This is a genomic window from Streptomyces sp. NPDC085460 (assembly GCF_044541975.1).
Lineage (GTDB): Bacteria > Actinomycetota > Actinomycetes > Streptomycetales > Streptomycetaceae > Streptomyces.
Genome location: NZ_JBITTO010000008.1, coordinates 339662 through 396989 on the forward strand (window position 1 = coordinate 339662; position 57328 = coordinate 396989).

General features: G+C 73.3%; 46 protein-coding genes (2 of these 46 cut by a window edge). 26 read left to right on the forward strand and 20 right to left on the reverse strand.

The genetic code is table 11. The features are described 5' to 3' along the window. Window positions 1-67 carry the beginning of a hypothetical protein gene (locus ACIGHB_RS22745; protein WP_399915421.1) on the reverse strand. The gene continues 356 nt to the left of window position 1, outside the view, so the window shows 67 of its 423 coding nt (coding positions 1-67); it begins with the start codon at window positions 65-67; the stop codon falls past the left edge of the window. A gap of 158 nt (window positions 68-225) precedes the next feature. Between ACIGHB_RS22745 and ACIGHB_RS22750 the strand changes: the two genes are divergently transcribed. Both ACIGHB_RS22750 and ACIGHB_RS22755 read left to right on the forward strand, forming a co-directional pair. Next, window positions 226-999: a GntR family transcriptional regulator gene (locus tag ACIGHB_RS22750; RefSeq protein ID WP_399915423.1), complete on the forward strand. Its 774-nt coding sequence runs from the start codon at window positions 226-228 to the stop codon at window positions 997-999. A gap of 10 nt (window positions 1000-1009) precedes the next feature. Then, window positions 1010-1522 carry a GNAT family N-acetyltransferase gene (locus ACIGHB_RS22755; RefSeq protein WP_399915425.1) on the forward strand — a complete coding sequence of 171 codons (513 nt, stop codon included), beginning with the start codon at window positions 1010-1012 and terminating at the stop codon, window positions 1520-1522. Between the two features lie 443 nt (window positions 1523-1965). Here ACIGHB_RS22755 and ACIGHB_RS22760 read toward each other — a convergent pair whose 3' ends face one another. From ACIGHB_RS22760 to ACIGHB_RS22770, 3 genes are all read right to left on the reverse strand, one after another. Continuing rightward, window positions 1966-2532, reverse strand: coding sequence for a hypothetical protein (locus ACIGHB_RS22760; RefSeq protein ID WP_399915427.1), 567 nt, complete (start codon window positions 2530-2532; stop codon window positions 1966-1968). A 317-nt stretch (window positions 2533-2849) separates the two neighbouring features. After that, entirely contained in the window at window positions 2850-3044 is a 195-nt protein-coding gene (locus ACIGHB_RS22765) for a hypothetical protein (protein WP_360309423.1), read from the reverse strand. A 138-nt stretch (window positions 3045-3182) separates the two neighbouring features. Continuing rightward, on the reverse strand, window positions 3183-4325 hold the full coding sequence (locus tag ACIGHB_RS22770; RefSeq protein ID WP_360309425.1) for a PP2C family protein-serine/threonine phosphatase: 1143 nt from the start codon (window positions 4323-4325) through the stop codon (window positions 3183-3185). Window positions 4326-4431: 106 nt separating this feature from the next. On the opposite strand from ACIGHB_RS22770, the gene ACIGHB_RS22775 reads away from it, so the two are divergent. Beyond that, complete coding sequence (locus ACIGHB_RS22775; RefSeq protein WP_360309427.1) at window positions 4432-5661, forward strand: GNAT family N-acetyltransferase; 1230 nt, start codon at window positions 4432-4434, stop codon at window positions 5659-5661. A 9-nt stretch (window positions 5662-5670) separates the two neighbouring features. On the opposite strand, the gene ACIGHB_RS22780 is transcribed toward ACIGHB_RS22775, so the two are convergent. Together ACIGHB_RS22780 and ACIGHB_RS22785 are read right to left on the reverse strand one after the other, a co-directional pair. Next, entirely contained in the window at window positions 5671-6480 is an 810-nt protein-coding gene (locus tag ACIGHB_RS22780; RefSeq protein WP_399915430.1) for an Fpg/Nei family DNA glycosylase, read from the reverse strand. Further along, window positions 6480-6974 (reverse strand): ribose-5-phosphate isomerase, encoded by a 495-nt coding sequence (locus tag ACIGHB_RS22785; RefSeq protein WP_360309431.1) that lies wholly within the window; start codon window positions 6972-6974, stop codon window positions 6480-6482. The genes ACIGHB_RS22780 and ACIGHB_RS22785 overlap by 1 nt, the downstream gene beginning before the upstream one ends. A gap of 219 nt (window positions 6975-7193) precedes the next feature. Between ACIGHB_RS22785 and ACIGHB_RS22790 the strand changes: the two genes are divergently transcribed. Beyond that, window positions 7194-8633, forward strand: coding sequence for an amino acid permease (locus tag ACIGHB_RS22790; RefSeq protein ID WP_360309433.1), 1440 nt, complete (start codon window positions 7194-7196; stop codon window positions 8631-8633). Window positions 8634-8740: 107 nt separating this feature from the next. Here the strand turns inward: ACIGHB_RS22790 and ACIGHB_RS22795 are convergent, their stop codons facing one another. Continuing rightward, a complete protein-coding gene (locus ACIGHB_RS22795) occupies window positions 8741-9337 on the reverse strand; it encodes a biotin transporter BioY (RefSeq protein ID WP_399915433.1) in 597 nt (198 codons plus the stop codon). Window positions 9338-9599: 262 nt separating this feature from the next. On the opposite strand from ACIGHB_RS22795, the gene ACIGHB_RS22800 reads away from it, so the two are divergent. Beyond that, window positions 9600-11036, forward strand: a complete 1437-nt coding sequence (locus tag ACIGHB_RS22800) for an amino acid permease (protein ID WP_360309437.1) — start codon at window positions 9600-9602, stop codon at window positions 11034-11036. Between the two features lie 116 nt (window positions 11037-11152). Then, entirely contained in the window at window positions 11153-12571 is a 1419-nt protein-coding gene (locus ACIGHB_RS22805) for an amino acid permease (protein ID WP_399915434.1), read from the forward strand. Between the two features lie 123 nt (window positions 12572-12694). On the opposite strand, the gene ACIGHB_RS22810 is transcribed toward ACIGHB_RS22805, so the two are convergent. Beyond that, window positions 12695-13585: a hypothetical protein gene (locus ACIGHB_RS22810; protein WP_399915436.1), complete on the reverse strand. Its 891-nt coding sequence runs from the start codon at window positions 13583-13585 to the stop codon at window positions 12695-12697. A 188-nt stretch (window positions 13586-13773) separates the two neighbouring features. On the opposite strand from ACIGHB_RS22810, the gene ACIGHB_RS22815 reads away from it, so the two are divergent. Then, window positions 13774-14421 (forward strand): superoxide dismutase, encoded by a 648-nt coding sequence (locus ACIGHB_RS22815; protein WP_360309443.1) that lies wholly within the window; start codon window positions 13774-13776, stop codon window positions 14419-14421. A gap of 134 nt (window positions 14422-14555) precedes the next feature. On the opposite strand, the gene ACIGHB_RS22820 is transcribed toward ACIGHB_RS22815, so the two are convergent. Continuing rightward, window positions 14556-15191 carry a DsbA family protein gene (locus tag ACIGHB_RS22820; RefSeq protein ID WP_399915439.1) on the reverse strand — a complete coding sequence of 212 codons (636 nt, stop codon included), beginning with the start codon at window positions 15189-15191 and terminating at the stop codon, window positions 14556-14558. Window positions 15192-15335: 144 nt separating this feature from the next. Here ACIGHB_RS22820 and pepN (ACIGHB_RS22825) point away from each other — a divergent pair, with 144 nt between their 5' ends. Next, window positions 15336-17882 (forward strand): aminopeptidase N, encoded by a 2547-nt coding sequence (gene pepN, locus ACIGHB_RS22825; protein ID WP_360309447.1) that lies wholly within the window; start codon window positions 15336-15338, stop codon window positions 17880-17882. A 173-nt stretch (window positions 17883-18055) separates the two neighbouring features. Beyond that, window positions 18056-19057 (forward strand): hypothetical protein, encoded by a 1002-nt coding sequence (locus ACIGHB_RS22830; RefSeq protein WP_399915441.1) that lies wholly within the window; start codon window positions 18056-18058, stop codon window positions 19055-19057. 3 nt (window positions 19058-19060) lie between these two features. Here ACIGHB_RS22830 and ACIGHB_RS22835 read toward each other — a convergent pair whose 3' ends face one another. From ACIGHB_RS22835 to ACIGHB_RS22845, 3 genes are all read right to left on the reverse strand, one after another. Further along, window positions 19061-20224, reverse strand: coding sequence for a serine hydrolase domain-containing protein (locus tag ACIGHB_RS22835; RefSeq protein ID WP_360309451.1), 1164 nt, complete (start codon window positions 20222-20224; stop codon window positions 19061-19063). A gap of 141 nt (window positions 20225-20365) precedes the next feature. Continuing rightward, the gene (locus ACIGHB_RS22840) at window positions 20366-20833 is read right to left on the reverse strand and encodes an NUDIX hydrolase (protein WP_360309453.1); all 468 of its coding nucleotides are present in this window, start codon (window positions 20831-20833) and stop codon (window positions 20366-20368) included. Window positions 20834-20871: 38 nt separating this feature from the next. Next, on the reverse strand, window positions 20872-21438 hold the full coding sequence (locus ACIGHB_RS22845; RefSeq protein ID WP_399915443.1) for an HPP family protein: 567 nt from the start codon (window positions 21436-21438) through the stop codon (window positions 20872-20874). Window positions 21439-22046: 608 nt separating this feature from the next. Between ACIGHB_RS22845 and ACIGHB_RS22850 the strand changes: the two genes are divergently transcribed. The 3 genes from ACIGHB_RS22850 (at window position 22047) to pepN (ACIGHB_RS22860) (ending at window position 29255) form a co-directional block, all read left to right on the forward strand. Next, window positions 22047-25361 (forward strand): S8 family serine peptidase, encoded by a 3315-nt coding sequence (locus ACIGHB_RS22850; protein WP_399915445.1) that lies wholly within the window; start codon window positions 22047-22049, stop codon window positions 25359-25361. A 156-nt stretch (window positions 25362-25517) separates the two neighbouring features. Continuing rightward, window positions 25518-26534, forward strand: coding sequence for an aspartate-semialdehyde dehydrogenase (locus ACIGHB_RS22855; protein ID WP_360309459.1), 1017 nt, complete (start codon window positions 25518-25520; stop codon window positions 26532-26534). 141 nt (window positions 26535-26675) lie between these two features. After that, on the forward strand, window positions 26676-29255 hold the full coding sequence (gene pepN, locus ACIGHB_RS22860) for an aminopeptidase N (RefSeq protein ID WP_360309461.1): 2580 nt from the start codon (window positions 26676-26678) through the stop codon (window positions 29253-29255). A 101-nt stretch (window positions 29256-29356) separates the two neighbouring features. Here pepN (ACIGHB_RS22860) and alc read toward each other — a convergent pair whose 3' ends face one another. The 4 genes from alc to ACIGHB_RS22880 are packed head-to-tail and all read right to left on the reverse strand — an operon-like array spanning window position 29357 to window position 33439. Then, a complete protein-coding gene (gene alc, locus ACIGHB_RS22865) occupies window positions 29357-30481 on the reverse strand; it encodes an allantoicase (protein ID WP_360309463.1) in 1125 nt (374 codons plus the stop codon). Between the two features lie 58 nt (window positions 30482-30539). Continuing rightward, window positions 30540-31466, reverse strand: a complete 927-nt coding sequence (locus ACIGHB_RS22870) for a LysR family transcriptional regulator (protein ID WP_360309465.1) — start codon at window positions 31464-31466, stop codon at window positions 30540-30542. A gap of 9 nt (window positions 31467-31475) precedes the next feature. Beyond that, window positions 31476-32480: a DMT family transporter gene (locus ACIGHB_RS22875; RefSeq protein WP_399915448.1), complete on the reverse strand. Its 1005-nt coding sequence runs from the start codon at window positions 32478-32480 to the stop codon at window positions 31476-31478. A 5-nt stretch (window positions 32481-32485) separates the two neighbouring features. Then, a complete protein-coding gene (locus ACIGHB_RS22880; RefSeq protein ID WP_399915450.1) occupies window positions 32486-33439 on the reverse strand; it encodes an EamA family transporter in 954 nt (317 codons plus the stop codon). Between the two features lie 139 nt (window positions 33440-33578). Between ACIGHB_RS22880 and ACIGHB_RS22885 the strand changes: the two genes are divergently transcribed. Beyond that, complete coding sequence (locus ACIGHB_RS22885) at window positions 33579-34085, forward strand: MarR family winged helix-turn-helix transcriptional regulator (RefSeq protein WP_399915452.1); 507 nt, start codon at window positions 33579-33581, stop codon at window positions 34083-34085. 162 nt (window positions 34086-34247) lie between these two features. On the opposite strand, the gene ACIGHB_RS22890 is transcribed toward ACIGHB_RS22885, so the two are convergent. The 3 genes from ACIGHB_RS22890 to ACIGHB_RS22900 are packed head-to-tail and all read right to left on the reverse strand — an operon-like array spanning window position 34248 to window position 36812. Continuing rightward, complete coding sequence (locus tag ACIGHB_RS22890) at window positions 34248-34478, reverse strand: hypothetical protein (protein ID WP_360309473.1); 231 nt, start codon at window positions 34476-34478, stop codon at window positions 34248-34250. 20 nt (window positions 34479-34498) lie between these two features. Beyond that, entirely contained in the window at window positions 34499-36586 is a 2088-nt protein-coding gene (malQ, locus tag ACIGHB_RS22895; protein WP_399915455.1) for a 4-alpha-glucanotransferase, read from the reverse strand. Between the two features lies 1 nt (window position 36587). Next, on the reverse strand, window positions 36588-36812 hold the full coding sequence (locus ACIGHB_RS22900; RefSeq protein ID WP_388877942.1) for a hypothetical protein: 225 nt from the start codon (window positions 36810-36812) through the stop codon (window positions 36588-36590). Between the two features lie 339 nt (window positions 36813-37151). On the opposite strand from ACIGHB_RS22900, the gene ACIGHB_RS22905 reads away from it, so the two are divergent. Further along, window positions 37152-40427, forward strand: coding sequence for a beta-N-acetylglucosaminidase domain-containing protein (locus ACIGHB_RS22905; RefSeq protein ID WP_399915653.1), 3276 nt, complete (start codon window positions 37152-37154; stop codon window positions 40425-40427). 88 nt (window positions 40428-40515) lie between these two features. On the opposite strand, the gene ACIGHB_RS22910 is transcribed toward ACIGHB_RS22905, so the two are convergent. Next, window positions 40516-41079 (reverse strand): HNH endonuclease, encoded by a 564-nt coding sequence (locus ACIGHB_RS22910; protein ID WP_360309477.1) that lies wholly within the window; start codon window positions 41077-41079, stop codon window positions 40516-40518. 240 nt (window positions 41080-41319) lie between these two features. On the opposite strand from ACIGHB_RS22910, the gene ACIGHB_RS22915 reads away from it, so the two are divergent. From ACIGHB_RS22915 to ACIGHB_RS22970, 12 genes are all read left to right on the forward strand, one after another. Further along, window positions 41320-42405, forward strand: a complete 1086-nt coding sequence (locus ACIGHB_RS22915) for a mechanosensitive ion channel family protein (protein WP_360309479.1) — start codon at window positions 41320-41322, stop codon at window positions 42403-42405. A 248-nt stretch (window positions 42406-42653) separates the two neighbouring features. Further along, window positions 42654-43862: an ROK family protein gene (locus ACIGHB_RS22920; RefSeq protein ID WP_388877779.1), complete on the forward strand. Its 1209-nt coding sequence runs from the start codon at window positions 42654-42656 to the stop codon at window positions 43860-43862. A gap of 104 nt (window positions 43863-43966) precedes the next feature. Beyond that, entirely contained in the window at window positions 43967-45313 is a 1347-nt protein-coding gene (locus ACIGHB_RS22925) for an ABC transporter substrate-binding protein (RefSeq protein WP_399915458.1), read from the forward strand. A gap of 133 nt (window positions 45314-45446) precedes the next feature. After that, window positions 45447-46328, forward strand: a complete 882-nt coding sequence (locus ACIGHB_RS22930) for a sugar ABC transporter permease (protein WP_360309596.1) — start codon at window positions 45447-45449, stop codon at window positions 46326-46328. 3 nt (window positions 46329-46331) lie between these two features. Beyond that, window positions 46332-47213, forward strand: a complete 882-nt coding sequence (locus ACIGHB_RS22935) for a carbohydrate ABC transporter permease (RefSeq protein ID WP_399915460.1) — start codon at window positions 46332-46334, stop codon at window positions 47211-47213. Between the two features lie 7 nt (window positions 47214-47220). Then, window positions 47221-48486, forward strand: a complete 1266-nt coding sequence (locus ACIGHB_RS22940) for a 6-phospho-beta-glucosidase (RefSeq protein WP_399915462.1) — start codon at window positions 47221-47223, stop codon at window positions 48484-48486. Further along, the gene (locus ACIGHB_RS22945; protein ID WP_360309492.1) at window positions 48477-49451 is read left to right on the forward strand and encodes a BadF/BadG/BcrA/BcrD ATPase family protein; all 975 of its coding nucleotides are present in this window, start codon (window positions 48477-48479) and stop codon (window positions 49449-49451) included. Before ACIGHB_RS22940 ends, ACIGHB_RS22945 begins: the two co-directional genes overlap by 10 nt. A 348-nt stretch (window positions 49452-49799) precedes the next feature. After that, window positions 49800-51242, forward strand: coding sequence for a hypothetical protein (locus ACIGHB_RS22950; RefSeq protein WP_399915465.1), 1443 nt, complete (start codon window positions 49800-49802; stop codon window positions 51240-51242). 32 nt (window positions 51243-51274) lie between these two features. Further along, complete coding sequence (locus tag ACIGHB_RS22955; protein ID WP_399915467.1) at window positions 51275-52306, forward strand: glutamate ABC transporter substrate-binding protein; 1032 nt, start codon at window positions 51275-51277, stop codon at window positions 52304-52306. Window positions 52307-52324: 18 nt separating this feature from the next. After that, window positions 52325-53602: a hypothetical protein gene (locus ACIGHB_RS22960; RefSeq protein ID WP_399915469.1), complete on the forward strand. Its 1278-nt coding sequence runs from the start codon at window positions 52325-52327 to the stop codon at window positions 53600-53602. Next, window positions 53599-56163, forward strand: a complete 2565-nt coding sequence (locus tag ACIGHB_RS22965) for a tetratricopeptide repeat protein (RefSeq protein ID WP_399915471.1) — start codon at window positions 53599-53601, stop codon at window positions 56161-56163. The genes ACIGHB_RS22960 and ACIGHB_RS22965 overlap by 4 nt, the downstream gene beginning before the upstream one ends. 221 nt (window positions 56164-56384) lie before the next feature. Beyond that, window positions 56385-57328, forward strand: the 5' portion of a protein-coding gene (locus ACIGHB_RS22970) for a PP2C family protein-serine/threonine phosphatase (RefSeq protein WP_399915656.1). The gene runs 601 nt beyond the window's last position; only the first 944 of its 1545 coding nucleotides appear in the window; its start codon is at window positions 56385-56387; its stop codon lies off the right edge, out of view.

Sequence of the window (57328 nt, forward strand, 5' to 3'; positions counted from 1 at the left end):
CGGTGTTGTTCAGGTCCGCGATCGAGATCTCACCGAACTGCGCGATCTTGAACGTTGCGGGCATCATGGAAGCTCCCTTCGAGGGAGCCGGGGCGGTGGTTGCTTGGCGGTAGGCACTGCCCCGGCGCGACTCACTGGCTTGAGCCAGTTCTGGCTTAAGCCAGTTGAGCATGAGCCCTAGTTCGCGTCAAGACGCTGGCTTAAGCCAGTCGCTATGATGGCTGCATGACTACGCCCGGAGCAGTTCCGCAGCAGCCTGCAAGCAGGCGCATCGCGGAAGATCTACGCACGGCCATTGAGTCCGGGCAGCTAGCTCCCGGCGACAAGCTCCCGTCCGAGCGCACACTGGCAGAGCAGTACGGCGCAGCCCGCAACACTGCACGCGAAGCCATCAGGCTGCTCGCTGAGCAAGGGCTCGTAACCGCCAAGCACGGGCGCGGAGTGTTCGTGCGCGAGCCTCAACGGCTATTCCGGTTCGGGAGTGACCGCTACTCCCGCAAGAACCGCCAGACGGGCCTGACCCCCTTCCGGCTCGAAGCCAAGCGCCAGGGGAAAGAAGCCCGGATCGATGTGGTCAGCATCGAACGCGAGGTCCCTCCCCGCGACGTGGCCGACCGACTGAACGTGCCGGCGGACGAAGCCAGCGTGGTTCACCGCGAGAACCACTACTTCGCCGACGACGAGCCCGTCCAGATCGTCTCGACCTTCCTTCGATGGGACGAGGCTCAAGGCACCCTCCTCATGCAGCCCAAGTCGGGCAAGGACGGGATTTACGGGCGCCTCGAAGAGCTTGGGCACGTCATGACTCGCGTTCGCGACGAGATCAGCACTCGCATGCCGTCACCCGAAGAAGCCGCGGTGCTTGACCTCCTGCCCGGCGTCCCGGTGCTTGAGGTTCTCCACACAAGCCTCGATCAGAACGGCGTGCCATTCGAAGTATCGAGGTACGTGCACCGGGGGGACCAGACCGGTCTCCTCTACGAACTTCCCGTCGAGTGAGAGAGCCGCCATGGAGACGATCGCAGTACGCCCCTTCGCCACCTCAGACCTGGAGGGGGCGGCGTCAGCCCTCGTTGAGGTGCACGCTTCAGACGGCTATCCGGTCGAAGGGGTGGCCGACCCGAAGGGCTGGATCCAGTCTGAGAACGTTCTTGCCGCCTGGGTCGGGGAGGTCCAGGGCCGGATCGTCGGCCATGTCTCGGTGATGCGGCCACAGGGCGTAGAAGCAGCGGCCATGTGGATCGAGCAGTCCGGAGATCCCGAAGGAAACGTAGCCGTTCTGGCGCGCCTATTCGTTGTCACGGAAGCCCGAAAGCACGCCTTGGGCGAGCGCCTGATGCGAGCGGCCATGGACTGGGCTCGGGAACGCGGAATCCGCCTTGTGCTAGACGTCATGACCAAGGACACTGCCGCCATCCGCCTCTACCAGCGCTTGGGATGGACCAAGATCGGCGAAGCCTCCCACTCGTTTGGTGACGAGCAGCACATCGATGCCATCTGTTTCGTGGCCCCAGACGCTTAGCCGAACCAGACGCTGTTACAGGTTTCTCTACCTCATCAAGCACCCGGCTGCGCTCCGCTCCGCCGGGCGGGCTTCCCGGCTCCGCTCGGGGCGCCGCTCCTGCCTTCGGCCCGCTCCGCCCCCGCTGCGCCGACGCCCGCCCCTGCAAGACGGGATAGGCCCGAAGGCATGAGTCCGAGCCCCGACGGCCACCGGTTCCTCAGGTCACCGACATGCCTCCGGCGGGGGCGCTCAGGCTCCGGGATGGGAGGGGCCCGCGAGCGGGTGCCGGCCGGTGGCGTGTAACGGTGGGGAACTCCCATCCCGTCTGCCGTCGACCCAGGCAGAGCCGAGCAGACACGGCACCGGGCGTCCAGGTCGTTCGTCCAGCGGGGCGCTCCACCTGGACGCCCGGCACCGCGCCTGCTCCACGGTGTGTGGGTCGACGGCAGACGGGATGGGAGTTAGGGAGCAGCGGGCTGAGCTGGCGGAGTTTCCCCCGGTTGAGCCTCGGCTGCGCCCCGGTCACTGTGTGGCGTCGGATGCGGCATGCGGGTCAAACCACGTCGTCCCGAAGTCGCATTCCATCCGGCGGCGAACATCTCGCCACAGAGGGCTTCGATCTGCCTCGCCGTCTCTTCCATCTCGGCGATCGTCATCGCAGTGCCGGAAGCCCCCAGCTGCTTCCGCATCTGCTTCATGGCCGTCAGCTCAGGCCCTTCTCCAGTCTTGATGAAGAGCGAGTGGACGATCTTGTTGCGTTGATCCTTCAACTCGCGCGCTCGCGCAAGGCACGCCTTGATGGGCTGGACGTCTTCGCCCGCAAGGGTGCCCACCGTAAGGCCCAGCTCACATAGCTCAATGAGGCGAGCCGTTCCTTCGGCATTCGCGTACATCAAGAGCGTCGGCTCAAACGAGATGTTGCCCAGCAGCCCACGAAGATGAAGATCCAGAAGCGCGCCCGCTACGGTCACGCGGCCCACAGCTTCGAAGAAGGGGTTCCGCTCCGGGGCTGAGGCATCAGACGTCATGCTCAGATGCTATGACTGCGGCAAAGCCGCTTCACCTGGTTTGCGGAATCTCCGAGCCATCACTGCTCGGAGGACAGGTGCAGTCGCGACGTGCCCCAAGCGTGCCCGATCCGTCAGCGCTGAACGGGGAATCACGGGGAGCGGGGGCGACGTGGCCGCAAGCACCCAGGTCAGCAAAGGCGCAGGTGGGACCACATCCGCGTACGGGGTCTTCCAAACTAGCTACGCGGGTTCGATTCCCGTCGCCCGCTCTGTGTACGGCTCCGGCCCGGTCCCTCGTCGAGGGGCCGGGCCGGCGCCGTTCTCCGCCGGCTCCGTCAGAACTTGATGGAGCCGATCGTCTGGGTTATCGAGTCCAGGAAGCGCTGGATGTCGTCGGCCATGCCCGTGGAGGCGAGGAAGAAGCCGAAGAGGACGGCGACCACCGCCGGTCCTCCCTTGAGGCTTCCGCCCCGGATCAGCACCACGAGGACGATCGCCAACAGCAACACCACAGACAGCGAAATGGCCACAACTGATCACACCCTCGGTCGGTCCCTGCCCAGCCCGGGGTATGCATCCGGACACCCCCGCGCCTCCATCGTGCCACCAACCCCTTTGCCCTCGGCGGGGGGTGACGAATCGTGGGACGCGGGACGGCGCCGGAGGGTTCAGGCCGGGCGGGAGATGAGGAGGAGGGCGCGGTCGTCGTTGACGTCCTTGGCCACCGCCTCGATGAGGTGCCAGGCGACGCCCTCGAAGCCGCCGGAGACGCAGCGGTCGGCCTCGCCGGTGAGGCGGTCGATGCCTTCGGCGAGGTCGCGGTCGGCGGCCTCGACGAGGCCGTCGGTGAAGAGCATCAGGACGTCCCCGGGGTGCAGGGTGCCCTTGACCGGGTGGAACTCGGCGCCGTCGTAGACGCCGAGGAGGGGCCCGTCGCCGTCCTTCTCCTCCCAGCGGCCGGTGCCGGAGTGGAGCTGGAGCGCGGGGAGGTGGCCGGCGGAGAAGAGTTCGTAGTCGCCGGAGTCCAGGTCGAGGACGAGGTGGATGGAGGTGGCGAAGCCCTCGTCCCAGTTCTGCCGGAGCAGGTAGCCGTTGGCGGCGGGCAGGAAGCCGTGCGGGGGGAGCGAGCCGAGCAGGCCGCCGAAGGCGCCGGAGAGCAGCAGGGAGCGGGAGGCGGCGTCCATGCCCTTGCCGGAGACGTCGGTGAGGACGACCTCCAGGGTGCGGCCGCCGTGGGTGCGGGCGGCGACGACGAAGTCGCCGGAGAAGGACTGGCCGCCGGCCGGGCGGAGCGCCATCTCGCGGTGCCAGCCGCGCGGCAGCCGGGGCAGCGCGCTCTGGACCCGGAGCCGTTCGCGCAGGTCGAAGAGCATGGTGCCGCCGCGCCGCCAGGGCACTCCGACCCGGGCCCGGAACTGGGCGATGAGCAGGCCGAAGAGGCCGCAGGCGGCGACCACCAGGACGATGCCGGGGGTGACCCGGGCGGGTCCCTCGCCGTACGGGCCGAGGATCGCGGACTCGACGATCAGGCCGCCGGCGGCCGCCGCGTACAGGCCGAGGAGGCTGGCGGGGCGGAGCAGCAGTCCGCCGGCCACGATCGGCAGGACGAGGGCGGCCGGAGAGCACCAGACGGGGTCGAGGACGGTGCCGCAGACGATGGCGGGGACGGTGAGGAGGAGACCGGCGAGGGCCAGCCGGTCGGAGGCGCCGCCGCGGAAGTAGTCGACGCCGGTCCGGCGCAGCGCGACGCGGGCCCGGTGGGCGCGCCTGCGCAACCGGGCCGCGTACGTGTTCACTCCGTGGTGGGCCATTGGCCTGGACCCTATCCACCCCGGCTGTGTCCGTGCAGGGGTACCCCGGTGACAAGGTGCGTGAAATCGGGTCGCCTCGGGCGAGGACCGCTGATATCGATGGCATATGACGACTGAACTGCGGGTGCTCGACCCGTCGGAGTGGGATCGCTGGTTCGCGGCGCTGGAGCTCGCCTTCGGCGGCATCCACGAGGAGCCCGAGGAGCGGGCGCTGTGGCGGGACCTGACCGAGTGCGAGCGGTCGCTGGCGCTCTGGGACGGGGACCGGGCGGTGGCGACGGCGGGGGCGTTCTCCTTCCGGGTGACCGTCCCGGGCGGGGCGGCGGTTCCGGCCGCGGGCGTCACGATGGTGAGCGTGGCCGGAACGCATCGCCGGCGGGGCATCCTGACCTCGATGATGCGCCGGCAGCTCGACGACGTACGGGCGCTGGGTGAGCCGCTGGCGGTGCTGACGGCCTCGGAGCCGGTCATCTACGGGCGGTTCGGGTACGCGGCGGCGAGCTGGACGCGGCGGGCGGTGATCGACACGACCCGGGTGCGGCTCGACGTGCCGGCCGGGACGGACGCGGTGGCGCTGCGGACGGTGCCGGCGGCGGAGTCCTCGGCGGCGACGGAGGCGGTGTACGCGCGGATGGTGCCGCGCAGGCCCGGGATGGTGGCGCGGGCGCCCGGCTGGGAGCGGCTGCCGCTCCTGGACCCGGCGGGTTCGCGGAACGGCGCCTCGCCGAAGTTGTGCGTGCTCGCGGAGCGGGACGGCGAGGTCGTCGGGTACGCCTATTACGCGATCAAGCCGGAGTGGACCTGGGGCGGTGCGGACGGTTCGGTGAACGTGCACGAGCTGCTGGCGCTGGACGGGGCCGCGGAGGCGGCGCTGTGGCGGTTCCTGTGCTCGGTGGACCTGACGGCGAAGGTGCGGGTGGACAGTTCGCCCGTGGACGCGGCCTGGCAGCACCTGGTCTCGGACGTGCGGCGGTGCGAACCGGTGGCGCGGGAGGGGCTGTTCGTCCGGCTGGTGGACGTGGGCGCGGCGCTGGAGGCGCGGACGTACCGGACGCCGGTGGACGTGGTGTTCGAGGTCGAGGACGCGTTCTGTCCGTGGAACGCGGGCCGTTGGCGGCTCACCGGGGACGCGAAGGGCGCGTCGTGCGCCAGGACCTCGGACGCCGCCGATATCGCGCTGTCCGTGCGGGAGTTGGGCGCGGCCTATCTGGGCGGTACGGCGCTGGCCGCGCTGGCCGCGGCGGGGCGGGTCGGCGAGCTGCGGGACGGCGCGCTCGCGGAGGCGTCGGCGGCGTTCGGGTCGGAGGTCGCTCCCTGGCTGCCGCACGGGTTCTGAGGGCGGGGGTCAGCGTCGCTGGCAGGTGGGGCACCAGAAGAGGTTTCTGGCGGCCAGGTCGGCGACTCTGATCCCGGTGCCGCAGAGGTGGCAGGGCAGGTGCGCGCGCCGGTAGACGTAGACCTCGCCGCCGTGGTCGTCGACGCGGGGCGGGCGGTTCATCGCCTCGGGGGTGTGCTCGGGGCGGACGGTGTCGATCCGGTTGAGCCGGACGCCTTCGCGCATGAGGGCCTTCAGGTCGTCCCAGATCGCGGTCCACTCCCCCGCGGTGAGGTCCTTGCCGGCGCGGTAGGGGTCGATGCCGTGGCGGAAGAGGACCTCGGCGCGGTAGACGTTGCCGACGCCGGCGATGATCTTCTGGTCCATCAGCAGGGCGGCGATGGTGGTGCGGGACTTCGCGACGCGGGCCCAGGCGCGGTCGGGGTCGTCGGCCGGGCGGAGGGGGTCGGGGCCGAGCCGGGCGTGTATCGCCGCCTTCTCCGCGTCGGTGATGAGCGCGCAGGTGGTGGGGCCGCGGAGGTCGACGTACGCCTCGGGGTTGGCGAGGCGGAGGCGGACGGTGTCGGCCGGCGGGGGCGCGGGGGCGTCGCCGAAGGCGACCTTGCCGAAGAGGCCCAGGTGGATGTGGATCCACTCGTCGCGGGGGAAGCCGAGGAAGAGGTGCTTGCCGTGCGCCTCGGTGGTCTCCAGGGTGGCGCCGTCGAGGAGGGCGGCGGAGTCGGAGAACTTGCCCTGGGGGCTGGAGACGCGCACGGGCCGGCCGCCGAACCGCTCGCGGTGGTCGGCGGCCAGCCGGTGGATGGTGTGCCCTTCGGGCATCAGGCGGTGGGCTCCTGCGGGTGGTGGGCCGGGATCGGGGGGAGCTCGCCGGTGGTCTCGTACGCGCTGAGCATCTCGATGCGGCGGGTGTGGCGCTCGTCACCGGAGTACGGGGTGGCGAGGAAGATCTCGACGAACTTGGTCGCCTCCTCCTCGCTGTGCATGCGGGCGCCGACGGCGACGACGTTGGCGTTGTTGTGCTCGCGGCCGAGGGCGGCGGTCTGCTCGCTCCAGGCGAGGGCGGCACGGACGCCCTTGACCTTGTTGGCGGCGATCTGCTCGCCGTTGCCGGAGCCGCCGATGACGATGCCGAGGCTGCCGGCGTCGGCGGCCGTCTTCTCGGCGGCGCGGAGGCAGAACGGCGGGTAGTCGTCGAGGGCGTCGTAGATGTGGGGGCCGCAGTCGACGGGCTCGTGGCCCTGGGCGGTGAGCCACTCCACGAGGTGGGTCTTGAGTTCGTAGCCGGCGTGGTCGGAACCGATGTAGACGCGCATGGCTTCGAGTGTGGCACGGCCGGGACGGGGCAGGCGTCAGCGGGGTCGGGACCTTGGTCCCGGCGGGTCATGGACCTCCGTCCCGGGCTGGTCCGGACCTTTTGTCCTGTACGTGGCTCGAATCACGATCCGGAATTAGCTCTTCCGTACCGGCCCGTCGCCAGGTTTCATATCTCAGGCTCGTGACCCGAGCCACCCCCGGATTCGAAGGAAGCGTTCATGAACACGCAGCCGACCCTCGTCAAGGAAGGCAGCGGCACCGGTGACCCCGGTCAGACCCCGCCCTCCGACGGCCTCAAGGCCGGTCTCAAGAACCGCCACCTGTCGATGATCGCGATCGGCGGTGTCATCGGCGCCGGCCTCTTCGTCGGCTCCGGCGGCGGCATCGCCAAGGCGGGCCCCGCGATCCTGATCTCGTACGCCCTCGTCGGCGCGATGGTCGTCTTCGTGATGCGGATGCTCGGCGAGATGGCCGCGGCCCGGCCGAACTCCGGCTCCTTCTCCGCCTACGCCGACCAGGCGCTCGGCCGCTGGGCCGGTTTCTCCATCGGCTGGCTGTACTGGTTCTTCTGGGTCGTGGTGCTCGCCGTGGAGGCCACCGCGGGCGCGGTGATCCTGGAGAACTGGATTCCGGCCGTACCCCAGTGGGCGTGGGCGCTGATCGTGACGGCGCTCCTCACGGCCACCAACCTGGGTTCGGTCGCCTCCTACGGCGAGTTCGAGTTCTGGTTCGCCGGCATCAAGGTGGTGGCGATCGGCGCCTTCGTCGTGATCGGCCTGCTGGCCGTCTTCGGCGTGCTGCCGGGCTCCGACAACCCGGGGGCGGGCTTCGCGCACCTGACCGACACCGGGGGCTTCTTCCCCAACGGCTACGGCGCGGTGCTGACCGGTGTGCTGATGGTCGTCTTCTCCTTCATGGGCAGCGAGATCGTCACGCTGGCGGCCGGCGAGTCCGAGGACCCGCGCCGCGCGGTGACCAAGGCGACCAACTCCGTGATCTGGCGGATCGGCATCTTCTACCTGGGTTCCATCTTCGTGGTGCTGACCCTGCTGCCGTGGAACGACAAGTCGATCACCGAGAAGGGCTCGTACGTCGCCGCCCTGGACTCGATCGGCATCGCGAACGCGGGCACGATCATGGAGGTCATCGTCCTGACCGCCGTGCTGTCCTGCCTGAACTCGGGCCTGTACACCGCCTCCCGGATGGCCTTCTCGCTCGGTGAGCGCGGGGACGCCCCGAAGTCCTTCGCCAGGGTCAACGCCAAGGGCGTGCCGACCGTCGCGATCCTGAGCTCGGTGGTCTTCGGCTTCGTCGCCGTCTACTTCAACTACGCGTTCAAGGACACGGTCTTCAACTTCCTGCTGAACTCCTCGGGCGCGATCGCGCTCTTCGTGTGGCTGGTGATCTGCTTCACCCAGCTGCGGATGCGCGGGATCCTGCTCCGCGAGTCGCCGGAGAAGCTGACCGTCAAGATGTGGCTGTTCCCGTACCTGACCTGGGCCACGGCCGGCCTGATCATGTTCGTGATCGGCTACATGTTCTTCGACGACGCCAACCGCGAGATCGTGCTCCTCTCCACCCTGGTCGCGGCGCTCGTGGTCGCGGTGGGCCTGGCGAAGGAGCGCCTGCAGCGCCGGAAGCCGACCGCCTCGGTCTAGCTCCCACCGGGCACCGCCCGCACGCCGTACGCCGGAGCCCGGCCCGCCCGAGAGGGGCGGGCCGGGCTCCGGCGTGTGTGGCGGACCGCGAAGAGCGCGGCGGACGGTCAGCCCTTGCGGCCGACGAGCTTCCAGGCGGCCGGGAGGGCGCCCATGGCGAGCGCGGCCTTGAGGGCGTCGCCGATGAGGAAGGGGGTCAGGCCGGAGGCGACCGCCTGGCCGAGGCTCATGCCGGTGGCGAGGGCCAGGTACGGCACGCCGACCGCGTAGATGATCGCGGAGCCGAGGACCATGGCGCCGGCGGTGCGCGGGACCGAGCGGTCGGCGCCGCGGCGGGCGAGGGCGCCGACGACGGTGGCGGCCAGCATCATGCCGAGGATGTAGCCGAAGGACGGCATCGCGTAGCCCGAGGCGCCCTCGGCGAACCACGGGACGCCCGCCATGCCGACGACGGCGTAGAGGGCGAGGGAGAGGAAGCCTCGGCGGGCGCCGAGGGCGGTGCCGACGAGCAGGGCGGCGAAGGTCTGGCCGGAGACCGGGACCGGGGAGCCGGGGACCGGGAGCGCGATCTGCGCGGCCAGGCCGGTGAGGGCCGCGCCGCCGGCGACGAGCGCGACGTCGCGGACGCGGCTCGCGGGCAGGAGATCGGCCAGGACGGTGCCCGTACGGAGGGTGCGGACGGGGGCGGCGGCGGTGCTACTCATCGGTACTCCGCGAGGGTGAGGAGGTCGGGACAGGTTGACGCTATGCCAGGAGTGAACGCTCGATCACCGTCAGCCGCCGACAAAGCCTCGGGCCAGGGCTTCATGGGGTTCCGACAAAGGGCGGTCGAGACGCCCGGCGCCACGTGACGCTTGTCACTGGCGAGTCGGCACGTGGCACCCCTTTTGCGCCAGAGGGTGGTCAGCGGAGACACTGTGGGGTCTCCATAAAGTTCCCCTCCTCCCAGAGCGCGAGTCCCCCACCATGCGCGACGACGCACCGCCCCGCTCCCTCGCCGAACCCGAGCCCCTCTCCCACGGCCTGAAGCAGCGTCACCTGACGATGCTCGGGCTCGGCGGGGTCATCGGCGCCGGCCTCTTCGTCGGCTCGGGCGCGGGCATCGCGGTCGCCGGACCCGGCATCGTCCTCTCGTACCTGATCGCGGGCGCGCTCGCGATGCTGGTGATGCGGATGCTGGGCGAGATGTCGGCGGCCATGCCGGCGTCCGGGGCGTTCTCGGTGCACGCGGAGCGTGCCCTCGGCCGCTGGGCCGGCTTCTCGGTGGGCTGGCTGTACTGGTTCCTGCTGGTCGTCGTGCTCGCGGTGGAGGCGACGGGCGCGGCGCGGATCGCGCACGGCTGGGTGCCCGGGGTCCCGCAGTGGGGCTGGGTGCTGCTCTTCATGGTGGTCTTCACGGCGGCGAACCTGGCGGCGGTGAAGAACTTCGGCGAGTTCGAGTTCTGGTTCGCCGCGCTGAAGGTCGGCGCGATCGTCCTCTTCCTGATCCTCGGCACGCTGGCGATCCTCGGCCTGCTGCCGGACACGGACCCGGTGGGGCTCGCCAACCTGACCGGGCAGGGCGGCTTCCTGCCCAACGGCTGGTCCGGGGTCGTCTCCGGGGTGCTCGCCGTGGTGTTCGCCTTCGGCGGTCTGGAGGTCGTCACCATCGCGGCGGCCGAGTCGGAGGACCCGGCGCGGAACGTGGCGCGGGCGGTGCGCAGCGCCGTGTGGCGGATCCTCCTCTTCTACGTGGGCTCGATGCTGGTGATCGTGACCCTGCTGCCGTGGACGTCGATGGTGCCGGGCGAGTCGCCGTACGTGGCGGTGCTCGACACGATCGGGGTGCCGGGCGCGGGCCAGATCATGAACGTGGTGGTCTTCGTGGCGCTGCTGTCGGCGCTCAACGCCAATCTGTACGGCTCCTCGCGGATGGTCTTCTCGCTGGCGGAGCGGGGCGAGGCTCCGAAGGGGCTGCTGCGGGTGTCGGGCGGCGGGGTGCCGCGCCGGGCGGTGCTCGCCTCGGTGGCCTTCGGGTTCGTCTCGGTGCTGCTCAATCTGAAGTGGCCGGATTCGGTCTTCCTCTACATGCTCAACGCGGTCGGCGCGGTGCTGCTGTTCGTGTGGGCGCTGATCGCGGTGTCGCAGCTGCGGCTGCGGCCGCGGATCGAGCGGGAGGCCCCGGAGACGCTGACGCTGCGGATGTGGGCGTTCCCGTGGCTGACGTGGACGGCGCTGGCGGCGATGGGCGCGGTGCTGGTGCTGATGCTGACCGACGACGGGGCGCGGCCGCAGGTGCTGTGGTCGGCGGGGGCCACGGCGGCCGTGCTGCTGGTGGCGTGGCTGCGCGAGGTGCGGGCGTCACGGGGTACGGCCCGGGGCGGATCCGGGGATTCCGGCACGTCCGCGACGAAACGGAACTAGATCTTCACCTTGTGTGAAGCTCGTGACCGTATAGCGGACACCCGTTCCCTCTGAGCGGTGCGGGCACCCAGACTGTGGGCTTCCCTCCCCGTCTCAGCCTATGAACAGGGTTGCCCATGTCTCGGACCACCGCGCCCGCGCGGGCCGACCGCCAGGACGGCTCCGCCGCGCCCGCCGAGGGCCTCTCCCACGGCCTCAAGCAGCGCCATCTGTCGATGATCGCCCTCGGCGGCGTCATCGGCGCCGGCCTCTTCGTCGGCTCCGGCGCCGGCATCGCCGCCGCCGGACCCTCGATCGTCGTCGCCTACGCGATCTCCGGCGTGCTCGTCATGCTGGTGATGCGGATGCTCGGCGAGATGTCGGCGGCCAACCCCGCCTCCGGCTCCTTCTCCGTCCACGCCGAGCGCGCCTTCGGCCCGTGGGCCGGCTTCACCGCGGGCTGGGCCTTCTGGTTCCTGCTCTGCGTGGCCGTCGGCCTGGAGGGCATCGGCGCCGCGAAGATCATGACGGGCTGGTTCCCCGGCACCCCCGAGTGGGCCTGGGTCGCGCTCTTCATGCTGGTCTTCTGCGGCACCAACCTGGCGGCGGTGAAGAACTTCGGCGAGTTCGAGTTCTGGTTCGCCGCGCTGAAGGTCGGCGCGATCGTCCTCTTCCTCGGCATCGGCGTCCTCGCCATCGTGGGCGCCCTGCCCGGCACCGAGGCGCCCGGCACCACCAACCTCACCGGTGACGGCGGCTTCTTCCCCCACGGCTCCGAGGGCCTGATCGTCGGCCTGCTCGCCTCCGTCTTCGCGTACGGCGGCCTGGAGACGGTCACCATCGCCGCGGCCGAGTCCGAGCACCCGGTGCAGGGCGTCGCCAAGGCGGTCCGTACGGCGATGTGGCGCATCGCGCTCTTCTACATCGGCTCCATGGCGGTCATCGTCACCCTCGTCCCCTGGGACGACAAGGCGGTCGTCGAGAAGGGCCCGTACGTCGCCACCCTCGACCACCTGGGCATCCCGGCGGCCGGCCAGATCATGAACGTGGTCGTCCTGGTCGCCCTGCTCTCGGCGATGAACGCCAACATCTACGGCGCCTCCCGCATGGCCCGCTCCCTTGTCGCCCGCGGCCAGGGCCCGAAGGCGCTCGGCCGCACCTTCGGCGGCGTGCCGCGCACGGCGGTGCTCGCCTCCTGCGCGATCGGCTTCGCCTGCGTGGAGCTGAGCTACGCGTCGCCGGACAGGGCGTTCGTCTGGCTGCTCAACACGATCGGCGCGATCATCCTCGTCGTCTGGTTCTTCATCGCCGCCTCGCAGCTGGTGCTGCGCCGCCGCACCGAGCGCGAGGCGCCCGAGAAGCTGGTCGTGCGGATGTGGGCGTTCCCGGTGCTGACCTGGGTGGCGCTCGCCGGCATGGCGGCCATCTTCTTCCTGATGGCCCGCGAGGAGGGCACCCGGGTGCAGCTGTACGCGACGGGCGCGCTGACGCTGGTCCTCGCGGCGGTCGGCTTCGGCCTCCAGAAGGCGCGCGGGGCGGCGGCCGAGGAGGTCTGACCCGCGGCGGCCGAGGAGGTCCGACCCCGCGGCGGCCGAGGAGGTCCGGCCCGCCCCCGTACGCTCCCCCGTCACGACGCCCCGCCGGGCCTGCCGCCCGGCGGGGCGTCCGCGTGTCCGGGGTCAGGCCCCGCAGTAGGGGGCCGTGCGGACGTGTCCGCCCAGGTTCTCGTCGTCGGTGCCGAGGAGGGCGTCCCCGCCGGGCAGGCACTCGACGGCCTCGACCTTGTGGCCGGGGAAGGTGCCGAGCGGGACCGGGCGCGCGGTGAGGGCGATCCGTACCCCGCCGGTGGAGGTCAGGACCACCTGCCCGGCGTCGGTCACGGCGGAGCCGAAGGGGCCGTCGTCGCCGGCGTCCGACGCCGAGCCGACCAGGATCCGGCCGGAGTCGGTGACGGTGATGTCGGAGATGTGGCGGGTCCCGGCGCCCGCGGGGTGCGGGGCGGTGAAGGCGCGCCGGGTGACGGCGCCGAACCGCGGCTCGCCCCACGCGGCGAAGGCCAGCGGGGCGGAGTAGAGCGTGGCGGGCCGGTCCGGGCCCTCGCCGCGGTCCGCCCAGAGGGCGGCGTACCGCCCGTCGCGGGCGACGAGCGCGAAGCCCTCGACGTCGTCGCCGGGGCCGATCGCGGGCAGCGGGGTGTACTCGACGACCGTGGCGGTGGTGCCGTCGGCCTTCAGGCGGTAGACGATGCCGCGCGCGGCGACGGCGAGGTACTCCCCCGGCATGCCCGGGATCGCCTCGATCGCCTCCAGGTCGACGGGTTCGGCGCCGTCCCAGACCAGCGGGGTGACGGTCACGGGGTCCGTGCCGTACGCGAGCCGGGAGAGGCGCCGCTGCCCGGAGCGCTTGTTGTCGTGGACGACGAGGGCGGTGCCGGCGGCCTCGTGGGCGAGGCCGCTGACGCCGCCGCGGGCGTCGGCGCCGACCTGCCGCCAGGGGCCGGCGGCCTGCGCGGAGCCGGCGAGCAGGGCGACGAGGACACCGGCGGCGGCGAATCTCAGGGGGAGCTTCATGCCCGCACGTTATGGATCTTGGACGGCCCGGGACAGGGCGGACTACGCCGTTCGGCGGAGCGCGCGGAAGCAGACGGCGGGGGGCGACGGGACTAGGACCAAGGGCTGATCAACAAGGTGTGCAGGTGCTGTTAGCCTGCACTTGCATATAGGTTGCAATAACCAGTCAGTCGAAGGGCTCGGCACACATGGCGATCTACACACTTCCGGAGCTGCCGTACGACTACGCGGCGCTGGAGCCGGTGATCAACCCGCAGATCATCGAGCTGCACCACGACAAGCACCACGCCGCTTACGTCAAGGGCGCGAACGACACCCTGGAGCAGCTGGAGGAGGCCCGCGACAAGGAGCAGTGGGGCTCCATCAACGGCCTGGAGAAGAACCTGGCCTTCCACCTCTCCGGCCACATCCTCCACTCCATCTACTGGAACAACATGGCCAGCCCGAAGGCCGGCGACGGCGGCGGCGAGCCGCTCGCGGCCGACGGCGTGGGCGAGCTCGCGGACGCGATCACCGAGTCCTTCGGCTCCTTCGCCAAGTTCAAGACCCAGCTGACCAAGGCGTCGGCGACCACCCAGGGCTCCGGCTGGGGCGTCCTCGCCTACGAGCCGGTCAGCGGCCGCCTCATCGTCGAGCAGGTCTACGACCACCAGGGCAACGTCGGCCAGGGCTCCATCCCGGTCCTCGTCTTCGACGCCTGGGAGCACGCCTTCTACCTCCAGTACAAGAACCAGAAGGTCGACTTCATCGACGCCATGTGGCAGGTCGTCAACTGGCAGGACGTGAACAAGCGCTACCAGGCCGCCAAGGCCAGCGTGCCGCTGATCTCGTTCTGACCCTCCGGCCGCCCCGTCCGGCGGCCCCCCGCTCGTCCTGCTCGTGATCGTCTTCTCAACCTTCACTCGCAGGCGGATGAAAGAAGAACCCCCGCGATGACGTGAATCGCGGGGGTTCTTCCATGCGCCGGGGGCTACTCGAAGCTGGGCGCCGCCGTGCGGGTGCGCTTGATCTCGTAGAAGCCCGGGGTGGAGGCGACGAGGAGCGTGCCGTCCCACAGCCGGGCGGCGGCGTCGCCGCGCGGGGTCGGCGTGACGACCGGACCGAAGAAGGCGACCTCGTCGCCGTCCGGGCCGGGGACCGCGATCACCGGGGTGCCGACGTCCTGGCCGACCTTCTCGATGCCCTCCGCGTGGGAGGCGCGCAGCTCGGCGTCGTACGTGTCCTTGTCGGCGTACTCCACCAGGTCCTCCGGGAGGCCGACGTCCCGCAGGGCGCCGGCCATGGCCTCGCGGGTGGGGCCCTCGCCGTCGTTGTGGAAGCGGGTGCCGAGCGCCGTGTAGAGCTTGCCGACGACCTCGTCGCCGTGCAGCTGCCGGGCCGCTATGACGACGCGGACCGGGCCCCACGCCCTGGTCTCCAGCATCTCGCGGTACTCGTCGGGGAGCTCGTCCAGCCGGTTCTCGTTCAGGACGGCGAGGCTCATCACCTTCCAGCGCACGTCCACGGGCCGGACCTTCTCCACCTCCACCATCCACCGGGAGGTCATCCACGCCCAGGGGCACAGCGGGTCGAAGAAGAACTCGGCGGTGGTCCTGCTCTCGGACATGTCACTCCTCGCATGCGGACGGACGGGGCGGATGGCGCCGACCTCTCGCAACACCACGCGCCCGTGTCGGCATTCCCGTGCGCCCCGTGAAAGGTGCGCATGGGAGGATCGGTGCTGTTTCGAACACGCCACGAAGGAGTGACCGTGCCCGGTGAGAACCTGTCCCGCGACGAGGCCCACGAGCGGGCGGCCCTGCTGTCCGTCGACGGCTACGAGGTCGCCCTCGACCTGCGCTCGGCGGTCGGCGAGTCCACGGAGGCGGTACGCACCTTCCGCTCGGTGACGACGATCCGCTTCCGCCGCACGGGCGAGGGCGACGCCACCTTCGCCGACCTGGTCGCGCCGTCGGTGAACGCCGTCACCCTCAACGGGCGGGCGCTCGACCCCGCGGCCGTCTTCGACGGCACCCGGATCGCGCTGGACGGGCTCGCCGACGACAACGTGCTGGTCGTCGACGCGCAGTGCGCCTACAGCCGCACCGGCGAGGGCATGCACCGCTTCGTCGACCCCGAGGACGGCGAGGTGTACCTGTACACCCAGTACGAGCCGGCCGACGCCCGCCGGGTCTACGCCAACTTCGAGCAGCCCGACCTCAAGGCCCCGTACCGCTTCGAGGTCACCGCGCCCGACGGCTGGAACGTGTGGAGCAACGGCGCCGGCGAGCGGGACGCCGACGGCGTGTGGCGGTTCGCCGAGACGGCGCCGATCTCCACGTACATCACCTGCGTGGTGGCCGGTCCCTACCACTACGTCACCGACACCTACCGGCGCGGCGACGTCGAGATCCCGCTCGGCGCGATGTGCCGCAAGGGGCTCGCGAAGCACTTCGACGCGGACGACGTCTTCCTCGTCACCAAGCAGGGCTTCGACTTCTTCCACGACACCTTCGACTACCCGTACCCCTTCGGCAAGTACGACCAGGCGTTCGTGCCCGAGTACAACCTCGGCGCCATGGAGAACCCCGGCATGGTCACCTTCACCGAGGAGTACATCTACCGGGGCAAGGTCACCCGGGCGGCCTACGAGCGGCGCGCCAACACGATCCTGCACGAGATGGCCCACATGTGGTTCGGCGACCTCGTCACCATGGTCTGGTGGGACGACCTGTGGCTGAAGGAGTCGTTCGCCGACTTCATGGGCTCCTTCTCGCTCGCCGAGGCCACCCGCTTCACCGACAGCTGGGTCACCTTCGCCAACAACCGCAAGGCGTGGGCCTACCGGGCCGACCAGCTGCCGTCCACCCACCCGATCACGGCCGACATCCGTGACCTGGAGGACGCCAAGCTGAACTTCGACGGCATCACGTACGCCAAGGGCGCCTCGGTCCTCAAGCAGCTCGTCGCCTACGTGGGCCGGGACGCCTTCCTGGAGGGCGCGCGCCGCTACTTCAAGCGCCACGCGTACGGCAACACCCGCCTCGCCGACCTGCTCGCCGTCCTGGAGGAGACCTCCGGCCGGGACATGCGGAGCTGGTCGAAGTCCTGGCTCCAGACCTCCGGCGTCAACGTGCTCGCCCCCGAGCTCACCTACGACGCCGAGGGCCGGATCACCGAGCTCGCCGTCCTCCAGGAGGGCGACGAGCTGCGCCCGCACCGGGTCGCGGTCGGCCTCTACCGGCTGTCCGACGGCGAACTCGTCCGGTACGCGCGCGTGGAGACCGACGTCGCCGGGGTCCGGACCGTCGTCGACGGACTGGCGGGCAGCGAGCGTCCGGCGCTCGTCCTGGTCAACGACGACGACCTCACCTACTGCAAGATCCGCTTCGACGAGGGCTCCCTCGACACCCTCCGCGACCACCTCGGCGACATCACCGACCCGCTGGCGCGCGCCCTGTGCTGGTCGGCGCTGTGGAACCTGACCCGGGACGGGATCGTGCCGGCCCGCGACTTCGTCGCCGCCGTGCTCGCCTTCGCGGGCCGCGAGACCGACATCGGCGTCCTCCAGATGCTGCACGCCTGGGCGCGGACCGCCGTCACCCACTACGCCTCGCCGGTGTGGCGCGCGGAGGGCGGCCGGCTGCTCGCCGAGGGCGGGCTGCGCGAGCTGCGGCTCGCCGAGCCGGGCAGCGAGCACCAGCTGACCTGGGCCCGCTTCTTCGCCGCGACCGCCTCCTCGGACGCCGACCTCCAGCTCCTGGAGGGGCTGCTGGCCGGCACCGCCCGGATCGACGGCCTCGACGTCGACCAGGAGCTGCGCTGGGCGCTGCTCTCGACGCTCGCCGAGGTGGGCCGGGCCGACGAGACGCGGATCGGCGAGGAGCTGGCCCGCGACGACACCGCGAGCGGCAAGCGCCACCAGGTGCGGCTCCTCGCCGCCCGGCCGTCGGCCGCGGTCAAGGCGCAGGCGTGGGCGCAGGTCGTCGAGTCGGACGCGCTGTCGAACGCGCTGGCCGGCGCGGTGATCGCCGGGTTCGCGCAGCCGTCGCAGCGCGAACTGACCGCCCCGTACGCGGAGAAGTACTTCGCGGTGATCGAGCGGATCTGGGCCGAGCGGTCGATCCAGATCGGCATGGACGTGGTGCGGGGGCTCTACCCGGCGCTCCAGGACCGTCCGGAGACCCTGGCGGCGACCGACGCCTGGCTGGCGGAGCACGCGGACGCGGCTCCGGCGCTCCGGCGGCTCGTCCTGGAGGCCCGCGACGACCTGGCCCGCGCGCTGCGGGCGCAGGAGTGCGACGCGCTGGAGGACTGACCGGCGATCGGAGCGGGGCCCGCACGCCCGGGCCCCGCTCCGGCGGGTGGCGCCGGTGCGCGCGGCCCTTCTCGGCAGTCGAACGTGCGTACTTTAGCGCCGTCTTGTGCTGATTCGGCCACCGCCTTGTAACAGGCCGTTAGGACCGGACCGGGGAGCGGAAGACCCCCGGCATGAACCAGAACACCCCCATCACCCCCCGCCCCCTCTCCTCCCCCGCGGGCCGCACCCAACGCCTGGCGTCCACCGCCCAGTTGCGGGCCATGGGCGTGCCCGCCGCGGAGGTCGCCGGGCGGGCCGCGGCCGGCGGCGACTGGCAGCAGCTGCTGCCGGGCGTCTTCCTGCTCCACGCCGGGGCGCCGACGAGCGACGACCGGCTGCGGGCCGCGCTGCTGTACGCCCGCCGGGACGGCGAGGCGCCGCTGCACGGCCCGGGCGCGATGATCACCGGGCTCGCCGCGCTCGCCCTGCACGGCTTCTCCTCCGCTCCCCCGCTGACCGCCCTGGAGCGGATCGACGTGCTGGTGGGGCGGACCCGGCGGCTGCGCTCGACCGGTTTCGCGCGGGTGGTGCGGACGCCGGAGTCGCCGGAGCCGGTGGAGCTGACCGGGCTGCCGGTGGCGCCGGTCGCGCGGGCGGTCGCGGACGCCGTCTCGGGGCTCCAGGACGCCGAGACCGTCCGCCGTCTGCTGACCGAGGCCGTGCGCGGCGGGCACTGCGAACCGCCGCTGCTGGTCCGCGAGTTGAGCCGGGCGCGGCTGCTGACCCGGCCGCACGTGGTGGACGCGGTGGACTCGCTGCTCGTGGAGGGGCGGGCGCTGTCGGAGGAGCGGCTGTACGAGATGGTGCGGGACTTCGCGCTGCCGGACCCGCTGTGGAACGTGGACCTGCGGCTGCCGGGCGGCCCGCACCTGGGCGGGGTGGACGCCTACTGGCCGGACCAGGCGGTGGCGGTGGAGCTGGACACCCGGGCGCCCCGGCAGGACGAGGACGCCCTGTGGTCCGAGTACACCCGCAAGCGGGAGCACCTGGAGCGGCTGGGGATCACGGTGGTCCACCTGACCCCCCGCAAGCTGCGGGAGGCCATGGACCAGCAGGCCACCGTGGTCCGCACGGCGCTGATGGCCGCGTCGGAGCGGCAGCCCGCCGCCTATGTCGTCGTCCTGCCCCGGTGAGCGCTACTTCTTCGCCGGGACCGTGCCGCAGAACTCGGCGTCGATGACGGCCTGGGTGTCGCCGGTCCAGTCGGCGTTGATGTTGGCGGCGAGGGTGTGCCGGCCGTCGCGGGTGGTGTACGCCTCCGAGTTCGAGCCGTGGATGCCGCCGCCGTGGCCCCAGATCTCGGTGCCGCAGCTCAGCTTCTGCCAGGAGATGCCGAGGCCGTAACGGAAGTCGGGGTACTCGGCCGAGACCGGCACGGTGGTGGTGAGTTCGCGCAGCTCGGCCTTGGGGAGGAGCCGGCCCTTGAGCAGGGCGCGGTAGAAGGTCTGGAGGTCGGCCGAGTCGGAGATCATCTCGCCGGCGGCATGGGCGAGGGAGGGGTTGAGCGCGGTGACGTCGTGGACGGGGGCGGACGCGTCGGGGCCGAGGGTGGAGTAGGCGCGGCTGCTGGGCCGCGGGAGGTTCACCCGGGTGCCGGGGACGCTGGTGGCGCGGAGCTTGAGGGGCTTGATGATCCGGTTCTCGACGGCCTTGCCGTAGGGGCGGCCGGTGACCTCCTCGATGACGAGGCCGGCCAGGACGAAGTTGGTGTTGGAGTAGCTCCAGGAGGTGCCGGGGGCGAACTCGGGGGCGTGACCGGTGGCGACGGCGACGAGGTCGCGCGGCTTCCAGGTGTCGTAGCGGTGCTCCAGGAAGCCGGCGCCGAAGACCTTCTGCTGGAAGCCGGGGTCCTCGGTGTAGCTGTAGACGCCGCTGGTGTGGTTGAGGAGCTGGCGGACGGTGATCTTCCGCCCGTCGTGGCCGTTGCCGCGGACGAGGCCGGGGAGCCACTTCTCGACCGTGTCGTCGAGGTCGAGGCGGCCCTCGGCCTGGAGCTGGAGGAGGACGGTGGCGACGAAGGTCTTGGTGATGGAGCCGACGCGGTAGCGGTCGTCGCCGCCGCGGTCGCCGGCCGTGCCGGTCCAGGAGCGGCCGTCGACGCGGGCCTGGGCGACGGCCCCGGGGACGCCGGCGGCGGCGTTGGCGTCGAGTGCAGCCTGGGTCGCCGTGTGGTCCTTCTTCACGGGGGCGGGGGCCGCCGCAGGGTTCGCGGCGAGGGCGGGGGCGGCGAGCGCGGTGACGGTGAGGCCGGCGGCGAGGGCCGCGGCGACGACGGTGCGGGTGGTGCGGGTGGCGGTCATGGCGTTCCCCTGTGTCCCTGGTGATCCGGTACTGCGGTCGGCGGGGAGGACCGGGGGCGGGACGGGAGGGTTGAGCGACCGCGTGACGGTTGAGCCGTTTTCGGCCGTTCCCGCGAAGGAGGCCGGGAGAGCGGTGGGGGGTCAGTTGCGGCGGGGGTCGCTGAGGCGGGAGCGGCCGAGCGGGGGGCGGGCGCGCCAGAGGTCGAGGCCGATGTCGACGAGGTGGACCCGGGGGAGGCCGGGCACGGTGTCGAGGGGGTGCCAGGCCGCGAGGTCGGTGGAGCCGCCGGTCTCGGGGCGGAGGGCGCCGCCGGTGATCCGGGCCTCGTAGAGGAGGCGGAGTCCCTGCCAGGAGCCGGGGGCGCCGACGCGCGGGAGCCGGTCGCGTACGACGGAGTCGACGCCGAGGAGGGCGACGGGCTCGGAGGCGTACCCGGTCTCCTCCTCGACCTCGCGGACGACGGTCGCGAGGGGTTCCTCGCCGTGGTCCATGCCCCCGCCGGGCAGGGTCCAGCGTCTGGTCCCGTCCTTGGCGACCCAGCGGGCGAGGAGGACCTCTCCGTCACGGACGCACACGGCGTAGGCCGCCACCCTCAACTCCTGTTTCATGGGCCGAGGTTAGGCGATGGGGGTGGCGGCGGGGCCGGTCAGAACCAGTAGAGGGGGTAGCGGCGGCGGCCGGCCCGGGCGGCGAGCAGACCGACCGCGACGAGGAGGACGCAGGAGGCGAGCAGCAGGCCGGTGAAGGTCCAGAAGCGCGGCGCGTCCAGGGCGACGATCACGGCGGTGGCGGCGGCCGGGGAGTGCGGGGCGCGGGCGAGCGTCATCACGCCGAGGGCGAGTCCGCCGGCGACGGCGGCGCTCCACAGGCCGGGTCCCGCGACCGCGAGGACGGCGAAGCCGGCGAGCGCGGAGAGGAACTGGCCGCCGATCACCGAGCGGGGCTGGGAGAGCGGCAGGTCGGGGGAGGCGGCGACGAGGGCCATGCTCGCGGCGAGCGGCGGGATCAGCAGCGGGTGGTGCAGGACGGTGCCGAGCGCGACGAGGAGGAGCAGGGCGGCGGTGCTGACGCCGGTGGCGACGAGGACCGCGAGCGGGCGCGGGCGGGGCGGCGGCCCGGGGCGTACGGGGGCGGGCGCGGGGTGCGGGGCGGGGGCGGTGGGCGCGGACGGCGCGGGCACGGTGGCCTCGGGAGCCGGGGTGCTGGTGGTCACGGGTTCCTCGGGATCGTGGATCGGGAGTCCGCGTGCGGGCGGCAGGTGCGGTGGTGCGGCGGTGCGGGTTCGGGGGGTGGTCGGATGGGCCGGGGAGTGCGCGGCGCGGACCGGCGCGGGGGGGCCGGCGGCCGGGGTCTCGACGACGCTGTCGACCCGGAGGCGGACGAACCGCTCCCTCAGACGGTATACCGTTTGCTCCCGGCCGCCGATCCGGAGGGGCGCGCCGCCCTCCCGTCCGGGGCGCGGCGACCGGCCCTGCCACTGTCTCCGGGCGGCCGGGTGTGAGGAACATCGCGTCGCCCGGGTGGTCCCGCCCTTCCGGGGCGCGGGGGTCCCCGGCGCGGACGGGACCGGGATCGCCGCCCCGGTGGCCGGCGCCGGCACCCGGCGCCGGGACGAAGGTGCGGTGATCCACGACTCGGGGTCGAATCGCCCGCGTTGAGGGCGGTTCGTCGTCTCTGGCGGTGGACGCGCGGTGGCGGATGTACGCCACGGACACAACCCGCCCTCCGCGAACTCTCCACAAAGCCCGGTCATTTACGAAAGGCTGAGCGGTCATCCGGTACCGGATTCCGGACCCTCTTCTTTCACAAACAGGGATGTAAATGACCACCCCCGAAACGCAGAGCTCCATACCCGGGCGCTCGACCGGGACCAGACGAGCGGCCCGGATCGCCGCCGCCGCCGGCCTGGTGACCGCGCTCGTCGCGGCCGGTGCCGCCCCGGTCCTCGCCGCCGACGACCCGGTGACGACTCCCCCGGTGAAGACCACGGAGCCCGCCGACAAGCTCGGCGCCACCGACGCGCAGCGCCTGGCCGAGGCCGAGGCCGCCGGCGAGCCGCACGTCACCATCCTGGTCGCCACCGCGCCCGGCGCGACCGAGCAGGTCGCCGGCCAGCTCGACGCCGTCCCCGGCGGCTCGGTGGGCAACCGCAACGACGAGCTCGGCTACGTCCGCGCCACCCTGCCGACCGGCAAGGCCGAGGCCGCGATCCAGGCCGCCACCAAGCTCTCCGCCGTCCAGTCGGTCGACCTCCAGGCCGAGATCAAGCTGGACGACCCGCGCCCCGACGCCGGCGTCTCCGGCCCCGTCGAGGGCACCACGGTGAGCCGGACCTACCCGGCGCCGTCGAAGTACACCCCGGCGGAGAACCCGTACAACCCGTCCCACGAGACGGGCGCCGTCGACTTCGTCGAGGACCACCCGCGCGCCGACGGCCGCGGCGTGACCATCGGCATCCTCGACTCGGGCGTCGACCTGGCCCACCCGGCCCTCCAGAAGACCACCACCGGCGAGCGCAAGATCGTCGACTGGGTCACCGCCACCGACCCGATCGCCGACGGCGACGGCACCTGGCGCCTCCAGAACACCCCCGTCACGGGCCCGGTGTTCACCGCCGCCACGCAGTCCTGGAAGGCGCCCGAGGGCTCCTACCAGTGGAGCCGCTTCAGCGAGTCCGTCACGGCGGGCGGCGACCCGGCCGGTGACATCAACCGCGACGGCGACACCACCGACGTCTTCGGCATGCTGTACGACCCCGCCGCCGGCACCGTCCGCGTCGACACCGACCAGGACAACGACTTCACGGACAACGCGCCGATGAAGCCGTTCAAGGACGGGCACGGCATCGGCTACTTCGGCACCGACGACCCGGCCACCGAGGTCGCCGAGCGCACCCCGTTCGTCGTGGAGATCCGCAAGGACGTCCCGATGGACCCGCTGGGCGGCCCCTGGGTCGGCCAGAAGCGCGACTTCGTCAACATCGGCGTCGTCGAGTCCTCGCACGGCACCCACGTCGCCGGCATCACCGCCGCCAAGGGCCTCTTCGGCGGCCGGATGAACGGCGCCGCGCCCGGCGCGAAGCTCGTCTCCTCGCGCGCCTGCACCTGGACCGGCGGCTGCACCAACACCGCCCTGACCGAGGGCATGGTCGACCTCGTCGTCAACCGCGGCGTCGACATCGTCAACATGTCGATCGGCGGCCTGCCCGCGCTCAACGACGGCGACAACGTCCGCGCCCGCCTCTACACCCGTCTCATCGACGAGTACGGCGTGCAGCTGGTGATCTCGGCCGGCAACTCCGGCCCCGGCACCAACACCATCGGCGACCCCGGCCTGGCCGACAAGGTCATCTCGGTCGGCGCGGCCGTCTCCCGCTCGACCTGGGCCGCCAACTACGGCTCGGCCGTCGAGAAGAACTACGCCATGTTCCCGTTCTCCTCGCGCGGTCCGCGCGAGGACGGCGGCACCGCCCCGGTGATCACCGGCCCCGGTTCGGCCGTGAACACCATCCCGACCTGGCAGGCCGGCTCCGGCGTCGCCGAGGCCGGCTACGCGCTGCCCGCCGGCTACGGCATGCTGAACGGCACCTCGATGTCGTCCCCGCAGGTCGCCGGCGCGAGCGCGCTGCTGCTCTCCGCCGCCAAGCAGCGCGGCATCGAGCTCTCCCCGCTGACCCTGCGCACCGCGCTCACCTCGACCGCGCAGCGGATCCCGGGTGTCGGCGCCCACGAGCAGGGCGCCGGACTCATGGACGTCGAGGAAGCCTGGGACTCGATCAAGGACGGGGCCACCGCCCACTCCTACAAGGTCGAGGCCCCGGTCGACACCGCGATCTTCCCGGCCCCGCGCACCGGCACCGGCGTGTACGACCGCGAGGGCGGCCTCAAGGTCGGCCAGAAGAAGGTCTACGACGTCACCGTCACCCGCACCAGCGGCCCGGACCGTGCCATCGAGCACGAGCTGGACCTCAAGTACAACGACGGCACCTTCCGGATCCTCGGCGACGACGAGGTCCGCCTGCCGCTGAACAAGCCGGTCACCGTCAAGCTGGAGGCCCGCCCGCGCACCGCCGGCGTGCACAGCGTGATCCTGGAGGCCGACGACGAGCGCACCGAGGGCGTCGACAAGCAGATCATGGCCACCTCGGTCGTCGCGAGCGACCTGGTCGCCCCCGGCTACGGCTTCTCCGCCGCCGGCTCGGTCCAGCGCAACAGCACGAAGTCGTACTTCGTGACCGTGCCGAAGGACGCGACCTCCCTGGAGGTGGCGATCGGCGGCCTGAAGGCGAAGAGCCAGACCCGGTTCATCGCCATCCACCCGTACGGCGTCCCGGTCGACCCGACCGCGACCACGGGCTGCTACCCGCACTACAACCCGGCGAACACCTGCCGCCCGGACCTCCGCTCCTACACCAACCCGCAGCCGGGCGTCTGGGAGATCGAGGTCGAGGCGCGCCGCACCTCGCCGGACCTGGACAACCCGTACAAGCTCGGCGTCACCGTGCTCGGCGCGTCCTTCGACCCGGCCGTCCAGACGGTCGCCGAGGCGAAGGTCGGCACCCCGTCCGCCGTCGAGTGGACCGTCACCAACTCCTTCGCCGGCATCGACGGCAAGCTGAAGGGCGGCTCGCTGGGCTCGGCCAAGGTCGAGACCCCGACCATCCAGCACCACGAGCAGCAGACGAAGACCGTCACCATCGGTGAGGGCGTCGAGCGCCTCGACATCGGGATCGGCAACACCTCCGACAAGGCCGCCGACCTCGACCTGACCGTGCTGCTGGGCGGCAAGCAGGTCGCCCAGTCCGCGGACGGCGACTCGGAGGAGTCCGTCTCGCTCGTCAAGCCGGCGGCCGGCACGTACACCGTCGTCATCGACGGCTACGCGGTCCACGCCGAGGGCGGCACCACCTACGACTACAAGGACGTCTACTACTCCGCGGCGCTCGGCTCCGTGAAGGTGGACGAGGCCAGGACCCACCCGCTCGCGCACGGCGCGAGCGCCCGGGTCGCGGCCGAGGTCGTCGTGGGCGCTCCGGCCCCCGAGGGACGCCAGTTCTTCGGCCAGGTCCAGCTGGTCAACGCGCGCGGCACCGTCGCGGGCACCGGCAGCGTCCTGATCGGCAGCGTCACCCCGTAACACCCCCGGCGGTACGAGGGGCGGGCGTCCACCGGGGCGCCCGCCCCTTCCCCGTCCCGCGGCACGTCCGCCCATCGGACAATGGATTGGACAAGTCGGGCCGGGTCATACGCATCATGGACGGCAGCAGCCGCTCGAACATACGGAGGAGTCCCCGTGAAGGTCGGAATCGTCGGAGCCACCGGTCAGGTCGGCACAGTCATGCGCAAGATCCTGGCCGAGCGGAACTTCCCTGTCGACGAGCTGCGGCTCTTCGCCTCCGCCCGGTCCGCGGGCACGGTCGTGGACGGCGTCACCGTCGAGGACGCCTCGACCGCCGACTACACCGGCCTCGACATCGTGCTCTTCTCCGCCGGCGGCGCCACCTCCAAGGCCCTCGCCGAGAAGGTCGCCTCCCAGGGCGCCGTCGTGATCGACAACTCCTCCGCCTGGCGCCGCGACCCCGAGGTCCCCCTCGTCGTCTCCGAGGTCAACCCGCACGCGATCAAGGACCGCCCCAAGGGGATCATCGCCAACCCGAACTGCACCACGATGGCCGCCATGCCGGTCCTCAAGCCGCTCCACGAGGAGGCCGGCCTCACCGCGCTGATCGCCACCACCTACCAGGCCGTCTCCGGCTCGGGCGTGGCCGGCGTCGCCGAGCTGCGCACCCAGGCGTGCGCGGTGGCCGAGCGGGCCGACCAGCTGGCCTTTGACGGCGAGGCCGTCGAGTTCCCCGAGCCCGCCGTCTACAAGCGCCCGATCGCGTTCAACGTGGTCCCGCTGGCCGGCTCGATCGTCGACGACGGCTCCTTCGAGACCGACGAGGAGCAGAAGCTCCGCAACGAGTCCCGCAAGATCCTGGAGATCCCGGAGCTGAAGGTCTCCGGCACCTGCGTCCGCGTCCCGGTCTTCTCCGGCCACTCGCTCCAGGTCAACGTCCGCTTCGACCGCCCGATCAGCGTCGAGCGCGCCTACGAGCTGCTTGAGGACGCCGAGGGCGTCGTGCTGTCCGAGATCCCGACCCCGCTCCAGGCGGCCGGCAAGGACGCCTCGTACGTGGGCCGCATCCGCGTCGACGAGACCGTGGAGAACGGCCTCGCCCTCTTCCTCTCCAACGACAACCTCCGCAAGGGCGCCGCGCTGAACGCGGTGCAGATCGCGGAGCTCGTGGCGGCCGAGCTCAAGGGCTGACACCGGACCGTACGCGCCGCGGGGCGGCCACCCGGGTGGGTGGCCGCCCTTCGCGTGTTCGCCCTGGGAAATGTCCCGTGCGCGGGCCGAGCGCCCCGTGGAAGGATGGGCCAAACGTCACGAAACCGAGGAGTTGACCGGGTGCCTGGTACGAACCTGACCCGTGAAGAGGCCCAGCAGCGGGCGGCGCTGCTGACCGTGGACGCGTACGAGGTCGAACTGGACCTCACCGGTGCGCAGGAGGGCGGTACCTACCGGTCCGTCACCACCGTCCGCTTCGATTCCGCCGAGGGAGGCGCCGAGAGCTTCATCGACCTCGTCGCCGACGCCGTCCACGAGGTCGACCTGAACGGGCGCTCGCTGGACGTGGCCGCCGTCTTCCGCGACGCGCGGATCGCGCTGCCCCACCTGAAGCAGGGCCGCAACGAGCTGCGGGTGGTCGCGGACTGCGCGTACACCAACACGGGCGAGGGCCTGCACCGCTTCGTCGACCCGGTCGACGGGCAGGCGTACCTCTACACCCAGTTCGAGGTGCCGGACGCGCGCCGGGTCTTCGCCTCCTTCGAGCAGCCCGACCTGAAGGCGACCTTCCAGTTCACGGTGAAGGCGCCGGAGGGCTGGAGCGTCATCTCCAACTCGCCGACCCCGGAGCCGAAGGACGGGGTGTGGGCCTTCGAGCCGACGCCGCGGATCTCCACGTACATCACCGCCCTGATCGTCGGCCCGTACCACTCGGTGCACTCGACGTACGAGGGCCCCGACGGGCAGGTCGTGCCGCTGGGCATCTACTGCCGTCCGTCGCTGGCCGAGTTCCTGGACGCGGACCACATCTTCGACGTGACCCGGCAGGGCTTCGGCTGGTTCCAGGAGAAGTTCGCGTACGCCTACCCGTTCGCCAAGTACGACCAGCTGTTCGTGCCGGAGTTCAACGCGGGCGCGATGGAGAACGCGGGCGCGGTCACCATCCGCGACCAGTACGTCTTCCGGTCGAAGGTGACGGACGCGGCCTACGAGCGGCGCGCCGAGACCATCCTCCACGAGCTGGCCCACATGTGGTTCGGCGACCTCGTGACCATGGAGTGGTGGAACGACCTGTGGCTGAACGAGTCGTTCGCCACCTACACCTCCGTCGCCTGCCAGGCGGCCGTCGAGGGCACCCGCTGGCCGCACGCCTGGACCACCTTCGCCAACGCGGAGAAGACCTGGGCCTACCGCCAGGACCAGCTGCCGTCGACCCACCCGATCATGGCCGAGATCAACGACCTGGAGGACGTGCTCGTCAACTTCGACGGCATCACGTACGCCAAGGGCGCCTCGGTCCTCAAGCAGCTCGTCGCCTACGTCGGCCAGGACGAGTTCTTCAAGGGCGTGCAGGCGTACTTCCAGCGCCACGCCTTCGGCAACACCCGCCTGAGCGACCTGCTCGGCGCGCTGGAGGAGACCTCCGGGCGCGACCTGAAGACCTGGTCGAAGGCGTGGCTGGAGACGGCCGGCATCAACATCCTGCGCCCGGAGATCGAGACCGACGAGAACGGCTCGATCACCGCCTTCGCGGTGCGGCAGGAGGCCCCGGCGCTGCCCGCCGGCGCCAAGGGCGAGGCCGTGCTCCGCCCGCACCGCATCGCGATCGGCTTCTACGACCTGGACGCGGCCGGCAAGCTGGTCCGCACCGAGCGCCTGGAGCTGGACATCGACGCGGCCGGGCTGACCCCGGTGCCGGCGCTGGTCGGCAAGTCCCGCCCGGCGGTCGTCCTGCTGAACGACGACGACCTGTCGTACGCCAAGGTCCGGCTCGACGACGTGTCGCTGCAGAACGTCACCGCGCACCTCGGCGACTTCACCGAGTCGCTGCCGCGCGCCCTGTGCTGGTCCGCCGCCTGGGACATGACCCGGGACGGCGAGCTGGCCACCCGCGACTACCTGGAGCTGGTGCTGTCCGGCATCGCCAAGGAGTCGGACATCGGCGTGGTGCAGTCGCTCCAGGGCCAGGTCAAGGCGGCCCTGGAGCTGTACGCGGCACCGGAGTGGCGGGACGCGGGCCTGACCCGCTGGACCGAGGCGGCGCTCACCCACCTCAAGGCGGCCGAGCCGGAGAGCGACCACCAGCTGGCGTGGGCGCGGGCCTTCGCCGCGACGGCCAGGACGCCGCAGCAGCTCGACCTGCTCGCCGCGCTCCTGGAGGGCCGGGAGACGATCGAGGGCCTGGCCGTCGACACCGAGCTGCGCTGGGCGTTCGTGCAGCGGCTCGCGGCGACCGGGGTCTTCGACGAGCCGGAGATCGCGGCCGAGCTGGAGCGGGACCGTACGGCGGCCGGTGAGCGGCACGCGGCGACGGCCCGTGCGGCGCGTCCGACCGAGGCGGCGAAGGCCGAGGCGTGGGCGGCGGTCGTCGAGGACGACAAGCTGGCCAACGCGGTGCAGGAGGCGGTGATCGGCGGCTTCGTCCAGGCCGACCAGCGCGAGCTGCTCGCCCCGTACACGGAGAAGTACTTCGCGTCGATCAAGCGGGTGGCGGAGACCCGCAGCCACGAGATGATCCAGCAGATCGTGGTCGGCCTCTACCCGACGCTCCAGGTCTCGCAGGAGACGCTGGACGCGACGGACGCGTGGATCGCGGCCAACGACCCGGTGCCGGCGCTGCGGCGCCTCGTGACGGAGTCGCGGGCGGGTGTCGAGCGGGCGCTGAAGGCCCGCGCGGCGGACGCGGCGGCGGCGAGGTAGCCCTCGACCGGACACGATGAAGGGGCGCCCTCCCCCGCGGAGGCGCCCCTTCGCCGTTTCCCGGTGCCTCCCGGTTCCCGGTGCCTGCCGGTTCCCGGTGCCTACCGGCTCGCGCGGTCGAAGCGGGCGCGCAGGTCGGCGGCGCCCTCCTCGGTCAGGGAGCCGTGGAGCCGCATGCGGGCGACGCCGCCGTCGGGGAAGGCGTCGAGGCGCACATGGGTGACGACCGCGTGGGCGGGGAGCTTGAAGCGGTGCAGGGTGTCGGGCTGGAGGCGGGTGCGCGGGATGATCTCGAACCACTCGCCGGACTCGCCGTTGCGGCCCTGGAGGGCGATCCAGCCGGCCGAGTTGCCCTTCAGGTAGGCGGTGTCGATCTCGACGGCGCGGACGGCGCCCTGGGCGGGGAGGCGGAAGCGGACCCAGTCGTTGGTGCCGCGCACGCGGCGGCGGCGGTTCTCCCAGCCGTCGTCCATCTTGCGGGAGGTGCCGGGCAGGATGATCTGGGTCGGCGAGGAGTAGAACTTGTCGGAGGCGTCCTCGTACGACCCGCCGTTGAGGACGGAGAGCAGGTCGATCGTGCCGAGGAGGTCCAGCCACTCGGGGTCGGGCAGCACCTCGCCGTGGACGCGGAGGCGGGCGATGCCGCCGTCCGGGTGCTGGCAGAGGCGTACGTGGGTCCAGCGGCGGTCGCTGTCGATCGTGAAGCCGTTGGCGGCGTGGCCGCGGACGGGGGTCGGCGGGACCAGCTCCTCCCACTTCGCGTCGAGGAGCTCCTCGGGGCCGGGGCTGCCCTCGACGGCGGTGGCCTGGACGCTGACCTTCTGCGGGTAGTTGCCGCGGAAGTGGGCGGTGTCGACGATCAGGCCCCTGATGACGCCGGGGGCGCCGAGGCGGACGATCGCCCAGTCGTGGTCCTCGGGGGCGGGGAAGACGTTCGCGGCGTCGGCGCCGCGCCGGCGGCGGGTCTCCCAGCCGTCCATGATCTTGCCCTTGTGGCCGAAGTGCTCGGGGTCGAAGACGGCCCGCTCGCGGACGAGGAGGTTCTCGCGCTCGGCGAAGAACTCGTCGTTGGCGGCGACGACGCCGGCGCCGAGGCGGCGGTCGGCGAGGTCGACCAGCTCGGTGAAGGGGAAGTCACCGGTGCGGTAGTCGGCGTAGGGGTCACCTCCGCCGTAGGGGGCGGCGTCGTTGGCGTGCGGGTCCTGGGTGTCTTCGAGAGCGGTCATGCCTCGACTCTCCTCCGCCCCGGGCCCCCGGTCCATCGAATGTTTTCGATGGTGTCGTTCAGTTCCGCTGAAAGGTCTCGCGGGCGGCGGCGGCCTGCCGGAGGGCGGCGAGCACCCGGGCGACCGCCGGGCCGTCCTCGGCCCCGCGCCGGACGGCGGCGACGACGTGGCGGCGCGGCTGGTCGGCGGAGAGGACCCGCATGACGACCCCGGTGCCGCCGCGCCGGTCCGCCGAGGCCATCCGGGGGACGAGCGCGATGCCGAGCCCCGCCTCGACCATGGCGAGGATCGCGGTCCAGCCGGAGGCGCTGTGGGCCTGCTCGGGGACGAAGCCCGCGGCCTCGCAGGCGGCGGTGGTGATCTCGGACCAGGGGCCCGAGCCGCCGAAGATCCAGGGCTCGGCGGCGAGGTCGGCGAGGCGGAGGCCGGGGGCGTCGGCGAGCGGGTGGCCGGCGGGCAGGGCGACGTCGAGGGGGTCGGCGAGCAGCGGCATCCGGCTGAACTTGGGGTCGCGGGCGGTGGGCGCGTGGGCGGCGAGCGAGAGGGCCAGGTCGACCTCGCCGGCGGTGAGGAGTTCGTACGCCTCCCCCGCCTCGGCCTCCCGGACGCGGACGTCGAGCCCGGGGTGGGCGGTGCGGAGCCGGCGTACGGCGGGGACGAGGAGGGCGGGGACGGAGGTGGAGAAGGCGGCGACGCGGACCTGGCCGGCCTCGCCCCGCAGATAGCCGTCGAGTTCGGCGTCGGCGCGCTCCAGCTGGGCGAAGACCGCCTCGGCGTGGCGCAGCACGAGGTGGGCGGCGTCGGTGAGGCGGACGCGCCGCCCGTGCGCCTCCAGGAGGGGCACGCCGAGCTGCTTGGCGAGGTTGGTGAGCTGCTGGGAGACGGCCGAGGGGGTCATGAGCAGGGTCTCCGCGGTGGCGGTGACGGTGCCCCGGTCGCGCAGGGTACGCAGGATGTGCAGCTTCTTGATGTCCCACTCGGTCATGGGCGCAACCTACCTGGGGGTCCGCCTTCGTCCGGCCGGGGCCGGGCGTCCGGTGGCGGAGCCGAGCGCCACGCCGCCCAGGATCAGCGCCATGCAGGCCCCGCCGGCCAGGCCGAGGCGCTCGCCGAGGAGGAGGAAGGAGAGCAGGGCGACGCAGACGGGCTGGAGGTAGTAGACGACTCCGGCGCGGGCGGCGCCGATCAGGGAGATCGCCTTGTTCCAGGCGAAGAAGGCGACGGCGGAGGAGAACACGCCGATGTAGAGCAGGGGGCCGACGGTGCCGGGGACGACGGCGAAGCCGCCCTGGACGGCGAGGGAGACGGCGTAGGCGGGGGCGAGCATGAGCGCGCCGAGCACGAAGGTGGTGAGGAGGAAGGCGAGTCCGTCGAGCTCCGCGGGCCTGCGCCTGAGGAGCGCGCTGTACGAGGCGAAGGAGAGGGCCGCGGCGAACATCCAGAGGTCGCCGGCGGCGAGGTCGACGGCGAGGGAGCCCTTGCCGACGAGCAGCAGCACCCCGAGGACGGCGACGGCCATGCCCAGGAGGCGGCGGGGGCCGAGCCGTTCGCCGCCGAGGCGGGCGTAGGCCGCCATGATCACCGGCGAGGCGGCCATGATCATGCCCATGTTGGTGGCGGAGGTGGTGAGGCCGGCCTGGTGGACGAGGGTGTTGTAGAGGGCCACCCCGAACAGCGAGGCGAGGGCGGTGAATCCGAGGTGGCGGCGGAGGAGCGCGCGCTGCCGCCAGAGCCGGCGGGCGGCGAACGGGGCGACCGCGAGGAGGGCGATGACCCAGCGCCAGAACACGGCCTGGACGGGCGGGACGGAGTCGGCCATGTCGCGGGTGGCGACGAAGCTGCCGGACCAGACGACGGTGGCGAGGAGGGCGAGGAGCAGACCGAGACCGACACCCTTGGCGGGTGCCGGTCTGCGGGGTTCGTGCGGTTCGGTGGCGGTGGCCGGGGGTTCGGCGGGGGTGGTGGCAGCGGTCGGGTGACGGGGTGTCGTGAGGGTCATGCCGCCTACCGTCGCACCCCCGAAACCTCCAGGTCCATCGAAACTTCCTGACCATTCCTTTCAGTGGAGCTGAACGATCCGGAAGCGGGCCGCGCGGGCTTCGGCTTCGCGGGGGCCGTCTGGCCCACCAGGGTCGCGCCGAAGGCGATCACCATGCCGAGCACCTGGACCGGGCCGAGCGCCTGGCCGAGCGCGGCCCAGCCGATGACGGCGGCGGTGATCGGGGAGAGCGGGCCGAGGAGGGTGGCGGAGGAGGCGCCCAGCCGCTCGATGCCGCGGAACCAGAGGAAGTACGAGACCGCGGTGTTGCCGATGGCGAGGTAGGCGTAGCCGGCGAGGTTCGTGCCGGTGAGGGCCGGCGGGGCGCCCTCGGCCAGGAAGGCGACGGGGAGGATGACCAGGCCGCCCGCGGTGAGCTGCCAGCCGGTCATCGCCAGGGCGCCGACGCCCTCGGGGCGGCCCCAGCGCTTGGTGAGGACGACGCCGGCGGACATCGAGAGGGAGGAGAGCAGTCCGGCGCCCACGCCGAGCAGGTCGAAGGCGGCCCCGGCCTTGAGGACGACGAGACTGACGCCGAAGGCGGCGGCGACCGCGGTGAGCAGGGTCCGCACGGCGGGCTTCTCGCCGAGGAGGAGGGCCGCGAGGCCGACGACGAAGAGCGGGCCGACGGAGCCGACGACGGCGGCGACGCCACCGGGCAGCCGGTAGGCGGCGAGGAAGAGCAGCGGGAAGAAGGCGCCGATGTTGAGGGCCCCCAGGACCGCCGACTTCCACCACCAGGCGCCCCGCGGGAGCTTGCGGGTCAGCGCGAGGAGCAGCAGGCCGGCGGGCAGGGCCCGCATGAGGCCGGTGAAGAGGGGCCGGTCGGCGGGCAGGAACTCGGTGGTGACGAAGTAGGTCGAGCCCCAGGAGATCGGGGCGAGGGCGGTGAGCGCGACGGTGGCCGCCTTACGGGACATGGCAGGACTCCCCCTGGAGTGACGCGGTTCCGGTGGACCGGAGCCGCGATCGGCTTGGCGGTAATTAACTTAGCACTAAGCTACTTACTTGCAAGTGGCTTGCTTGCCGTCGACCGGAAGGAGAGGGAACACTGAGGCCATGAACACGCAGCCGCCCGCGCCCGACCCCGTCGACGCCATCGCCGCCCAGTGGGCGGTCGTCCGCCCCGACCTGGACACGCTCCCCATGGCCGTCTTCGGGCGGATCTACCGGCTCGCCGCCGCCATGCGGGGCCGGGTGGACAAGGCGTACGCGCCCTACGGGATGACGCTCGGGGAGTTCGACGTGCTCGCGACGCTGCGCCGCTCGGGAGCGCCGTACACGCTCTCGCCGCGCGAGCTGACCGCCACGCTGATGATCACCACCGGCGGGATGACCGGCCGGCTGGACAAGCTGGAGAAGGCCGGGCTGCTCACCCGCAACCCCGACCCGAACGACCGGCGCGGGCTGCGCGTCACGCTCACCGAGCGCGGCCGGGAACTGGTGGACCAGGCGGTCGGCGCCGGCCTGGAGCGGCAGCGGGAGGCAGTGGAGGCGGCGCTGACCGAGGAGGAGGCGGAGCAGCTGGCCGGACTGCTCCGGAAGCTGCTCACGACGACCGCGTGAGCGGGTGCGGAACGCGCGAGGGCGGGCCCGGGGCACGCGAGGGCGGGCCCGGAACGCGCGAGGGCGGGCCCGGGACGCACGTGAGCGGGTGCGGAACGCGCGAGGGCGCCGCACGGCCGGTGTCGGTCGTGCGGCGCCCTCGGAAACGGACGGGGGAGGCGGTTACGCCTTCTTGCGGGACTTGTCGAGGACCATCACCAGGCCGGCGATGACCAGGAACAGCACCACGGGGGCGACCACGAAGAGACCGAGGGTCTCGATGACCTCCAGCTTGGGGGCCGGGTCGTCACCGTCGTCGCGGGTCAGCGCGAGCGCGGGGGACGACATGAGCAGCATCATCAGCGTCGTACCGGCCGCGACGGCGCCGGCGCGCAGGGCGTTCTTCTTGTCCACGGTGCAAAAGTAGCGAACACCTAAACGGCCCGCGCGCCCGGGGGTGCCGTACGGGCTCCGACCCCCTCCGCGGCGGTCCGCAGCAGCGCGTGCGCGCGGGGCGAGGCGGCGATCCGCTCCAGGGTGAGCGGCTGCCCGTCGGGGCCCGCGACCGGCAGCCGCCAGTTGGGGTACTCGTCCCAGGTGCCCGGCAGGTTCTGCGGCCGGCGGTCGCCCACCAGGTCCGGCAGCCACACCCCGACCATGCGGGCCGGGGTGCGGGCCAGGAAGCGGTGGACGGCCCGGATCTCGGCCTCCTCGTCGCCCGGCCCCTCGGGGAGCAGCCCGAGCCGCTGGAGGACCCCGCGCCACTCGGCGGTCTCCGCCGCGTCGGACGCGCGCTCGCGGGCCAGGTCGCCGCCGAGCAGGGCGAGCCGGTGGCGCAGCAGCACGTGGTCGCCGGAGAGCCGGGCGGCCGTGGAGGGCAGGTCGTGGGTGGTGGCGGTGGCCACGCAGCCGGGCCGCCACGCCTCGGGCGGCAGCGGGGCGCCGCCGCCGTCCCAGTCCCGCTCGAACCAGAGCACGGAGGTGCCGAACACCCCGCGCGCGGCGAGCGCTTCGCGGACGCCCGGCTCGACCGTGCCCAGATCCTCGCCGACCACGAGGGCGCCGGCCCGGTGCGCCTCCAGGACGAGGACGGCGAGCATCGCCTCGGCGTCGTAGCGGACGTAGGTGCCCTCGGTGGGCTCCCGGCCCTCCGGCACCCACCAGAGGCGGAAGAGGCCCATCACGTGGTCGATGCGGAGCGCGCCCGCGTGCCGCAGCAGCTCGCGCAGGAGTCCGCGGTACGGGGCGTACCCGGCGGCGGCGAGGGCGTCGGGCCGCCACGGCGGCAGGCCCCAGTCCTGGCCGCGGGAGTTGAAGGCGTCGGGCGGGGCGCCGACCGACATCCCGGCGGCGAAGTCGCCCTGCCGGGCCCAGACGTCGGAGCCCTCCGGGTGCACGCCGACGGCCAGGTCGTGGACGATCCCGACCGCCATCCCCGCCTCACGGGCCGCGTCGGCGGCCTCGCCGAGCTGCCGGTCCGTCAGCCAGGCGAGCCGACAGTGGAAGTCGACCCGGGCGGCGAGGACCGCGTCGGCGAGGACCGCCGCCGCCGCTCCCTCGGGGGTGCGCAGCGGCCCGGGCCAGGAGCGCCAGTGGGGGCCGTGGCGCTCGGCGAGGGCCTGGTAGGTGGCGTGGTCCTCCAGGGCGCGGCCCCGCTCGGCGAGGAAGTCGTGGTAGTCGGCGCGCCGGCCGGGGCCGGTCTCCACGGCGGCGATCAGCTCCAGGGCGCGCAGCTTGAGCGCCCAGACGGCGTCCCGGTCGATGGCCGTGCCCTTGCCGAGGACGCGCTCGCGCAGCTCGGCGGCGGCGGCGAGGATCCGGTCCAGCTCCTCGCGGTGTCCGGCGGCCAGGTGGGCGTACTCGGGGATCTGCTCGATCCGCAGGTGGACGGGGTCGGGGAAGCGGCGGGAGGAGGGGCGGTACGGGGACGGGTCGGAGGGCGCCCCGGGCACGCCCGCGTGCAGCGGGTTGACCTGGACGAATCCGGCGCCGTGCGCGCGGCCCGCCCAGGAGACCAGTTCGCGCAGGTCGCCGAGGTCGCCCATGCCCCAGGAGCGTTCGGAGAGCAGCGAGTAGAGCTGGACGAGCAGGCCGTACGCGCGCGTGGCGGGGGCCGGGACCCGCGCGGGGGCGACGATGAGGGTGGCGCGGGCGGTGCGGCCGTCGGGCGCCTCGGCGTCCACGGTGTGCACGCCGAGCGGCAGCCGCTCCCAGTCGCCGCCGGTGTGGACGGCGCCGGTCTCGGTGGTGACCCGGAGCAGGGTCCCCTCGGGCAGGCCGGCGGGCGGGGCGGGCGGTCCGTCCCCGGTGTGCCGGACGAGGGTGGGCGGGAGCAGGCGCTCCCTGTCGGCCCGCTCCGCCGCGCCGAGGGCGGCGGCGACCGCCTCCGGGGTGGTGGCGTCCACCCCGAGGGCGCCGAGCACCGCGACCACGGTGGCCTCGGGCACGGGCACGGTGACGCCCTCGGACGGGCTGAACGCGGTGGCGACGCCGTGACGGGCGGCGAGGCGGGCCAGGGTCACTTCACACTCCGGTTGACTCCGTGCCGCACCGGTTTCCGGGGGCGGGGGGCTCGCTGGTGAGGGGTGCGGCGCCGGTGAGCGGCGGCTCGCTGGTGAGGGGTGCGGCGCCGGCCAGCGGCGGCTCGCTGGTCAGCGGCGCGCCGGCCGCCCACGAGGGTTCGCTGGTCAGCGGTGGGGTGGTGGCCTGCGCGGGTCCGCAGGGGGCGGCCTGGCGCGGGATCCGTATCCGCTCGGAGAGATGGCGGGCGGTCGTGGTCACGGGGGTCTCCCGGTTCGTCTCGACGTGGTGGCCGGCCGTACGGCTGATGGCCGGGGCCGTGGTGCGACGAGTGATAGCCCTACCCATCGCGCCTCGCTTTGCCCCTTTTACCGGGGGAAGACGGCGAAAGGGCGACAGCTCGCCGGAGGTTCACCGGGCAAAGCCGACACTTCGCCCCGTCGCATTGACACCCTCGTGCGAAGGGTGGTGGGGTCGTAACCCGCTCGTGACCAACCGGCGGGGCGGGGACCGCGTCTGACGATCCGGCGGGTCCGCGTCCCGGTGAAGGGAGACCCCGTGACCCCCGTGCGTCCGGGCCGCGGACCGCGTGCGGCGACCGCGGTCGCCGCCGCCGTGATCGGCGGGTTCCTCGGCGGTGCCGTGCCCGGCTCGGCGGGCGCCGCCCCGCTCCCCGCCTCGGTGCCGGACCTGGCCGCCGCCCCGCTCCCCGACCTGGCCGCCGCTCCGGCGGCTCCCTCCGGCCCGCTCGCGGCCCCGGCCGTACCGTCGCCCCGTACGGGCTCCGCGCGCGCGGGGGCGCCCTCCGTGTGGCCCCGGCCTCAGTCGCTGACGGCCGCCGGGCCCGCCGTGCGCCTCGGGGAGCGGGTGACCCTGGTCGCGGACGGCGACGCCGACCGGTACGCCCTCGCGGCGCTGCGGGAGCTGCTCGCCGACGCCGGGGTGCGGACGGTGCACGAGGGGCTGCCGGGCACGGGCCCGGTGCTCCGCGTCTCGGGTCCCTCCGGGGAGGCGGCGCAGGAGGCGCTGGCCTCGTTCGGGGTGGCCGAGCGGGGCGACCTGCCCGACGGCGGCTACCGGCTGGCCACCGGCCGCTTCGGCGGGCGGGACACCGTGGTGCTGGACGGGACGGGCGAGGACGGCCTGTTCCACGCGGTGCAGACGCTCCGCGGGCTGCTCGGCGAGGGGCCGGACGGCGTCGGCGGCGAGGTGCCGGGCGTCGTCGTCCGGGACTGGCCCGGCACCGCCGAGCGGGGGCTCACCGAGGGCTTCTACGGCACGCCGTGGACGACGGAGCAGCGCCTGGCGATGGTCGACTTCCTGGGCCGCACCAAGCAGAACCGCTACCTCTACGCGCCCGGTGACGACCCGTACCGCGCGGCGCGGTGGCGCGAGCCCTATCCGGCGGCGCAGCGGGCCGGGTTCCTCGCGCTGGCCGAGCGGGCCCGGGCCCGGCACGTGACGCTCGGCTGGGCGGTGGCCCCGGCGCAGTCGATGTGCCTGTCCTCGGACGCGGACCTGGCGGTGCTGACGCGGAAGCTGGACGCGATGCGGGAGCTGGGTTTCCGCTCCTTCCAGCTCCAGTTCCCGGACGCCGGGTTCGGCGAGTGGACCTGCGACGAGGACGCCGACGCCTTCGGGCGGGACGCGGCGGGCGCGGCCAGGGCGCACGCGCGCGTGGCGAACGCGGTGGCCCGGCACCTCGCCGAGCGGCATCCGGACGTGGAGCCGCTGACGGTGCTGCCGACGGAGTACTACCAGGAGGGCACCAGCGAGTACCGGTCGGCGCTGGCGCGGGCGCTGGACGGGCGCGTGCGGGTGGCGTGGACGGGCGTCGGGGTGGTGCCGCGCACCATCACCGGCACCGAACTGGCCGGGGTGCGGGCGGCCCTGGGCCAGCGGCCGCTGGTCACCATGGACAACTACCCGGTGAACGACTACGCGCAGGACCGGCTCTTCCTGGGGCCCTCCACGGGCCGGGAGCCGGCCGTGGCGGCCGGTTCGGCCGCCTATCTGGCGCACGCGATGGAGCAGCCCTCGGCCTCCCGGATCCCGCTCTTCACCACCGCCGACTTCGCCTGGAACCCGCGCGGCTACCGGCCGGCGGAGTCCTGGCGGGCGGCCGTCGACGACCTGGCGGGCCCCGGGGCGGCGGCGCGGGAGGCGCTCGGCGCGCTGGCCGGGAACGCGGCCTCGTCGCTCCTCGCCCCGGACGCCGAGTCCGCCGGTCTGAAGCCGCTGATGCGCGCCTTCTGGTCGGCCCGCGCCTCGGGCACGGCGGCGGCGCGGGAGCGGGCGGGGCGCGAGCTGCGGGCCGCGTTCACCGTGATGCGGGAGGCGCCCGAGCGGCTGTCCGGCACGGCGGGCGGCGCGCTGCGCGCCGAGGCCGGGCCGTGGCTGGAGCAGCTGTCCCGGTACGGGGCGGCGGGCGAGGCGGCCGTCGACATGCTGCTCGCCCAGGGGCGCGGTGACGGTCCCGCGGCCTGGCAGGCGCAGTTGCGCCTGGAGCCGCTGCGGCCGCGGATCGCGGCGAGCGGGGCGACGGTCGGCGACGGGGTCCTCGACCCGTTCCTGGAGCGGGCGGTGAAGGAGGCGGCGGCCTGGACGGGCGCCGACCGGGACCCGGAGCGCGAGGTGGACCGGGCCGCCGGTTCGTACACGGTGAAGCTGGACCGGGAGCGGCCGGTGGAGGCGGTGACGGTCCTCGCCGGTCCGCCGGCGGACCGGAAGCCGGCGGACGAGGCGGACGAGGCGGACGGGAAAGAGGCCGGGAAGCCGCCGGAGGGCGGCGGGTCCGGGGCGGACGGCCCGGCGCACGCGCGCGTGGAGGCGTACGTGGCGGACGAGGGCTGGCGGTCGCTGGGCCCGCTGTCCTCCTCCGGCTGGACGCAGACCGAGCTGAAGGGGCTGCGCGCCGAGGCGCTGCGGATCGTCTGGGACGGCGAGGGTCCGGCGCCCGACGTGCGGTCGCTGGTGCCGTGGTTCGCGGACGGCCCCGAGGCCGGTCTGGAACTGGCCCGGACGGAGACGGACCTGGAGATCGGCGGCGCCGCGGGCCGGGTGGACCTGGAGCTGACGGGCCGCCGGGCGGCCGGGGTGCGGGGCCCGCTGACGGCGAAGGCGCCGAAGGGCATCACCGTACGGCTGCCGAAGGAGGCCGCGGTGGAGCGCGGCGGCACGACGACGGTGCCGATGGAGGTGTCGGTGGCGCCCGGCACGGCGTCCGGGGAGTACCGGGTGCCGGTGTCGTTCGCGGGCGAGGAGCGGGTGCTGACGGTGCGGGCCTTCCCGCGCACCGGCGGCCCGGACCTGGCTCGGTCGGCGACGGCGTCCTCGTCCGGCGACGAGACGGCGGACTTCCCGGCCGCGCTGGCGGTGGACGGCGATCCGGAGACCCGCTGGTCCTCGCCCGCGGAGGACGGGGCCTGGTTCCAGCTGGAGCTGGCCGGGCCGGCCCGGATAGGCCAGGTGGTCCTGCACTGGCAGGACGCGCACGCCTCCCGCTACCGGGTGCAGGTCTCCGCCGACGGCCGGAACTGGCGCACCGCGGCGACCGTCACGGACGGGCGCGGCGGCCGGGAGTCGGTGCGGATGGACGCGGCGGACACCCGTTTCCTGCGGGTGCAGGGCGAGAAGCGGGCGACCCCGTACGGCTACTCGCTCTGGTCGGTGGAGACGTACGCGGTGACGCCGGAGCGGGCAACGGAGAACTCCGGGACTCCGAAGGCACCGGAGGACCCCGGGAACCCCGAGAGCCCCGGGAACCCCGAGAGCCCCGAGGCGTCGGCCGCGACGCCCGAGGCGCCGGAGCCGGACGCGCCGGAGGAGAGCACCGCCCCCTGACAGCGGACGCGCCGGAGGAGGGCGCCGCTCCCCGAGAGCGGCACCCTCCTCCGTCCGGCCCGGTCCGCGTACGCGAAAGGCCCGGATCTCAGCCGGTCGTCAACGCCCCCGCTGGGGTGTCGGCGACGGAGTCGATCCGGGCCATCGCGTCCTCGGCGCCGTACGGCGTGAGGTAGGGCAGCCACCGTGGGTCCCGGTGGCCGGTGCCGATGATCCGCCAGGCCAGGCCGGTCGGCGGCGCGGGTTGGTGGCGCAGCCGCCAGCCGAGCTCCCGCAGGTGCCGGTCCGCCTTGACGTGGTTGCAGCGGCGGCAGGCGGCCACCACGTTCTCCCACGCGTGCGTCCCGCCGCGGCTGCGCGGGATGACGTGGTCGACGCTGGTCGCCACTCCCCCGCAGTACATGCAGCGCCCGCCGTCGCGGGCGAAGAGGGCCCGGCGGGTCAAGGGAACGGGCCCCCGGTAGGGGACCCGCACGAACCGCTTCAGCCGTACCACGCTGGGCGCGGGGACGATCTGATGCTCGCTGTGCAGGAAGGCGCCGGACTCCTCGATGCAGAGGGCCTTGTTCTCCAGTACGAGGACGAGTGCGCGGCGGAGCGGTACGACGCCCAGGGGCTCGTACGACGCGTTGAGGACCAGGACATGCGGCACGGATGCCTCCTATGGCGCCGGCGGCGCGTGGCTCGCGCCGGGACGAACTGCTCTCAGTCTCTCCTCATGCCTGGTCGGAGCGCCACCACGTTCCCGCGATCGCGTGGGGCGGGCCGGACGTGTTCTCGACCACAGCGGCATGTCTCCCGGGTATGTGCCCGGGTGAGGTCCGTCTCTCCCTCGAACAGGGGCAACGGTTCGGTGTCCTGGGCCCCGTAGGGTGGATGGCCTGCGTACGCGATGCCTGGAGGTTGTCCCGTGTCCTGGTCCGTCCTGGCGGCCGCCAACGACCCCGAGTCCATCCCGGTGACTCTGGACGAGGCGGCGGAGAAGGCCACCAACGCGGCGAGCTGGGTGGAACAGAACTGGTCCACCTGGCTGAACACCGGTCTGCGGATCCTGCTGATCGTGGTGGTCGCCCTGCTGCTGCGGTGGGCCGTCCGCCGCGCCCTGACGAAGCTGATCGAGCGGATGAACCGCTCCGCCCAGGCGGTGGAGGGGACCGCGCTCGGCGGTCTGCTCGTCAACGCGGAGCGGAGGCGGCAGCGGTCCGAGGCGATCGGCTCGGTGCTGCGCTCGGTGGCGTCCTTCCTGATCCTGGGCACCGCCGGACTGATGATCCTGGGCGCCTTCGCCATCGATCTGGCGCCGCTGCTGGCCTCGGCCGGCGTGGCCGGCGTCGCGATCGGCTTCGGCGCGCGGAACCTGGTGACGGACTTCCTCTCCGGCGTCTTCATGATCCTGGAGGACCAGTACGGCGTCGGCGACTCGGTGGACGCGGGCGTGGCCTCCGGCGAGGTCGTCGAGGTGGGGCTGCGGGTGACGAAGCTGCGCGGCATCGACGGCGAGATCTGGTACGTGCGCAACGGCGAGATCAAGCGCATAGGGAACCTCAGCCAGGGCTGGGCGACGGCCTCGGTGGACGTGACGGTCCGGCCGACGGAGGACCTGGACCAGGTGCAGGCCGTGATCACGGCGGCGGGCGAGGCCATGGCCAAGGACGAGCCGTGGAACGAGCGGCTGTGGGGCCCGGTGGAGATCCTCGGTCTGACCGAGGTGCTGCTGGACTCGATGACCGTCCGGGTCTCCGCGAAGACGATGCCGGGCAAGAAGCTGGGCGTCGAGCGCGAGCTGCGGTGGCGGATCAAGCGGGGTCTGGACGAGGCCGGCATCCGGATCGTCGGCGGGCTGCCCGCGCAGGCGGAGGAGCCGGCGCCGGCCGATCCGACGGCGGGCATGGCGGCCCCCTCGGCGTTCTCCAGCGCGACCTCGCCGCAGTCGGCGGCGGCCACCCCGCTGCCGAGGACGGACCTCAGCAAGCCCTGACCCCGGGAAGGTCCCCCGGGCTCCGCACCACCCCCCGGGCTCCACGACCGGGCTCCACGACACCCCCGCCGGTAACGCTTCGGTTGCCGTCGGGGGTGTCGTGCGTGTGCGGGTATTGACGGCCCGCCGACGCCGTCCTACCGTCCTCCCCACCGGATAGGAAACTTTCCTAACAGTGTGGTGGAGGAAGCGGCGGCCGTCAGGCGCCACCATGGCCTCCCGGCGTCGAAAGGGCAGGTGCGACGGACATGGCAGGTACCCAGGGAACCCCTGGCACCCCGCGCGTCCTGCGGGCCATGAACGACCGCGCGGCGCTCGACCTCCTCCTGGAGCACGGCACCCTCTCGCGGACCCGGATCGGCAAGCTCACCGGCCTCTCCAAGCCGACCGCCTCCCAGCTCCTCGCCCGCCTCGAAGCCGCCGGGCTCGTCCGCGCCACCGGCACCACCGAGGGCCGCCCCGGCCCCAGCGCCCAGCTGTACGCCCTCGACCCGAGCGCCGGGTACGCCGCCGGGCTCGACGTGAACCAGCACCGCATCCGCGCCGCCGTCGCCGACATCACCGGCGCCGTCACCGGCGAGTACGAGCTCCGCACCGGGGGGCGTACCGGGGACGGCGTGGTCCGGCAGGTCACCGACGCCCTCGACGGGGCCGTCAAGGCCGCCGGGCTCACCCGGGCCGACGTCCGCCGCCTGGTCATCGGCACCCCCGGCGCCTTCGACCCGGCCACCGGACGGCTCCGGTACGCCTCCCACCTGCCCGGCTGGCACTCCCCCACCCTCCTGGAGGAGCTGGCCGCGGTCCTGCCGATGCCCTTCGAGTACGAGAACGACGTGAACCTGGTCGCGGTCGCCGAGCGGGCCCTGGGCGCCGCCCGGGGCCACGAGGACTTCGTCCTGCTGTGGAACGAGGAGGGCCTCGGCGCCGCCCTCGTCCTCGGCGGCCGGCTGCACCGCGGCTTCACCGGCGGCGCCGGCGAGGTCGGCTTCCTGCCGGTCCCCGGCACCCCGCTGGTCCGCCAGGTCACCAAGGCCAACTCCGGCGGCTTCCAGGAGCTCGCCGGCGTCCAGTCGGTGCCCCGGATCGCCCGCGCGGCCGGCCTCGACACCCCCGACCACCCCTATGTGCCGGTGGCGTCCGGGCTGCTCGCCCGCGCCGCCGAGACGCCCGACGAGGGACCGTACGCGGAGCTGCTCGACCGGTACGCCGAGCGCGTCGCCACCGGCCTCGCCTCGCTCACCGCCGTCCTCGACCCCGGCCTGATCGTCCTCTCCGGAGACGTCCTCGTCGCCGGCGGCGAACCGCTGCGCGCCCGGATCCAGGCCGAGCTCGCCGACCTCGCGGCCTCCCGGCCACGGCTCGTCCTCGCCGCCGTCCCCCGTGAACCCGTGCTGCGCGGGGCGCTGGAGAGCGCCCTCGCCACCACCCGCGACGAGGTCTTCGACACCTCGCGCTGACCCGTCCTTCCCCGCCTTCCCTACCCCTCGTACGACCGTCCCGGCCGTCCCGCGCGCCCGGGGCGGGACCGCCACGCCCTCCACCCCTCCAGGGAGACACCGCCATGCCCGCACGCACCCGCAGAGCGGCCGCCGCGCTCGCCGCCACCGCCTCGCTCGCCCTCTTCGCCACCGCCTGTACCGGCTCCGCCGGCGACACCGCGAGCGACGACCCGAAGGCGGAGACCACCCTCACCTTCTGGCACGGCTGGTCGGCCCCCTCCGAGGTCAAGGCGATCGAGGAGAACGTCGCCCGCTTCACCAAGGCCCACCCGAACATCAAGGTGAAGGTCGTCGGCAACATCAACGACGACAAGCTGGGCCAGGCGCTCCGCGCGGGCGGCTCCAACGGCCCGGACGTGGTCGCCTCCTTCACCACGGCCAACGTCGGCAAGTTCTGCCACACCGGCGCCCTCGCCGACCTCAAGCCCTTCGTCGAGAAGGACAAGCTCGACCTCGACAAGATCTTCCCGAAGGTCCTCCAGGAGTACACCCAGTTCGAGGGCAAGCGCTGCACGCTGCCGCTGCTCTCCGACGCGTACGGGCTCTTCTACAACAAGGACGCCTTCAGGAAGGCCGGGCTCGACCCGGAGGCGCCGCCGAAGACCTGGTCCGAGTTCACCGAGGTCGCCAAGAAGCTGACGAAGGCCAAGGGCGACTCGTACGAGCAGCTCGGCTTCATGCCGAACTACCTCGGCTACGAGACGGTCGTCTCGCACTACATGTCGCAGTGGAGCCACGGCGGCTACTTCGGCGCGGACGGCAAGTCGACGGTGGGCACCGACCCCGGCTTCGCCGAGATGATGACGTACCAGAAGTCGCTGGTGGACGCGCTCGGCGGCTTCCAGAAGCTCGACAAGTACCGCACCACCTTCGGTGACGAGTGGGGCGCCAAGCACCCCTTCCAGACCGGCCAGGTCGCGATGCAGCTGGACGGCGAGTGGCGGCTGAACTTCGTCAAGGAGGCGAAGGTGCCGTTCGAGGTCGGCGTGGCGCCGCTGCCGGTCGCCGACGACGAGGTCTCCGAGTACGGCAAGGGCTACCTCTCCGGCACGATCATGGGCATCGCGCCGCAGTCCAAGAAGCAGAACGCCGCCTGGGAGCTGGTCAAGTACATGACCACGGACACCGAGGCCGTGGTGGGCTTCGCCAACTCCATCGGGAACGTCCCCTCCACCCTGGAGGCCCTGAAGTCCCCAAAGCTCACCTTCGACCCGCGCTTCAAGACCTTCCTGGAGATCGCCCAGCACCCGAAGTCCACCACCTCGGACGGCGCGGTGAACGGCTCCGCGTACCAGGACACCCTCCAGAAGTTCGCCCAGCAGTACGAGAAGGGCCAGGTCACCGACCTGAAGAAGGGCCTCGCCGACACCGCGGCCCAGATCGACCGCGACATCGCCGCGGCGAAGTGACGGCCGGACCCCGCCCATGAGCACGGACACCCTGCCCGCGACGGAGGCGGCCGCCCCGGCCGCCTCCGCCCCCGGGAAACGCAACACGCTCCGGTCGAAGCGCCGGCGCAACGCGCTCCGCACCCTGGCCTTCATGGCGCCGTTCCTGATCGGCTGCGGCTTCTTCTTCGGCTACCCGCTCGTCTCGACCGTCTACTTCTCGCTGATGAAGTACGACGGCCTCAACCCGCCGGAGTGGCGGGGCCTGGCCAACTGGGAGTACGTCTTCACGTCCTTCCCGCAGTTCTGGCCGGCCCTGCGGAACACCCTCTGGCTCTGCGTCGTCATGGTGAGCTGCCGAGTTCTCTTCGGCCTCGGCATCGGCATGCTGATCACGAAGATCAAGACGGGTGCGGGAATCTTCCGGACCCTCTTCTACCTGCCCTTCCTGGCCCCGCCGGTCGCGGCGACGCTCGCCTTCGTCTTCCTCCTCAACCCCGGCACGGGACCGGTCAACGCGCTCCTGGAGGCGATCGGCCTCCCCGCCCCCGCCTGGTTCACCGATCCCGCCTGGGCCAAGCCGGCCCTCACCCTCCTCGCCGTGTGGGGCATCGGCGACCTCATGGTCATCTTCATGGCCGCCCTGCTCGACGTGCCCAAGGAGCAGTACGAGGCCGCCGAACTGGACGGCGCGGGCCCCTGGCAGCGATTCCGGCACATCACGCTGCCGAACATCTCGCCGATCATCCTCTTCGCGGTCGTCACCGGGATCATCGGCGCGATGCAGTACTACACGCAGCCGATCGTGGCCTCCAAGGTCGCCTCGGGCGTGATGGGCGGCTCCGGCGTCACCTTCGTCCCCGGCTACCCCGACGACTCCACGCTCACGCTGCCGCAGCTCGTCTACAGCCTCGGCTTCAGCCAGTTCAACTACGGCGCGGCCTGCGTGATCGCGCTCGTGCTGTTCGCCTTCTCCATGGCCTTCACCGCCCTGCTCATGCGCCGGCGCGGCGGCCTGATCGGCTCGGGTGACTGAACCATGACCCTCACCGCCCCCTCCCCGACGTCCGCGACCCCCGCCTTGCGACGGGCCCGCCGCAAGGCGCTGCTGCACTGGATCGCCGTGCACTCGCTCGGGATCGCCGCGGCCCTCTTCTTCGTCCTGCCGTTCGTCTTCGTCGCGCTGACCTCGCTGATGAGCGACCAGCAGGCGCTGACCCGCGACCTCACCCCGGACTCCTGGCACTTCGAGAACTACGCCAAGGTCTTCGACACCCCCGGCTTCCTCACCTGGTGGAAGAACTCGCTGCTGTACGCGGGGCTCGGCACCGTCCTCGTCGTGGTGTCGTCGGTCCCCGTCGCCTACGCGCTCGCCAAGTTCCGCTTCCGCGGCCGGCACCTGTCACTGCTGCTCGTCATCTCGATGATGATGCTGCCGCCGCAGGTCGTGATCATCCCCATGTACCTGTTCTGGGCCAAGCAGGCCGACCTGTCCGGCTCGCTCTGGCCGCTGATCATCCCGCTGGCCTTCGGCGACGCCTTCGCGATCTTCCTGCTGCGCCAGTTCCTCCTCACCATCCCCGACGAGTACGTCGAGGCGGCCCGGATCGACGGCTGCGGCGAACTGCGCACGCTGCTGCGGATCGTGCTGCCGATGGCGAAGCCCGGCATCGCCGCCGTCGCCCTCTTCCAGTTCTTCTACTGCTGGAACGACTACTTCGGGCCGCAGATCTACGCCTCCGAGAACCCGGCCGCCTGGACGCTCAGTTACGGCCTGGAGTCCTTCAAGGGCGCGCACCACACCGACTGGAACCTGACCATGGCCGCGACCGTCCTGGTCATGGCCCCCGTGATCCTCGTGTTCTTCTTCGCGCAGAAGGCGTTCGTCGAGGGAGTCACCCTGACCGGAGTGAAGGGCTGAGAAAAAGATGAAGCTCGCTGTCGTGGGGGGCGGTTCGACCTACACCCCCGAACTGATCGACGGATTCGCGCGGCTGCGCGACACCCTGCCCCTCACCGAACTCGTCCTCGTCGACCCGGCCGCCGACCGGCTCGACCTCGTCGGCGGCCTCGCCCGGCGGATCTTCGCCAAGCAGGAGCACGGCGGACGGATCACCACCACCACCGACCTCGACGCCGCCGTCGAGGGCGCCGACGCCGTCCTCCTCCAGCTCCGCGTCGGCGGCCAGGCGGCCCGCGACCAGGACGAGACCTGGCCGCTGGAGTGCGGCTGCGTCGGCCAGGAGACCACCGGCGCCGGCGGCCTCGCCAAGGCGCTGCGCACGGTCCCCGTCGTCCTCGACATCGCCGAGCGGGTCCGGCGCGCCAACCCCGACGCCTGGATCATCGACTTCACCAACCCCGTCGGCATCGTCACCCGCGCCCTCCTGAACGCCGGGCACAAGGCCGTCGGCCTGTGCAACGTGGCCATCGGCTTCCAGCGCAAGTTCGCCCGCCTCCTCGACGTGGCACCCGCCGAGATCCACCTCGACCACATCGGCCTCAACCACCTCACCTGGGAGACCGGCGTCCGGCTCGGCGGCCCGGACGGCGAGGACGTGCTGCCCCGGCTGCTCGCCGAGCACGGCGACGCGATCGCCGGCGACCTGCGCCTGCCGCGCCCGGTGATCGACCGCCTCGGCGTCGTCCCCTCGTACTACCTGCGCTACTTCTACGCGCACGACGAGGTCGTGGAGGAGCTGCGCACCAAGCCGTCGCGGGCCGCCGAGGTCGCCGCGATGGAGAAGGAGCTCCTGGCGATGTACGGCGACCCGGCGCTCGACGAGAAGCCGGCGCTGCTCGGGAAGCGCGGCGGCGCCTTCTACTCGGAGGCGGCCGTGGACCTGGCGGCCTCGCTGCTGGGGGGCTCTGGCTCGCCGTACCAGGTGGTGAACACCCGCAACGGCGGCACGCTGCCCTTCCTGCCGGACGACGCCGTCATCGAGACGCAGGCGGCGGTCGGGCCCGGCGGAGCGGTGCCGCTGCCGGTCGCGCCGGTGGACCCGCTGTACGCCGGTCTGATCGCGAACGTGACGGCGTACGAGGACCTGGCGCTCGACGCGGCCCTGCGCGGCGGCCGGGAGCGGGTCTTCAGGGCGCTGCTCGCCCACCCGCTGGTCGGCCAGTACGCGTACGCCGAGCAGCTCACCGACCGCCTGATCGCCCACAACCGGGAGCACCTCGCGTGGGCGTGAACGGGGTACTGCTCGCGGTCGACGCGGGCAACAGCAAGACCGACGCGGCGGTCCTCGCGGCGGACGGCACGGTCCTGGGCACCGCGCGCGGCGGCGGCTTCCAGCCGCCGCTGGTGGGGGTGCCGGCGGCGGTCGACGGGCTGGCGGAGATCGTGGGCAGGGCGGCCGCCGACGCGGGCGTCCCCCTCTCCTTCGCCCATGTCACCGCCTGCCTGGCCAACGCCGACCTGCCGGTCGAGGAGGCCGCGCTGGAGCAGGAACTGCGCGAGCGGGGGTGGAGCCCTTCGGTACGGGTCCACAACGACACCTTCGCGATCCTGCGGGCCGGACTCGACGAACCGCGCGGGGTGGCGGTGGTCTGCGGCGCCGGGGTGAACTGCGTGGGCATGACCCCGGACGGGCGGACCGCCCGCTTCCCGGCGATCGGGAAGATCTCCGGGGACTGGGGCGGGGGCGGGGGCCTCTCCGACGAGGCCCTGTGGTTCGCGGCCCGCGCCGAGGACGGGCGGGGCGAGCCGACCGAGCTGGCCCGGGCGCTGCCCGCGCACTTCGGCCGGAAGACCATGTACGCGCTGATCGAGGCGCTGCACCTGGGCATGGTGCCGCACGCGCGGCGGCACGAGCTGGTGCCGGTGCTGTTCCGGGTGGCGACCGAGGGCGACCCGGTGGCGCTCTCCCTGGTGCACCGGATGGCCGAGGAGGTCGTGGCGCTGTCGACGGTGGCGCTGCGGCGGCTCGGGCTCCTCGACGAGGAGGCGCCGGTGGTGCTCGGCGGCAGCGTGCTGGCCGCCCGGCACCCGCAGCTGGAGGAACGGCTGCTCGGACTCCTCGCGGAGCGGGCCCCGAAGGCGGTCGTCCGCTTCGTGACGGCGCCGCCGGTGCTGGGCGCGGGGCTGCTCGCCCTGGACGAGTCGGGGGCGGGTCCGGAGGCGGCGGCGCGGCTGCGGGGGCACTACGCGGCCTGACGTCCCGCCCGTCGTCGTGGTGGGGCGCCCTCCTTCCCGGGGGCGCCCCTCCGGCATGTTCACCTGTTCGAGCGATGCCGGGGACGGAACCGGTCGGGGCCGGCCGGCGTATACAGAGGGAAGGGTGTTCGAGGAGAGTTCGAGGAGGACCCGAGGAGGATCCGAGGAGGGCGGAGAAGGGTCCGAGGGGGCTCCGGGGAGACGGCGAGAGGGGGCTCGCCCGCGGAACTCCCAAGGGAGTGGGGCACGATAGGCACAAGATCGTGCCGTTCCCGGTGTGCGGGCGGGCCGCCTGCGGCCATACTGCTCGCCGGGGTCGATCGACGTCGAGACCGAGGGGGAGGTCACGTGACACAGCCGCCGAGCGCGCCCGCCGCGGCGCAGGGCCCGCCATCCGCGCCCGCCCGGCCGACGGTGCCGGGGCAGGTCTCGCGCGCCGCCGCCGTCGGCGCCGCTCCGCCGCCCGCGCGGGGCGCGTGGGCGATCGGGCGCGAGGTGCTGCGCGAGGCCGCGACGACCGAACCGGGCCGGCTGCGGATCCTCGGCGCCGTGCTGGCGCTGCTGGTCCTCGCGCTTGGCACGGTCGCCGGTCTCGAGGCCGCCGACCGGGCCGGCTCCGCCGAGGACGTCGTCGGGCGCAGCCAGCCGCTGAGCGCCGACGCCGCCGCGATCTACCGCTCCCTGGCCGACGCCGACTCGACCGCCGCGGCCGGCTTCCTCGCCGGGATACTCGAACCGGCCGAGTCCCGGGCCCGCTACGACCGGGACATCGCGACGGCCTCCCGTCTCCTGGTGAAGGCGGCGGCGAACACGGACGGTTCGGGCGAGGCGGCCCGCGAGATCGCCACCCTGAACGAGCTGCTGCCCCGCTACACCGGGCTGATCGAGCGGGCCAGAGCCGCCAACCGGCAGGGCCTGCCGCTGGGCGGCGCGTATCTGCGGTACGCCAACCAGGAGATGACGACCCGGCTGCTCCCCGCGGCCGAGAGGCTCTACGCGGCGGAGACCGCCCGCCTCCACCAGGACGACGACGACGCCCGCGCCTGGCCCTGGCCGGCGCTCGGCGCCGGGGTGCTCGCCCTCGGCGTCCTGGTCTGGGCCCAGCGGCGGGAGTACCGGCGCACCCACCGGGTCTTCAGCCGGGGGCTGCTCGCCGCGAGCGCCGCCGCCATGGCGGCGCTGCTGTGGCTGGCCGGGGCCCACACCCTGGCCCGGGCGGGCCTCGGCTCGGCGCAGTTCGAGGGCCAGCAGTCGCTCCAGCTGCTCAACGAGGCGCGGATCAGCTCCCTCAAGGCCCGCGCCAACGAGAACCTGACCCAGGTCGCCCGGGGCGCGGTGCTCACCGAGGACGGGAAGAACGACAAGTACGAGGCGGAGTACGCGACCGGCATGGCCGCGCTCACCGACGCGCTCGCGCGGGCGACCCGGCTCGCCGACGACGAGGCCGGGCAGGCGCCGCTGCGGGAGGCCGCGGAGCGGGCCGGCGAGTGGCGGAAGCGGCACGCCGCCGCGCGGGAGCTCGGGGAGGGCGGCGAGTACCGGGACGCCCTCGACCTGATCATCGGGCCGAAGGGCGAGGCGGAGCCGAAGGAGTCGGCGGGCTGGTCCTTCGACCAGGTCGACGCCGCCCTGGAGCGTGCGCTCGCCCACGAGCAGGCCGAGTTCACCCGCTCGGCGAGCGGGGCGGTGGACGCGCTGACCGGGCTGCCGCTGGGCGCGGCGGCGCTCGGCGCGCTGGGCGCCCTCGCCGCGGTGCTCGGCATCAACCGAAGACTGTCGGAGTACCGGTGAGAAGGGACGGAGTACCGGTGAGAGGGGGCGGGATGGCATACGACGGCGAGCCGGCGGCGCGGCGGGCGGCCCGGCGGCTGCGGGGCTGGGGCGGCGTGGCCGCGATGGGCGCGGCCTGCGCCCTGACCGCCTCGCTCACCCTGCTGCCGCTGAGCCGGGACGCGGGCGGCGCGGGCGCGTCCGCCGGGCCCTTCGGGCCGGGTCCCGGCGTGGGCACCGGCGTCCAGGTCAAGGCCGACACCTGCGAGAACCCGCAGGCGTCGCTGCGGCCCTCCGCGGTGGACGGCCCCTCGGTCGCCGCGATCAAGAAGCGGGGGAAGCTGATCGTCGGCGTCGACCAGTCCAGCTACCGCTGGGGGTTCCGGAACCCGGAGACCGGCACCCTGGAGGGCTTCGACATCACGCTGGCCCGGGCGATCGCCAAGGACCTGCTGGGCGACGAGGAGGCGATCGTGCTGCGCGCGGTGCCCACGAACCAGCGGATCGCGGCCCTGGACGGCGGCAAGGTGGACCTGGTGGTCCGCACGATGACGATCAACTGCAAGCGGATCGAGCAAGTCGCCTTCTCCACCGCCTACTTCCGGGCCGGACAGCAGGTACTGGCGCCGAAGGACTCCCCGGTCACCGGCTACGACGCCTCGCTGAAGGGCCGGCGGGTCTGCACCGCCGAGGGCTCCACGGCCTACGAGGCGCTGGAGGAGAAGTCCTTCGGCGCGGTCTTCCGGGACGAGGGCGACGGCACCCCCGCCGACCGGAACCTGCTGACCGTCCCCAACCAGCTCGACTGCCTGGCCCGGCTCCAGATGGGCGAGGTCGACGCGGTCGTCACGGACAACGCGCTCGCGGCCGGGCAGGCCGCGCAGGACCCGGCGGTGGAGCTGAAGGGCGAGCCGTTCACCGAGGAGTACTACGGGGTGGCGGCCAGGCTCGGGAACGACGACCTGGTGCGCCGGGTCAACAAGGTGCTGGAGGAGTATCGGAAGGGCCCCTGGCAGGACGCGTACAGGACCTGGCTGGAGGCCGGGCTCGGCAAGGCCGAGCCGCCCCTCCCGCTGTACAAGTAGAAGGAGTTGAGGAGAGCGATGGGCGTCACGGGACCCCCTGGGCCGGTGATGGACCGGGACGAGGTGGACCGTGCGCTGGCGCGCCTCGGCGCGGAGCACAAGGCGGTCGAGGACTCGCTCCTCGCGCTCCAGGACCACGCCGGGCGGCGGCTCCTCGAGGGCGCCGGCCTGACCGGCACCACGCGGGAGCGGTGGGCGGAGACCGAGCGGACCATCACCGCGCTCTGGAGCTGCTTCGACGCGTACACGGCGGCGCTGCGGGAGGCCCGCGAGGTCCGGTCGCGGCACAAGTGGCCGAACCGGGAGGAGCTGGCGGAGCTGACCGAGCGGCTGCGCGGCGACTCGGTGCACGTGCCGGGCGGCGCGGGCGAACAGGCGCTGCTGGCCGAGCGGTTCACCCTCGACGGCCTGGTGCGGCGGATGAACGAGCTGTACGCGGTCTCGCTCGACGTGGTGGTGACGGCGGACGCGGTGTGGTCGGCGCTGCCCGCGCGGATAGACCTGCTCGCGGCCGAACTGGGCCGGACCCGTTCCCTGGCGTACTCGGTCGGGGTGCGGCCGGGGGAGCATCCGGCCGGTGACGAGCTGGAGTCGATCACGGCCGAGCTGACCGAGCTGCGGTCCCGGGTGGTGACCGACCCGCTGGCGTTCTGGCGCCCGGCGGAGGGCAGTTCGGCGCCGGGCGGCGGCCGGCCGGACACCGCGCGGTACGACCGGGCGGCGCTCGCCCTGGAGGACGTGCGGCGGGAGATCGAGGCGGTCCTCGCGGTGCGGCAGGACTCCGAGGAGCGGCTCCTTCGGCTGCGGGACGTGCTGTCCCGGGCGGACCGCACGCTCGCGGAGGCGCGGGTGGCGCGCGGCGAGGTGCTGGCGAAGATCGCCGCCTCCGAGGTGCCGGCCGTGAGCGGGCCGCCGACGGCGCTCCAGGAGGGGCTCCAGGCCGCCGCCGAGCACCGCAGGCACGCCCGGTGGCACCGCCTCTCGCCGCTCCTCGACGCGCTGGAGCGGGAGGCGGAGGAGGAGCTGCTGCGGGCCCGGGACTCGCTGACGGCGGTGACGGCGCCGCTCGCGGTGCGGGCGGAGCTGCGCGGCCGGCTGGACGCGTACCGGGCGAAGGCGGCCCGGCTCGGCGGGGCGGAGGACCCCTTCCTGACCGAGCGGTACGACACGGCGCGCCGGATGCTGTGGAGCGCGCCCTGCGACCTGCGGGCGGCGGAGCAGGCCGTGCTCCGCTTCCAGCGGGCGGTGGCGGAGCTGCTGTCCGGTCCGTCGGACACGGGAGGACGACAGTGGTGAGCGGTATCGGAGCGCCGGGCGGCTGCCAGCGGCCCACCTGCGAGGGCGCGTACGAGGACGTGGGCGGCGGCGAGCTGTACTGCGACACGTGCGGGCTCGCGCCGGTGGTGGCGCCCAGCGGGCACCTCCAGGCCAATCCGACCGGGGTCGCGGTGCCGGGCAGGCACGGCGGCGACCGGGGCTCCGGGACGGGCGCGGGCTTCGGCACGCCGTCCGAGGCGGCGGCCTGGGGGCCCGACTCGGCGTCGGCGCGCAGCGGTTCGCGGGCGTCCTCGCGGGCCTCGTCGCGCTCCGCGTCCTCGCGCCGCTCGGTCTCCGGGCGGCTGTCGCGGGCGCTGTCCGGGCAGGCGACGGGCCGTTCGGTGTCGGTGCGCAGCTCCGGTTCGTCCACCGAGCGGTCGGCGCGCAAGCGGCTCGGCGCGGGGCTCGTCACGATCCCGGAGGTGCCGCGCCCCGATCCGCGCGCGGCGGTGATGGCGGACCCCGAGGTGCCGGAGCGGAAGCGATTCTGCTCCCGGTCCGACTGCGGGGCGCCGGTGGGCCGCGCGCGCGGTGACCGGCCGGGCCGTACCGAGGGGTTCTGCACCTCGTGCGGACACCCGTACTCCTTCGTCCCGAAGCTCCGGGGCGGTGACGTGGTGCACGGCCAGTACGAGGTGGCGGGGTGCCTCGCGCACGGCGGCCTCGGCTGGATCTACCTGGCCGTGGACCGGGCGGTGGCGAACCGGTGGGTGGTCCTGAAGGGCCTGCTCGACACCGGCGACCAGGACGCCATGGCGGCGGCGATCTCGGAGCGCCGCTTCCTCGCCGAGATCGAGCACTCCAACATCGTCCGGATCTACAACTTCGTCGAGCACCTCGACCCGCGCACCGGCTCCCTGGACGGCTACATCGTCATGGAGTACGTGGGCGGCAAGTCGCTCAAGGAGATCGCCAACGACCGGCGGACCCCGGAGGGCCGGCGCGACCCGCTGCCGGTCGACCAGGCGTGCGCGTACGGCATCGAGGCGCTGGAGGCCCTGGGCCATCTGCACAGCCGCAACCTGCTGTACTGCGACTTCAAGGTGGACAACGCCCTCCAGACCGAGGACCAGCTGAAGCTCATCGACATGGGCGCGGTCCGGCGGATGGACGACGACGAGTCGGCGATCTACGGCACGGTCGGCTACCAGGCGCCGGAGGTGGCGGAGGCCGGGCCCTCGGTCGCCAGCGACCTGTACACGGTGGCCCGCACGCTCGCCGTGCTCACCTTCGACTTCCAGGGCTACACCAACGTCTTCGCGAGCTCGCTGCCGGAGCCGCAGCACATCGAGGTCTTCCAGCGGTACGAGTCCTTCTACCGCTTCCTGGTGCGGGCGACCGATCCGGACCCGGCGCGCCGCTTCTCCTCCGCCGAGGAGATGGCGGAACAGCTGACGGGAGTGCTGCGGGAGGTCGTGGCGCTCGGATCGGGTCGGCCCCGGCCGGCGCTGTCCACGCTCTTCGGCGCGGAGACCCGGGTCACCGACACCGTGCTCTTCGCCGAGTCGGCCGAGGACGTGTCCGTGCTGGGGGCCCGCCGCACCGGACGGGCCCGGCGCTCCGCGCCGCCGGCCGCGGCGGGCGTCCCCGCCGGGCAGGGGCTCGGTTCGCTGCTCGCCCCGCTCGACGTGGCGGCCACCGCGCTGGCGCTGCCGGTGCCGCGGGTGGACCCGGCGGACGCCAACGCCGGTTTCCTCGCCGGTCTGCTGGCCGCCGCCCCCGCCGAACTCCTCGGGGCGCTGCGGGCCGCGCCCGCGGACACCCCCGAGCTGCGGCTGCGCGCCCTGCGGGCCCAGCTCGACCTGCGCGACCTGGTCTCGGCCGGGCAGACGCTCGGCGCCCTGGAGCAGTGGGACGCGGACGACTGGCGGGTGGTGTGGCACCGGGGCGTCGCCTCGCTGGTGGGCGGCGACCTGACGCACGCGGCGCTCGCCTTCGACGCGGTCTACGACGCCTTCCCCGGGGAGCCCGCGCCCAAGCTGGCGCTCGGCGTCTGCGCGGAGGTGCTGGGCCAGCTCGACAACGCGGCCGAGTACTACCACCTGGTGTGGACGACCGACCCCGGTTTCGTCAGCGCCGCCTTCGGTCTCGCCCGGGTGCGGCTCGCCGCGGGGGACCGTACCGGCGCGGTCGCCGCGCTCGAATCCGTACCGGAGTCCTCCATCCACTACACGGCGGCCCGGGTCGCGGCCGTGCGCGCCCGGCTGCGCCGCCGGCCGCCGCGCGAGCCGCTCGGCGACGACCTGACGGCTGCGGCCGCCCAGGTCTCGGCGCTCGGCGGCTTCGGCCTGGACCCGGTGCGCCGGGAGCGGCTGGCGACGGAGGTGCTCGGTACGGCCCTGGACTGGGTACTCTCCGGTAGTCCCGGTGCCGCGCCGGGCGGCGGGGAGCCGCTGCTCGGGAGCGACCTGGACGAGAACGGGCTCCGCTTCGGCCTGGAGCGCGCCTACCGGGTGCTGGCCCGGCTCGCCCAGCGGGGCGAGGAGAGGATCGAACTGGTGGAGCGGGCCAACCGCTACCGCCCCCGGACGTGGGTGTGAGGATGTCCCAGAAGCCCCAGCCGCCGTCGCACGGCCTCGCCGTCTGCCCGGACCCGGAGTGCGGCGAGCCCGTGGATCCGCGGGACCGCTTCTGCGGGGCCTGCGGCCACGACCTGTCCGCCGTCGCGGAACTTCCCGCCGGGCAGGACCGGCCGACCATGCCGATCGCCGCGCCCGTCTGGCCCGAGGCACCGCCCCGGGACCCCGGCTCGCTGTCGACGATGACCCAGCACCCCGGCGAACTGCCGGGCACCGACTCGGGCGGCCGCGACCTGCCGACGGTACCGGTGGGCGCGCCTCCGGCCGAGCCGCCGGTCGCACCGCCGGTCGCGCCGCCAGTCGCGCCTCCGGCCGGTTCTCCGGCGGGTTCTCCGGCCGCGCCGCCGGTCGCGCCGCCGGGCGGTTCTCCGGCGGGCCCTCCGGCCGGTCCTCCGACGGCTCCCCCGGTGGGCCCTTCGGCCGCGTCCGCAGGCGCACCGCCGGCGGGTCCTCCGGCCGGTCCTCCTGCCGGTCCTCCGACCGCTCCCCCGGCGGGCGCTCCCGTCGCGCCCCCCGTCGCGCCGCCGGTCACGCCGCCGGCCGGTCCTGCGGTCGGGTCCCCGGTCGCTCCTCCCGTCGTGCCGCCGGCGGGGCCCGTGGCCGGGGCCGGTGGGGGATCCGTGCGGGATGACGGGGCCGTGCGGACGGACGGGCCGGTGCCGCCGAGCGGGGAGACGGTGCGGGGCGGGGGCGACTTCGAGCTCGCCGCGCCCGATCCGCGGGCCGCCGTGCGGGCCGAGCCCCCGGCCGAACCCCCGGCCGGGACCGAAACCGCCGGGACCGAAACCGGCGGGGAGGTGCCCGAGGGGGTCTGCGTGGCCTGCCGGGCCGGGCGGGTCGACGGGGACGGGTACTGCGAGAACTGCGGGCACGCCCAGCCCCGCGAGCGCGACCACATGGAGCGGGAGCTCGGCACGGTCGCCGCGGTCAGCGACCGCGGACTGCGCCACCACCGCAACGAGGACTCGTTCGCGATCACCGAGTGCGCGCTGCCCGACGGGCGGCCCGCCACCGTCGCGATCGTCTGCGACGGCGTCTCCTCCGCCCACCGCCCCGACGAGGCGTCCGCCGCCGCGGCCCGGGCCGCCGGCCGTGTGCTCGGCGAGGCCCTGCCCCGCGGCACCCA

Bases quoted from the DNA above. Each gene is read 5' to 3' on its own strand.
- ACIGHB_RS22750 (WP_399915423.1), top strand. From the start codon at position 226: ATGACTACGCCCGGAGCAGTTCCGCAGCAGCCTGCAAGCAGGCGCATC.
- ACIGHB_RS22755 (WP_399915425.1), top strand. From the start codon at position 1,010: ATGGAGACGATCGCAGTACGCCCCTTCGCCACCTCAGACCTGGAGGGG.
- ACIGHB_RS22760 (WP_399915427.1), bottom strand. From the start codon at position 2,532: ATGACGTCTGATGCCTCAGCCCCGGAGCGGAACCCCTTCTTCGAAGCT.
- ACIGHB_RS22770 (WP_360309425.1), bottom strand. From the start codon at position 4,325: ATGGCCCACCACGGAGTGAACACGTACGCGGCCCGGTTGCGCAGGCGC.
- ACIGHB_RS22775 (WP_360309427.1), top strand. From the start codon at position 4,432: ATGACGACTGAACTGCGGGTGCTCGACCCGTCGGAGTGGGATCGCTGG.
- ACIGHB_RS22780 (WP_399915430.1), bottom strand. From the start codon at position 6,480: ATGCCCGAAGGGCACACCATCCACCGGCTGGCCGCCGACCACCGCGAG.
- ACIGHB_RS22785 (WP_360309431.1), bottom strand. From the start codon at position 6,974: ATGCGCGTCTACATCGGTTCCGACCACGCCGGCTACGAACTCAAGACC.
- ACIGHB_RS22790 (WP_360309433.1), top strand. From the start codon at position 7,194: ATGAACACGCAGCCGACCCTCGTCAAGGAAGGCAGCGGCACCGGTGAC.
- ACIGHB_RS22795 (WP_399915433.1), bottom strand. From the start codon at position 9,337: ATGAGTAGCACCGCCGCCGCCCCCGTCCGCACCCTCCGTACGGGCACC.
- ACIGHB_RS22800 (WP_360309437.1), top strand. From the start codon at position 9,600: ATGCGCGACGACGCACCGCCCCGCTCCCTCGCCGAACCCGAGCCCCTC.
- ACIGHB_RS22805 (WP_399915434.1), top strand. From the start codon at position 11,153: ATGTCTCGGACCACCGCGCCCGCGCGGGCCGACCGCCAGGACGGCTCC.
- ACIGHB_RS22810 (WP_399915436.1), bottom strand. From the start codon at position 13,585: ATGAAGCTCCCCCTGAGATTCGCCGCCGCCGGTGTCCTCGTCGCCCTG.
- ACIGHB_RS22815 (WP_360309443.1), top strand. From the start codon at position 13,774: ATGGCGATCTACACACTTCCGGAGCTGCCGTACGACTACGCGGCGCTG.
- ACIGHB_RS22820 (WP_399915439.1), bottom strand. From the start codon at position 15,191: ATGTCCGAGAGCAGGACCACCGCCGAGTTCTTCTTCGACCCGCTGTGC.
- ACIGHB_RS22830 (WP_399915441.1), top strand. From the start codon at position 18,056: ATGAACCAGAACACCCCCATCACCCCCCGCCCCCTCTCCTCCCCCGCG.
- ACIGHB_RS22835 (WP_360309451.1), bottom strand. From the start codon at position 20,224: ATGACCGCCACCCGCACCACCCGCACCGTCGTCGCCGCGGCCCTCGCC.
- ACIGHB_RS22840 (WP_360309453.1), bottom strand. From the start codon at position 20,833: ATGAAACAGGAGTTGAGGGTGGCGGCCTACGCCGTGTGCGTCCGTGAC.
- ACIGHB_RS22850 (WP_399915445.1), top strand. From the start codon at position 22,047: ATGACCACCCCCGAAACGCAGAGCTCCATACCCGGGCGCTCGACCGGG.
- alc (WP_360309463.1), bottom strand. From the start codon at position 30,481: ATGACCGCTCTCGAAGACACCCAGGACCCGCACGCCAACGACGCCGCC.
- ACIGHB_RS22870 (WP_360309465.1), bottom strand. From the start codon at position 31,466: ATGACCGAGTGGGACATCAAGAAGCTGCACATCCTGCGTACCCTGCGC.
- ACIGHB_RS22875 (WP_399915448.1), bottom strand. From the start codon at position 32,480: ATGACCCTCACGACACCCCGTCACCCGACCGCTGCCACCACCCCCGCC.
- ACIGHB_RS22880 (WP_399915450.1), bottom strand. From the start codon at position 33,439: ATGTCCCGTAAGGCGGCCACCGTCGCGCTCACCGCCCTCGCCCCGATC.
- ACIGHB_RS22885 (WP_399915452.1), top strand. From the start codon at position 33,579: ATGAACACGCAGCCGCCCGCGCCCGACCCCGTCGACGCCATCGCCGCC.
- ACIGHB_RS22915 (WP_360309479.1), top strand. From the start codon at position 41,320: ATGCCTGGAGGTTGTCCCGTGTCCTGGTCCGTCCTGGCGGCCGCCAAC.
- ACIGHB_RS22920 (WP_388877779.1), top strand. From the start codon at position 42,654: ATGGCAGGTACCCAGGGAACCCCTGGCACCCCGCGCGTCCTGCGGGCC.
- ACIGHB_RS22925 (WP_399915458.1), top strand. From the start codon at position 43,967: ATGCCCGCACGCACCCGCAGAGCGGCCGCCGCGCTCGCCGCCACCGCC.
- ACIGHB_RS22930 (WP_360309596.1), top strand. From the start codon at position 45,447: ATGGCGCCGTTCCTGATCGGCTGCGGCTTCTTCTTCGGCTACCCGCTC.
- ACIGHB_RS22935 (WP_399915460.1), top strand. From the start codon at position 46,332: ATGACCCTCACCGCCCCCTCCCCGACGTCCGCGACCCCCGCCTTGCGA.
- ACIGHB_RS22940 (WP_399915462.1), top strand. From the start codon at position 47,221: ATGAAGCTCGCTGTCGTGGGGGGCGGTTCGACCTACACCCCCGAACTG.
- ACIGHB_RS22955 (WP_399915467.1), top strand. From the start codon at position 51,275: ATGGCATACGACGGCGAGCCGGCGGCGCGGCGGGCGGCCCGGCGGCTG.
- ACIGHB_RS22960 (WP_399915469.1), top strand. From the start codon at position 52,325: ATGGGCGTCACGGGACCCCCTGGGCCGGTGATGGACCGGGACGAGGTG.